Annotated in this window: 51 protein-coding genes, 3 tRNA genes and 1 other RNA gene; 30 read left to right on the forward strand and 25 right to left on the reverse strand. The window is 43.2% G+C overall.

Annotated elements, in window-relative coordinates:
- The 9 genes from J7J62_00990 to J7J62_01030 form a co-directional block, all read left to right on the forward strand.
- Window positions 1–618, forward strand: a 618-nt coding sequence (locus J7J62_00990; protein MCD6123737.1) for a hypothetical protein, incomplete at its 5' end; no start/stop codon positions are given.
- A 180-nt stretch (window positions 619–798) separates the two neighbouring features.
- Complete coding sequence (gene amrS / locus J7J62_00995; protein ID MCD6123738.1) at window positions 799–1791, forward strand: AmmeMemoRadiSam system radical SAM enzyme; 993 nt, start codon at window positions 799–801, stop codon at window positions 1789–1791.
- A 119-nt stretch (window positions 1792–1910) separates the two neighbouring features.
- Entirely contained in the window at window positions 1911–3473 is a 1563-nt protein-coding gene (locus J7J62_01000; GenBank protein MCD6123739.1) for a T9SS type A sorting domain-containing protein, read from the forward strand.
- An 88-nt stretch (window positions 3474–3561) separates the two neighbouring features.
- Window positions 3562–4359 (forward strand): acyl-ACP--UDP-N-acetylglucosamine O-acyltransferase, encoded by a 798-nt coding sequence (lpxA, locus tag J7J62_01005; GenBank protein MCD6123740.1) that lies wholly within the window; start codon window positions 3562–3564, stop codon window positions 4357–4359.
- Complete coding sequence (locus J7J62_01010) at window positions 4350–4964, forward strand: 3'-5' exonuclease (GenBank protein MCD6123741.1); 615 nt, start codon at window positions 4350–4352, stop codon at window positions 4962–4964. The genes lpxA and J7J62_01010 overlap by 10 nt, the downstream gene beginning before the upstream one ends.
- Window positions 4957–6639 carry a hypothetical protein gene (locus J7J62_01015; protein MCD6123742.1) on the forward strand — a complete coding sequence of 561 codons (1683 nt, stop codon included), beginning with the start codon at window positions 4957–4959 and terminating at the stop codon, window positions 6637–6639. Before J7J62_01010 ends, J7J62_01015 begins: the two co-directional genes overlap by 8 nt.
- 139 nt (window positions 6640–6778) lie before the next feature.
- Complete coding sequence (locus tag J7J62_01020) at window positions 6779–10648, forward strand: fibronectin type III domain-containing protein (protein ID MCD6123743.1); 3870 nt, start codon at window positions 6779–6781, stop codon at window positions 10646–10648.
- A gap of 137 nt (window positions 10649–10785) precedes the next feature.
- Complete coding sequence (locus tag J7J62_01025; GenBank protein MCD6123744.1) at window positions 10786–11094, forward strand: hypothetical protein; 309 nt, start codon at window positions 10786–10788, stop codon at window positions 11092–11094.
- Entirely contained in the window at window positions 11066–12025 is a 960-nt protein-coding gene (locus J7J62_01030; protein MCD6123745.1) for a bifunctional riboflavin kinase/FAD synthetase, read from the forward strand. The genes J7J62_01025 and J7J62_01030 overlap by 29 nt, the downstream gene beginning before the upstream one ends.
- 13 nt (window positions 12026–12038) lie before the next feature.
- Here the strand turns inward: J7J62_01030 and J7J62_01035 are convergent, their stop codons facing one another.
- The 4 genes from J7J62_01035 to J7J62_01050 form a co-directional block, all read right to left on the reverse strand.
- Complete coding sequence (locus tag J7J62_01035) at window positions 12039–12692, reverse strand: hypothetical protein (GenBank protein ID MCD6123746.1); 654 nt, start codon at window positions 12690–12692, stop codon at window positions 12039–12041.
- 73 nt (window positions 12693–12765) lie between these two features.
- A complete protein-coding gene (locus tag J7J62_01040; protein MCD6123747.1) occupies window positions 12766–13389 on the reverse strand; it encodes a dTMP kinase in 624 nt (207 codons plus the stop codon).
- Window positions 13386–14576, reverse strand: coding sequence for an aspartate kinase (locus tag J7J62_01045; protein MCD6123748.1), 1191 nt, complete (start codon window positions 14574–14576; stop codon window positions 13386–13388). Before J7J62_01045 ends, J7J62_01040 begins: the two co-directional genes overlap by 4 nt.
- 3 nt (window positions 14577–14579) lie before the next feature.
- Window positions 14580–14873 (reverse strand): hypothetical protein, encoded by a 294-nt coding sequence (locus J7J62_01050; protein MCD6123749.1) that lies wholly within the window; start codon window positions 14871–14873, stop codon window positions 14580–14582.
- Between the two features lie 177 nt (window positions 14874–15050).
- Here J7J62_01050 and J7J62_01055 point away from each other — a divergent pair.
- The 10 genes from J7J62_01055 (at window position 15051) to tgt (ending at window position 22328) form a co-directional block, all read left to right on the forward strand.
- Window positions 15051–15123: transfer RNA gene (locus J7J62_01055), tRNA-Gly, on the forward strand.
- 8 nt (window positions 15124–15131) lie between these two features.
- Window positions 15132–15203, forward strand: a tRNA-Cys gene (locus J7J62_01060).
- Between the two features lie 124 nt (window positions 15204–15327).
- The gene (accB, locus tag J7J62_01065) at window positions 15328–15828 is read left to right on the forward strand and encodes an acetyl-CoA carboxylase biotin carboxyl carrier protein (GenBank protein ID MCD6123750.1); all 501 of its coding nucleotides are present in this window, start codon (window positions 15328–15330) and stop codon (window positions 15826–15828) included.
- Between the two features lie 9 nt (window positions 15829–15837).
- Window positions 15838–17040 (forward strand): type IV pilus twitching motility protein PilT, encoded by a 1203-nt coding sequence (locus J7J62_01070; protein MCD6123751.1) that lies wholly within the window; start codon window positions 15838–15840, stop codon window positions 17038–17040.
- 54 nt (window positions 17041–17094) lie between these two features.
- Window positions 17095–17364: signal recognition particle sRNA large type (ffs, locus tag J7J62_01075), an RNA gene on the forward strand.
- A 28-nt stretch (window positions 17365–17392) separates the two neighbouring features.
- Window positions 17393–18277, forward strand: a complete 885-nt coding sequence (locus J7J62_01080) for a tetratricopeptide repeat protein (protein ID MCD6123752.1) — start codon at window positions 17393–17395, stop codon at window positions 18275–18277.
- 113 nt (window positions 18278–18390) lie between these two features.
- Complete coding sequence (gene surE, locus J7J62_01085) at window positions 18391–19146, forward strand: 5'/3'-nucleotidase SurE (protein ID MCD6123753.1); 756 nt, start codon at window positions 18391–18393, stop codon at window positions 19144–19146.
- A gap of 19 nt (window positions 19147–19165) precedes the next feature.
- Window positions 19166–20026 (forward strand): dTDP-4-dehydrorhamnose reductase, encoded by an 861-nt coding sequence (gene rfbD / locus J7J62_01090; GenBank protein MCD6123754.1) that lies wholly within the window; start codon window positions 19166–19168, stop codon window positions 20024–20026.
- Window positions 20023–21183 (forward strand): glycosyltransferase family 4 protein, encoded by a 1161-nt coding sequence (locus J7J62_01095; protein MCD6123755.1) that lies wholly within the window; start codon window positions 20023–20025, stop codon window positions 21181–21183. Before rfbD ends, J7J62_01095 begins: the two co-directional genes overlap by 4 nt.
- Window positions 21180–22328: a tRNA guanosine(34) transglycosylase Tgt gene (tgt, locus tag J7J62_01100; GenBank protein MCD6123756.1), complete on the forward strand. Its 1149-nt coding sequence runs from the start codon at window positions 21180–21182 to the stop codon at window positions 22326–22328. Before J7J62_01095 ends, tgt begins: the two co-directional genes overlap by 4 nt.
- 15 nt (window positions 22329–22343) lie before the next feature.
- On the opposite strand, the gene J7J62_01105 is transcribed toward tgt, so the two are convergent.
- The 3 genes from J7J62_01105 to J7J62_01115 are packed head-to-tail and all read right to left on the reverse strand — an operon-like array spanning window position 22344 to window position 24350.
- Window positions 22344–22751, reverse strand: a complete 408-nt coding sequence (locus J7J62_01105) for a hypothetical protein (protein ID MCD6123757.1) — start codon at window positions 22749–22751, stop codon at window positions 22344–22346.
- Between the two features lie 44 nt (window positions 22752–22795).
- A complete protein-coding gene (locus tag J7J62_01110) occupies window positions 22796–23431 on the reverse strand; it encodes a hypothetical protein (protein ID MCD6123758.1) in 636 nt (211 codons plus the stop codon).
- A 13-nt stretch (window positions 23432–23444) separates the two neighbouring features.
- Complete coding sequence (locus tag J7J62_01115) at window positions 23445–24350, reverse strand: hypothetical protein (GenBank protein MCD6123759.1); 906 nt, start codon at window positions 24348–24350, stop codon at window positions 23445–23447.
- Window positions 24351–24540: 190 nt separating this feature from the next.
- Between J7J62_01115 and purL the strand changes: the two genes are divergently transcribed.
- Both purL and J7J62_01125 read left to right on the forward strand, forming a co-directional pair.
- Complete coding sequence (gene purL / locus J7J62_01120) at window positions 24541–26754, forward strand: phosphoribosylformylglycinamidine synthase subunit PurL (GenBank protein MCD6123760.1); 2214 nt, start codon at window positions 24541–24543, stop codon at window positions 26752–26754.
- 42 nt (window positions 26755–26796) lie between these two features.
- Window positions 26797–27369, forward strand: a complete 573-nt coding sequence (locus J7J62_01125; protein MCD6123761.1) for an HNH endonuclease — start codon at window positions 26797–26799, stop codon at window positions 27367–27369.
- Between the two features lie 9 nt (window positions 27370–27378).
- Here the strand turns inward: J7J62_01125 and J7J62_01130 are convergent.
- Window positions 27379–27453: transfer RNA gene (locus J7J62_01130), tRNA-Asp, on the reverse strand.
- A gap of 127 nt (window positions 27454–27580) precedes the next feature.
- On the opposite strand from J7J62_01130, the gene J7J62_01135 reads away from it, so the two are divergent.
- The 3 genes from J7J62_01135 to J7J62_01145 are packed head-to-tail and all read left to right on the forward strand — an operon-like array spanning window position 27581 to window position 30056.
- Window positions 27581–28126: an HDIG domain-containing protein gene (locus J7J62_01135; protein MCD6123762.1), complete on the forward strand. Its 546-nt coding sequence runs from the start codon at window positions 27581–27583 to the stop codon at window positions 28124–28126.
- Window positions 28123–28542, forward strand: a complete 420-nt coding sequence (gene tsaE, locus J7J62_01140; protein ID MCD6123763.1) for a tRNA (adenosine(37)-N6)-threonylcarbamoyltransferase complex ATPase subunit type 1 TsaE — start codon at window positions 28123–28125, stop codon at window positions 28540–28542. The genes J7J62_01135 and tsaE overlap by 4 nt, the downstream gene beginning before the upstream one ends.
- Complete coding sequence (locus tag J7J62_01145) at window positions 28539–30056, forward strand: Rne/Rng family ribonuclease (protein MCD6123764.1); 1518 nt, start codon at window positions 28539–28541, stop codon at window positions 30054–30056. The genes tsaE and J7J62_01145 overlap by 4 nt, the downstream gene beginning before the upstream one ends.
- Before the next feature lie 11 nt (window positions 30057–30067).
- On the opposite strand, the gene J7J62_01150 is transcribed toward J7J62_01145, so the two are convergent.
- From J7J62_01150 to J7J62_01230, 17 genes are all read right to left on the reverse strand, one after another.
- Window positions 30068–31099 (reverse strand): aspartate-semialdehyde dehydrogenase, encoded by a 1032-nt coding sequence (locus J7J62_01150; GenBank protein ID MCD6123765.1) that lies wholly within the window; start codon window positions 31097–31099, stop codon window positions 30068–30070.
- Window positions 31096–33309 carry a signal peptide peptidase SppA gene (sppA, locus tag J7J62_01155; GenBank protein ID MCD6123766.1) on the reverse strand — a complete coding sequence of 738 codons (2214 nt, stop codon included), beginning with the start codon at window positions 33307–33309 and terminating at the stop codon, window positions 31096–31098. Before sppA ends, J7J62_01150 begins: the two co-directional genes overlap by 4 nt.
- Before the next feature lie 201 nt (window positions 33310–33510).
- The gene (gene ftsZ / locus J7J62_01160; protein ID MCD6123767.1) at window positions 33511–34797 is read right to left on the reverse strand and encodes a cell division protein FtsZ; all 1287 of its coding nucleotides are present in this window, start codon (window positions 34795–34797) and stop codon (window positions 33511–33513) included.
- A gap of 27 nt (window positions 34798–34824) precedes the next feature.
- On the reverse strand, window positions 34825–36045 hold the full coding sequence (locus tag J7J62_01165; protein ID MCD6123768.1) for a rod shape-determining protein: 1221 nt from the start codon (window positions 36043–36045) through the stop codon (window positions 34825–34827).
- Window positions 36042–36785: an FtsQ-type POTRA domain-containing protein gene (locus tag J7J62_01170; GenBank protein ID MCD6123769.1), complete on the reverse strand. Its 744-nt coding sequence runs from the start codon at window positions 36783–36785 to the stop codon at window positions 36042–36044. The genes J7J62_01165 and J7J62_01170 overlap by 4 nt, the downstream gene beginning before the upstream one ends.
- Window positions 36785–37696 (reverse strand): UDP-N-acetylmuramate dehydrogenase, encoded by a 912-nt coding sequence (gene murB / locus J7J62_01175; GenBank protein ID MCD6123770.1) that lies wholly within the window; start codon window positions 37694–37696, stop codon window positions 36785–36787. The genes J7J62_01170 and murB overlap by 1 nt, the downstream gene beginning before the upstream one ends.
- 4 nt (window positions 37697–37700) lie before the next feature.
- Complete coding sequence (locus J7J62_01180; GenBank protein ID MCD6123771.1) at window positions 37701–39089, reverse strand: UDP-N-acetylmuramate--L-alanine ligase; 1389 nt, start codon at window positions 39087–39089, stop codon at window positions 37701–37703.
- A 20-nt stretch (window positions 39090–39109) separates the two neighbouring features.
- Window positions 39110–40189 carry an undecaprenyldiphospho-muramoylpentapeptide beta-N-acetylglucosaminyltransferase gene (gene murG / locus J7J62_01185; GenBank protein MCD6123772.1) on the reverse strand — a complete coding sequence of 360 codons (1080 nt, stop codon included), beginning with the start codon at window positions 40187–40189 and terminating at the stop codon, window positions 39110–39112.
- An 8-nt stretch (window positions 40190–40197) separates the two neighbouring features.
- Complete coding sequence (gene ftsW, locus J7J62_01190; protein ID MCD6123773.1) at window positions 40198–41334, reverse strand: putative lipid II flippase FtsW; 1137 nt, start codon at window positions 41332–41334, stop codon at window positions 40198–40200.
- Entirely contained in the window at window positions 41318–42679 is a 1362-nt protein-coding gene (gene murD / locus J7J62_01195; GenBank protein MCD6123774.1) for a UDP-N-acetylmuramoyl-L-alanine--D-glutamate ligase, read from the reverse strand. The genes ftsW and murD overlap by 17 nt, the downstream gene beginning before the upstream one ends.
- Window positions 42680–42682: 3 nt before the next feature.
- Window positions 42683–43783 (reverse strand): phospho-N-acetylmuramoyl-pentapeptide-transferase, encoded by a 1101-nt coding sequence (locus J7J62_01200; protein ID MCD6123775.1) that lies wholly within the window; start codon window positions 43781–43783, stop codon window positions 42683–42685.
- Complete coding sequence (locus J7J62_01205; GenBank protein MCD6123776.1) at window positions 43783–45159, reverse strand: UDP-N-acetylmuramoyl-tripeptide--D-alanyl-D-alanine ligase; 1377 nt, start codon at window positions 45157–45159, stop codon at window positions 43783–43785. Before J7J62_01205 ends, J7J62_01200 begins: the two co-directional genes overlap by 1 nt.
- Window positions 45149–46645, reverse strand: coding sequence for a UDP-N-acetylmuramoyl-L-alanyl-D-glutamate--2,6-diaminopimelate ligase (locus tag J7J62_01210; GenBank protein ID MCD6123777.1), 1497 nt, complete (start codon window positions 46643–46645; stop codon window positions 45149–45151). Before J7J62_01210 ends, J7J62_01205 begins: the two co-directional genes overlap by 11 nt.
- Window positions 46602–48755 carry a PASTA domain-containing protein gene (locus J7J62_01215; GenBank protein MCD6123778.1) on the reverse strand — a complete coding sequence of 718 codons (2154 nt, stop codon included), beginning with the start codon at window positions 48753–48755 and terminating at the stop codon, window positions 46602–46604. Before J7J62_01215 ends, J7J62_01210 begins: the two co-directional genes overlap by 44 nt.
- 7 nt (window positions 48756–48762) lie before the next feature.
- Window positions 48763–49188 carry a cell division protein FtsL gene (locus tag J7J62_01220; GenBank protein MCD6123779.1) on the reverse strand — a complete coding sequence of 142 codons (426 nt, stop codon included), beginning with the start codon at window positions 49186–49188 and terminating at the stop codon, window positions 48763–48765.
- Window positions 49181–50089 carry a 16S rRNA (cytosine(1402)-N(4))-methyltransferase RsmH gene (rsmH, locus tag J7J62_01225; GenBank protein MCD6123780.1) on the reverse strand — a complete coding sequence of 303 codons (909 nt, stop codon included), beginning with the start codon at window positions 50087–50089 and terminating at the stop codon, window positions 49181–49183. Before rsmH ends, J7J62_01220 begins: the two co-directional genes overlap by 8 nt.
- A 4-nt stretch (window positions 50090–50093) precedes the next feature.
- Window positions 50094–50588 carry a division/cell wall cluster transcriptional repressor MraZ gene (locus J7J62_01230; GenBank protein ID MCD6123781.1) on the reverse strand — a complete coding sequence of 165 codons (495 nt, stop codon included), beginning with the start codon at window positions 50586–50588 and terminating at the stop codon, window positions 50094–50096.
- Window positions 50589–50863: 275 nt separating this feature from the next.
- On the opposite strand from J7J62_01230, the gene clpP reads away from it, so the two are divergent.
- From clpP to J7J62_01260, 6 genes are all read left to right on the forward strand, one after another.
- On the forward strand, window positions 50864–51526 hold the full coding sequence (gene clpP, locus J7J62_01235; GenBank protein ID MCD6123782.1) for an ATP-dependent Clp endopeptidase proteolytic subunit ClpP: 663 nt from the start codon (window positions 50864–50866) through the stop codon (window positions 51524–51526).
- A gap of 75 nt (window positions 51527–51601) precedes the next feature.
- Window positions 51602–52228, forward strand: a complete 627-nt coding sequence (locus J7J62_01240) for a MotA/TolQ/ExbB proton channel family protein (GenBank protein MCD6123783.1) — start codon at window positions 51602–51604, stop codon at window positions 52226–52228.
- 3 nt (window positions 52229–52231) lie between these two features.
- Window positions 52232–52675 carry a biopolymer transporter ExbD gene (locus J7J62_01245; GenBank protein ID MCD6123784.1) on the forward strand — a complete coding sequence of 148 codons (444 nt, stop codon included), beginning with the start codon at window positions 52232–52234 and terminating at the stop codon, window positions 52673–52675.
- 12 nt (window positions 52676–52687) lie between these two features.
- Window positions 52688–53107, forward strand: coding sequence for a biopolymer transporter ExbD (locus J7J62_01250; GenBank protein ID MCD6123785.1), 420 nt, complete (start codon window positions 52688–52690; stop codon window positions 53105–53107).
- Window positions 53104–53730: a TonB family protein gene (locus tag J7J62_01255; GenBank protein MCD6123786.1), complete on the forward strand. Its 627-nt coding sequence runs from the start codon at window positions 53104–53106 to the stop codon at window positions 53728–53730. The genes J7J62_01250 and J7J62_01255 overlap by 4 nt, the downstream gene beginning before the upstream one ends.
- Window position 53731: 1 nt before the next feature.
- Window positions 53732–54322, forward strand: a 591-nt coding sequence (locus tag J7J62_01260) for a hypothetical protein (GenBank protein ID MCD6123787.1), incomplete at its 3' end; no start/stop codon positions are given.

Here is a 54322-nt window from a genome sequence, read left to right on the forward strand (position 1 = left end):
CTCATACATATCACAATATTTTTAGTTATATACTTATCGATGTTATTCATGTTTCGCGAGGACGCGGCTATAGTTCGATACATTGTTCCAATATTTCCCCTTATCATATTGATATTCCTTTATGGCATTAATGAACTTATAAGAGACAAAAAATTAAACAAAATTATAATTTATCTGATACTTGTACTTATGCTCATAAGCGCGACCGTTGCCTATGTGAAAACCGTGCGTACCAGCTTGCCATCCTTAATCTCAAACATAAAAGGAGACAGATTCGCAGGTTACAACCCAACCTATTCAAATTTCATATTGGCGTGTGAATGGATAAGAAACAATACGCCCGAGGATGCCCTGATACTATGCAGAAAACCTCGGCTCGCATGGTATTTCTCAGGAAGGAAAGTAGCCGAGTATCCATATGCAGAACCTCCAAAAATAATCGATTTTATAGATTCTGCGGGTGTGGATTTCGTAATAGTTGACAGAATGACATATTCGACAGGATATATATTAATCCCGGCGATAAATCAGTATCCTGAAAGGTTCGAAATAAAATATGTAACCGATAACGAGCCAAAAACTTTTGTGTTGAAAGTGCTCCCCAAAACCGTAAAATAATTAGAAGAAGCACGACATTTACGGGAAGAAATGAGCAAAAACAGTTTTAAAATAATCTTATTAATTCTGTTGATAGGACTTTTTACAGCCTCCAACAGCTCAATTCTCAACAGAGTTAAAAAAGCAGCTATTCTTACGGCTCAAAAAATTCGCAATTATGGTCTTTCTCTTCACGAAGCTATGTGGTACAGAAAACTTGCTGATGGTTCCGTTCAATGTGAACTTTGCCCGTTCAGATGCATAATAAAGGAGGGCGAGCGAGGAATCTGCGGTGTTCGTGCCAATATCGATGGTAAACTTAGAACGCTGGTTTACTCAAGACCAGTAGCGGTCCATATCGACCCTATAGAGAAAAAGCCCCTTTTCCACTTTTTGCCGGGCACCAAGTCTTTCTCAATTGCTACAGTGGGCTGCAACCTATCATGCATTTTCTGCCAGAACTGGACTATCTCACAGGCACTGCCCGAGGAAACACCTTTTGTCGTTATGACACCTCAAGATGTAGTCAGAAAGGCACTGGAAACGGGCTGCAAATCAATCGCATACACTTACTCCGAACCATCTGTGTTCTACGAATACATGTATGATACTGGCGTGCTTGCCCACAAAGCTGGACTTAAAAATGTGTGGATAACATGCGGTTACATTAACGAAAAACCTTTAAGGCAACTTGCGAAAGTTATCGATGGCGCAAATGTCGACCTTAAAGGCCCAGAAAGCTTCTACATAAAATACACGAAATCCTCGCGAAAAACGGTTCTTAACACGCTCAAGATACTTCGCCAAGAGGGCGTCTGGATAGAGGTAACCAACTTAATCATACCGGGCGCCAATGATGACCCCGACACTATTCGCGAAATGTGCCGTTGGCTGGTCAAGAATCTCGGTCCCGATGTTCCCCTTCATTTTTCGAGGTTCTATCCCAACTATAAACTAAACGATAGGCCCCCTACTCCCGTCAAAACCCTCCATATGGCAAGGCGAATAGCGCTCGAGGAAGGTATAAAATATGTCTATATTGGCAATGTTCCCGGTGATGCTGGAGAGGACACATATTGCCCCACCGACGGCAAAAAGCTCATCGATAGAGAGGGATACTGGATAGTCGACTATAAGCTCGATAGCAATGGTTGCTACGGGAAAAGCTGCTGCGTACCCGGGGTGTGGAAATAAGGGGTTAATTATTGAAAAATTTTCGGAAAACACAGCAAAAGGAGGATTATATGAAAAATTACTAAGAATTAGGCGAGGAGAGCAAAAATTGTAGCCAAAAAATAAGAAAGGGGGAAAATATGAAGTGTTTAAGATCTATGATTTTAATTCTAATATTGATTAACATTGTGCACGGCTCAAATTTTTCCAGAAAAATTGAATTGTCATATCTCGATATTGTCCGCGAACTCGCCCAAACACCAGATGGTGGATATATCCTTGTGGGAATACTCAGTAATCCATCAGAAATGGGCTTCTCTCCATATTTGATTAAGTTCGACCAAAATGATTCAATAATTTGGATAAAAGCGCTGGACATAACGAATCTTGACACAGCAATTATTCCCATTTGCCCTACTCAGGATAGTGGTTGCGCTATTGTTATCAATTCAGATTTCATGGTTACAGCACCAAAAACGACTATTGTCAAATATAGTAAATCTGGAAGAATCCAGTGGGCGACCCAGATATCATTTCCAGATACAATAAGTATTTGGCGATTTCCAGATATTACCCAAATTTCGGATGAAGGATTTATTATTCTTATTCCAATAACTATTTCATCATTAAACTCACGAATAGGCGTATTTAAACTTAACTCAGCTGGAACACTTGAGTGGTCAAAGACAATCTCAACTCCTAATTCCGTCACCAAAGCAAAAGTAGTGCCTGAAACGAACAACAAATTCACAGTCGCCCTACAAACATTTGCCCCCGGAACAAACAGCATAGTTTTAGCTCAATTAAGATCCTCAGCCCGAGCAATAAGAACACGCCAATTTTCATTCGTTACAGATGTCAGACTATCGGACTTCAAGAAAACCAGCGATGGTGGATATATAGTTGCTGGCAAATGCAGAGACGCAATCGGTTACTGGAATATATTTTTGATTAAAGTCGACAGCATACTTTCGTTAAACTGGGCAAAAATATTTGGCTTAAATCGCATGAACCTTGCGGTTAACCATGTTGCACAAACATTTGACGGTGGGTACATAATTGCTGGACAACTAATAAAAAATTATAATCCAAAGGAATTTCTTGTGGCAAAATTCGACTCCGCTGGCGATTTAAGCTGGGCAAAAGTAATACCCGATAGTCTTAGCAGTGCTGAAGATTTATTCCAGAAACAAGATAGTTCAATCATAGTTATAGGAAAAACGACTAAATACGCTCGTTATGTGCAGGCTTCAATACTGGCAAAATTCGAGAGAAACGGTTACAATTGCCTTACTGTAGATACTATGCTCACTTCATCTGTCATGTCTCCGTCAATATCTCTTGGAATCGTAAGAGCAGAAACTTTGTTGATTACATCGAGTCATCCGACCGTTGTGGATACCCCAATTCCTTATGTTGATTCCTTGATATGCTACTCTACAAAAGTGGCTGAGGAAACGAAAACCCCTATGCCCTTAAAAGTAAGTTTGCAACCTAACCCATTCAACAACGCCTGCATCATATCCGCACCGAATGCTGCATCCATCGAAATTTTCGACATAAGCGGAAAAAGAATTGCACAATTTATGCGCTCAAATGTCCTGTGGAAACCCGACGAAAAATTAAGAAGTGGAGTATACATAGTGAGAATTAGACTCAGAAACGGAAAAACCCTGAGTTATAGGGCATTTTTCATTAAATAACTGTTCCCCAGCATTTCTTGCTCAAACAGAATTAACACGGCTTACCTTTACCTTGCGAAATTAGCCCGAGATTAATTTATTAATCAAAATGGGTATTAAGATACATCCTACTGCGTATGTTTCGCCTGGTGCTGAGCTTGGCGATGGGGTCGAAGTTGCTGAGCACGCTATAATACGCGATGAGGTCGTGCTGGCTGAGAATGTTTATGTCGGACCCTCAACTATAATAGAAGGTCCCACCAGCATCGGCGAAGGAACGAAAATTCTTTTTGCCGCATCCTTGGGACTCCCCCCGCAAGACCTCAAATACCGTGGCGAGAAAACCGAACTCATAATAGGAAAAGAGAATGTGATACGAGAATTCGTTACCATTCATCGTGGCACAAAAGGCGGCGGCGGAAAAACGATAATTGGCAACAACAACTTGCTTATGGCCTACACACATGTTGCGCACGACTGCAAAATAGGGAACAATGTTATATTAGCCAATCTTGCCCAACTTGGTGGACATGTACTAATTGAGGACATGGCTATACTTGGCGGAATGGTAGCCGTACACCAATTCGTAAGGATTGGTAAGCTCGCTATGATAGGCGCATCATCGCTCGTTTTGCAGGATGTGTTGCCTTTTGCTTTGGTTTCAGGTAATCCAGCACGGGTAAGAGATATAAACAGAATCGGTATGAGAAGGAAAAATTATCCTCGCGAGAAAATAGATGCAGTTCATAAAGCGATAAAACTTATTGCGCACTCAGGATTGGCACTACCGCGAGCTATACAAAAAATAAAGCGTGAGGTCGCCAACACTGACGAAGTAGAGCACATCATTAAATTTGTGGAGAACAAAAGCAGCCGAGGCATAATGCGGGGAAAAATATGTCAATAAATCCCAATGACGACATCCACAACATTAGATTCCTTTGTTTCGATTTCGAGATGACGGGGCTCGACCCTTTACGCGATTCAATAATCGAGATAGGTGCGGTTCCACTTTTCGGGACCGAATTTGATGGAGAAGTCTTTTTTACTCCTGTCCAACCCATGACTTTCGTAAGCACACAAAGCAAGAAGGTTCACGGACTCGACGGCGATGAGCTATGGATGGCACCCACAGCTGAGGTAGCTCTTTCAGAGTTCATTCAACTTGCGCAGGGCAGAATACTTATGGGACAGAATCCTGCCGTTGACCTTGCGTTCCTGTGGTACAACGCAAAAAATATCGGCTTCTCACCGCCCACCGACTGGGCTATCGACATATCAAAAGTCTTCTCAAAAATTTTCCCGTCACACAAGCATCTAAACCTAAGCTCCATGGCGGAACGAGTCGGAATAACAACAAGAAGATGGAAACACAATGCTCTTGACGATGCACTTTTAGTTGCGCAGATATTCCAGAAAGTGGTGCCAACATTAAGCAGACATGGAATAAGAACTCTTAGAGAACTAAGGAACCTTGCTTCAGTAAGAAGAATTGAGGACAACTATGTTTAGCACCATATTTAAACTAAAACTAAAACTTATTCTGAGACTTATTTTCACAGGTGACGCGGAACACTGGGCTAAAGTAGCAACGGCGATAGTGGTTATAGGCGGCTTTTTCGCTGGAATATATTACATTTTCCTGCGAATATTCAATTATTTCATCTCAGTAGAGGAAATAGGTGTTGCACTCGCCGACAGAGTAATATCCATAGGCTTTCTTGCTTTTTTCGTGATGCTTTTGATAAGTAACATTATAAGCTCCATTTCCACACTTTTTCGCTCAGCAGAAACGGAATACTTCATGTCCATCCCAATGACCCACAGTCAGGTTTTCTGGAGCAGGTTTGTGGACAACTTCTTCTACTCTTCATGGGCAACGGCAGTAGCTGGTTTCCCTATGGCTTTAGCATACATAATTACCAATCACATTCCAGTCTGGCGGTCAATATGGGTTTTTGCTGCGCTTCTTGTTTTCCTTATCATCCCAGCGCTACTTGGCGCAGTTATCGCCATGATTCTTATGATAATAGCGCGAAAATTCACTTTCAAGTGGACTGCAATATCATTGGTAATAATAAGTTTGGCTGTTATCTACATATATGTAAAAAACAACCTTTCAGGCGGGCTAATGTATAATGTGCTCGGGGATATGACCATGCTCAACTACTACCTAAGGGAACTCGGCAGTTATAGAAATCCATATTTTCCACATATATGGTTTGCCGAAATAATGCGCTCCCTTAGGTTAGGAGACTTCCGCCACGGTCTCATGTTCAGTTCTGCTTTGGCATCATCCGCACTTTTTGGATTGCTCGTTACTGATATCATTGCCAAAAAAATCTTCTTCCCGTCTTTCGAAACAGCCTTAACGATGACTCAAAAGAAGCAAAGAAAAATCCGCTCTATATTCAAATCATTAGTATGGCGAGGATTAGCATTCGTGAGTCAGGATGTCCGCGCGCTAACCGCAAAGGATGCCAAGCTATTTTTCCGTGACGCCAATCAATGGTCGCAATTCACCGTGCTTCTCGTGCTTTTAATCCTCTATCTTGCCAATTTGCGTTTCGTTCCCCGCCACATAACGAGCACATATCTTCTGACATTAATAGCTTTTGCTAATTTCGCATTTTGCGGGTATATACTTGCGACGCTGTGTGTACGATTCGTGTATCCAGCTATAAGCATGGAGGGCAAAAGTCTTTGGGCACTGCTTTCCTCTCCTTTAGAAATTAAAAAGCTTTTTCGGGAAAAGCTTTCAACATCGTTTCTCGTATTTTTGATAGTTGCAGAACTAATAGCACTTATTTCGAACAGTATGCTTGCTTTTAACACTATAATAACTGTGCTAACCGCAGTGGGAATTTTCCTTATGAGCATATCACTTGTGAGTCTTAACACGGGACTGGGAATGGCCATGCCGAATTTTGAGGAGCTGAATCCTATGCGAATAGCAAGCTCGGGCGGTGGCATGATAGCTGCATTAACTTCGTTAATATATGTGGGAGCTATGGTAATACTTCTTGCGGTTCCTGCACACAGATACATGCTCTTTGTCAGAACCGGGCAACCATTCTCAACAATTGAAATGGCAATAATTATTGGCATGGCAGCGCTTGTTAATGCTCTCGCAATGTATTTCCCGTTAAAAGTGGGTATGAAAAGATTTGCGAATCGAGACTTCTAACTGCAAAAGCTTGGCTTGACATAATTTTGATATATAGATATTTTAATTTTCAAATTAAAGAAATTTCTAAATGAAACACGCTACTAACGAAAAAAATCAAAGTTTGAGAATTTGTGTATTAATTTTTGCTTTCTTAACTTTGGTATCCTACCTTTCTGCTCAATCCTCGAGCAGCTACAAAATAGAGTGGAACACGATAGATGCTGGCGGCAGTGAGGGAGACCTCATGCGCTCAACTAACTACAAGTCCACAGCTGCCGTTGGTCAATCCACGCCTATCGATGTCAGCTGGCTTCATAGCACACACAAACTCGTTCACCTAGGTTTCAGAAAAATTGACCTCGACTGGAGACCACCATTAACCCAGTTTTTCGGCGACATCGTTACCTACGATACCATATCGGCCGACTCAATACTTCTTTTCTGGATAGGCAACGACACGACTCCAGAGGAAGGTTTCGGCTGGGGAATGTGGGTTTACGACCTTCAATACAGACCCAGCACAACCGGCACATGGACATCTTTACTTACCGAATCCCCCGATACATCGTACATGTTCAGAGGCATGACCGATGGAATGTGGTATTACTTTCGTGTCCGTGGACACGACCTTGCAACCAATGTTCCCGATTGGGACACATCTTTGGTCGCGATAGACTCCGTTTATTGCCAGCTAATACTCTATAATTTAGTTGTGGAGACCGGCTTTCCTGACGGAATAATAATAGTTGACGGCGCAAGCTACACCTCACCTTTCATTGAGTACTTTTCGGGGACAATAACACACACTATCGCGGTCTACGAAACAGTTGTCGTTGGTGATTCAGTCAGATACATCTTCAAGCAATGGGAAGATGGTGATACATCTCTTCTGCGGACGGTAACTATTTTGGGTGACTCAACGCTAACCGCGATATATAAGCCGCAATACAGGCTAATCATAGCCAACCCTTCAGGCTACGATACTCCATCACCTGACACAGGGCATTACTGGATAGATTCAGCTGGTACAGTGCTTGCAACCATGACTACCTCTCCAGTTACTGTCGCTGCGGGTTCGTTGGCGTACTGCATAGGATTCTACGGAACCGGCTCAGCACCCGATTCAGGATTTGGCACCAGTGTATACTTTACAATGAGTTCTCCCTCAAGCATTACATGGCGATGGATAACAGTTCCAGAAGGAACTCCCGAATGCACGCTTTATGTTTACTCACAATATGGTCATCCGATGCCATCGGATACAACCGTTTATCCATGTGGCACACACATAGTCGCCACGGTTGAGGAATCCATTTTGGTTGGTGGCTTATGGCACCACTGCACAGGATGGCTTGGTGGTGGAGCAGTACCCGATTCGGGAACCACCAACACCGTTGCTTTCACGCTAACAGCGACATCGTGGATAGTATGGCAATGGGACTCGCTGTGGCTGCTGCCACTGGTAGTGGAAAACGACGGGATAACTCCATCTGATACCGACGGTTACGATACCCCCTCTCCTCCACCAGGATTTTATTGGGTTCCGAAAGACACGATAGTAAACGCATCAATACACATAACGGACGCTGCGGCATTCATGCGCTACATAGGGTATTGGGCAAGTGGGTCCATATTCCCGCCGGCGGGTATAGACTCATTGCTGTCGTTCAGAATGACACAGCCAACATGGTTGCACTGGCGGTGGGCACCTGCGGGAACAACCATAGTCTGTCTCGCGGTATTCTCCGAGTATGACGCACCCAATCCACCCGTTGGGGTCACATGCTACCCGTACGGAACTACCATAAATGCTTCGGTAGCGCCAATGACAGCTGACAGCCACTATTGCACGGGCTACTGGGGAAGCGGCTCTGTGCCGACAGATACAACCGGAACCGACCCCACCCCCTGGGAAGTAAGCTTCAGTCTTACCGAGAATTCGCAACTCGTGTGGATGTGGGATTCACTCGTGAGATTCCCGCTTGTAGTCAGGAACGAAGGGGTGTCTCCAACCGATACGGACGGTTATGATACACCAATACCTACAGTGGGGATTCATTGGTATGATAGCGGTGACACAATTTTCGCGCACATAAACCGCTACGACTCTGCAGCTTCTATGCAATGCATAGGTTTCTGGGGAAGTGGGTCAGCACCAGGAGCATCATCGGATACTGCGGTGGAATTTACGATAAGACTTCCAAGCTTTATAAGCTGGCGATGGGCACCATTAGGGACCACCATAGTCTGCTTAACCGTTTACTCCGAATACGGCACACCAATGCCTCCAAGAGGGACATCGTGTTATCCTATATACACAACAATCACAGCAACAGTTGACGAGTCCGTGTATGTTTCAGCTATAGGTGATTGGGTTAATGTAAGAGGTTACCGTGGTTCGGGTTCTGTTCCTGATAGTGGTTTTGGAAATTCGGTAACATTCACAATAGACACTTCCTCGTGGATAGTATGGCAATGGGATACTACGCTTCGCTGGCCATTTGTCGTGGTAAGTGCGCATGATGCTCCTACTCCACCTGTGGGCACAAATTGGTTCGACGATGGCGACACAATAAATGGTCATGTCTGGCTTACAGACGGGGCATGGGCTTGCATCGGATACAACGGCTTCGGTGACCTTGATAGCAGTTTCACTCACTTTTTCGAATTCGTGATTCATTCACCTTCAGGGGTGGAATGGCTGTGGAGCACTACAGCAAAAAGAATTATAGTTCAGAAAAATCCGCTCTCCGATACACTCGGATTCATAACTATAAACGGAGTAACATTCTATAACTCATCATCTGAAACACTTTATGCTGAAGCCGGAGAAACGCTTGAGCTTTCCGTATCACAAATAGACTATCTGCCAGATTCGCTAAACAGATTCCACTTCAACATGTGGCTTGACAGCGTATACGACACATCGAGAACATACATCGTTGTAACTGATACCATCTTCTATGCCAACTATGTGCCGCAGAATCTGGTTATCGTGAGGAAAATACCGTCTTCAAATGTTTTCGGAACCCTTACTGTTGATACTACTACTTATACCGACTCAGCGTCTGTATACCAAGAGCTCTGGCTTGAGAACGGAAGCATTCACATGTTCACAGTATCAGACTACGATACATCGGCAACCGCAAGATATGACTTCACCCAATGGGATGATAGCAGCACATCGCCCACAAGGGTCATAATAGTCATGGGACCTGACACGCTGACCGCATATTACTCGGCAAGCTATTTGATAACAATAGTGAAAAACCCTGCTGAACCTTATGGTTGTATTTATTTACCAGATACCAGTATCTGCGGTGCCTCCATAGCTTCCTTCTGGAGCGATGAAAGCACAACGGTAAGTTTTGGTGTTAGTTGGCGCGACACGGTTCCCGGAACCGATTCAATGTACACCTTCAGCATGTGGGAAGACAGCACAACAGATACCATGCACAGTTCGATTTTAGTGGTTGAACCTGACACCTATGTGGCATATTACATCGGCTCGATATATGTTATCTGCTTACAGCTTGATCAATACGGCTCAGTCGGCGGGGCAGACTCGCTTTATTGGAACCCAGGAACGGTTAGCGTAAACGAAACTCGCTCAATGGGACCAGGAAGTATGGGCGGAAGAATAAAAGCAACGAACTGCGGAACTGTAGATTTAAGGCTTTCGCTAAGAGTGCAGGGCACATATAATGCCTCGACGGGCGATACAATTCCATGGTCACCTGGATATTCACCTGGTAATAATCGCTTCGTCCTAAGAGCAAACATTAGAAACACAGACTGGCCCCCGATAAGCTACCTTCCCACTAATGATTACATACCATCCACATGGCGTTACGCCACTAATAGCACTGATACACCGCCCTCTATATTTGGACCGGCAGGAGGAAGAATAACTCCGTCGGGAAGTGTTTATATGTTTATGCAGTTCATCGCGCCCACGGCATCGTCCGTGTATGGCGTGCCGATTGTTATCGTTGTTAATGTCAGGGCTCAAATAAGGTTGCCATAGCGAAACAATCATCAGAGCAAACGGGAAGAACTATAAAGTTTTTGATTTTTAAAATCCTCTAAAATCTGCCAAACACTATCCTTAAAAACATACCTTGACTAAAGGTCATTAAAGGATATTTTCACTTCATAAAAATCATGGAACAGATAAAAATACAAAAAGACATACTTATTGAGGACCTCGTTGAACGGTATCCAGACGCTATTCCGTGGCTTTCGGAGCGAGGTATTGTGTGCCTTGTTTGTGGTGAACCTGCATGGGGTACGCTTGAGGAACTTGCTCGCAAAAAAGGAATAGAAAACATAGACGAGCTGGTGAACCAACTATCGGAATATTTGACGAAAGTCGCAAAAGGTGAAATAGCAAGGACTCAGAAAAAGCCGGAAGATACTATCTACTTGGAAATCAAGCCTGACGATGAAAAAGATAACGATAAAAGGTCATGAAGAAGATGTGCTCACAGATTCTGCCCTGATGATAGGAAGTTTCGACGGGGTTCACCTTGGTCATAAGGCAATAGCTGATACATTAATAGCAATATCCAGACAAAAAGGGTTAAAACCTTATGCCTTAACCTTTGAGCCACATCCACGACTGGTTCTTGGAAACAACATAAAGCTTTTGACGACACATTACGAGAAATTCATGCTTCTAAGCAAGCTCGAACTCGATGGCGTCGTTTATGTGGATTTCAACAGGCAAATCGCCGACATGTCTTATGCTGACTTCGTGGAACAATTCATAGTCAAAGCTCTCGGCGCGAAACTCGTGGTTGTGGGATATGACCATCACTTTGGTCGTGGTCGCGAGGGTAACCCCGAAAGACTTACAGAGCTCGGAAAGCTTATGGGATTCGATGTAAAAGTTGTTCAACCAATAAAACTTGGCGAAAAGACTATAAAAAGCAACACCATACGGGAACTTGTCGAATATGGCGACATAGCCGAGGCAAACGCGATGCTTGGTCATCTTTACCTTATCTCAGGTATAACCGTCAAAGGAAAAGGGCTTGGCGAACAAATAGGCTATCCAACCGCAAACATTGAAGTTCCCGAAGAAAAACTGCTGCCCCTGAACGGCGTCTACGCAGCTATGGTCGGATTTAATGATAATTTTCCCGACATGCCTGCTGTCGTCTATATTGGGACTGCTCCTACAGTATCTGGTAAAAAGAAGATGGTTGAAGTCCACATATTTGACTTTGAGGGAAAACTTTATGGCACCCGACTCAACATAGGGTTGGTGGACTTCATAAGAGTAGAGCGGGAATTTTGCTCAACTGAGGTCCTTAGGGCTCAAATAGAAAACGACATAGAAAGAGCAAAACAGATAATAAATCGTCACATTAAAAAAGAACCAGCTCACAAAACCATTTAAGCATTAAGACGACTTAATCCCAACAAAGCCCAATATACGCAGCGAATCCCCTCGGTTGAACCTCACCACCAGGTATTACCATTATGTCATTTATTTTCACAGCATCGTATTCCAGAGGTGTACCATCGTAGTATGATGCCTCGCCGAAAATTCCTAAAAAAAGCACCCTTATCTTAAAACCAGCACTTATCATCCATATTGGCTTCCAGTTTTGGTGGTTCTCATAGGGTTTGAAAACTGGTGTTGCACCCGGCAGGGAATACTGAACTCTGTTTAGCACTGTCGCGAACGATACACCACCGCCTATCATCGTAAAAAACTCGAGCCCTGCTATAAGCTGCGAGAAACCGACCTTAAACCCCGGAGCCACTATCACCGCCGTGTAGCCTATTCTTCGCCAAAGGTGAGCTATCGTGAATGTCGAATCGAGCAACTTAAAATCAACCTCTGTTTGCCTGGTGCCATTTATCCTGACACTCAGGTCAAGCATAAAATTTCGCTTTGACTTCAAGGTTAAGCCAATAATTCCGGAATTACCTGTGCTACCGTCGATCTGCTCAGCCTGTGAGGCGAACTGCCCAACTCCCAATCTCGCTCCGACACCCTGAGAGTAGCAGTCAGTGGCAAAAAGCAAAAATAAAACTATTTTAAAAAAGCGATTTTTCATTAATCTTCCAAATTATTCTTCTAATAATCCTCTTTAAAGGATAATCATAATTAACGAAATTTCAAGCTATTAATTAAATTATCTCTTTTATTCGATTTTTTATTCTCTCAAAAACGCTCTCAATACTGCCTTCGCCGTTGATTACAACAAATCTTTCTGGTTCTCTACCAGCAATCCACAGGTAGCCAGCTCGGACTTTCTCAGTGAACTCGCGGGATTCAGCCTCGAGTCTATCAGGTTTCTTGCCTGATTTAGCCATTCTTTCTGCCGCTGTCCCAGGGCTTACATCGAGAAAAAATGTAAGGTCAGGTTTCAAACCGCCAGTGGCAAACAGGCAAGTTTTCATTACCTCTTCGGGATCGAGCCCCCTCGCAAAACCTTGGTATGCCACCGATGAATCGAAAAACCTGTCCGAGATAACCCATTTACCGCTTTTTAATGCAGGAAGTATGACTTCATCGACAAGTTGCGCTCTTGCCGCTAAATAAAGCATAAGTTCAGCTTTGGGCGAAATAGCAAAATTGTTGTGTGAAAGAAGAATTTTCCTTACCGCCTCGGCAAATTTTGTTCCGCCTGGCTCTCTTGTCAGAATAACATCAAAACCCAGCCCAACAAGATAATCATAAAGCATTTTTGCCTGCGTAGTCTTACCGCTACCGTCAATGCCTTCATAGGTGATAAACTTGCCGAAATTCATAACTTCTCCTCTTCAGCTATAAGTCTTTTGTGAAGCACCTTCTCGGCAGAAGCAACAAAATCCTTAGGCAGGATTATGAACACCGATTGATTGGTAGTTCCTATGTGATGATAAGGAATAGCATTTTTCTCGAGGATTTCTGTTATCAAAACTATTGCTTCAGCGCTGTGTGCTATTCCGTATCCGCTCGCAGCAACCAATCCAGCATCGTAAATTCTGAATGTATCTCGCCCGGTATCTCTTATAAGTTTATCAACTTCGGGAAGCTGGTCCGGCAAAATCCAGAAACTAAGCCTTATGTTCACATTCTCCACGGTAACCGATGGATTTCTTAAGTTGGTTCTAAGCTCGTCAAGTTTCCTGACAACATTTCGGAAAGATTCCCTGGGTAATGTGGCTTCAATCCAGTAAATTTCCGGGTGAGATGATACGGCAATAAATTTTGCCCCTTCGAGAGATTTTGACTTTACCATGGTATAGTTCCCTTCCTTCATGCTTGAGGCAAGGACTAATTTTACGCCGAATTTCCTTGCCATCTCTACGGCGCGCGAATGAACGACCTTCGCGCCAAAAAATGTCATATCGAACAATGTTTCATAATCTATTTCATCTATATGTCTTGCACCTTTAACTTTTTTGGGGTCAGCTGAGTATATGCCATCCACATCTGAGTATATTTCGCACACATCGGCACCGAGAGCACATGCTAATGCTACTGCCGTAGTATCCGACCCACCGCGTCCAAGCGTTGTTATCTCACGCCGACCCGAAACACCCTGAAAGCCCGCTACTATAACTATTTTGTCATTATTAAGCTCCTCTATTATTCTGTTCGCCCGAATTTCCACAATCCTTGCGCGAGTGTGATTATCGTCGGTTATTATTCCGCTTTGCGAACCTGTGAAAGAAATTGCTCTACCTCCATTGCACCATATAGCCATGGAAAGAAGAGCCATCGAAATCCTCTCGCCCGCTGTGAGAAGCATATCAAGTTCCCTTTCCGGAGGATTGGGAGAAACAAGCTTGGCAAACTCAAGAAGCCTATCGGTTGTGTCAGACATTGCGGAAACCACGACAACCAGCTTTTCGCCGCTTTTTTGCCTTTTTACTATCTTCTTTGCGACCTGCTTTATGCGGCTTATCGTCGCGACACTTTTACCGCCGTATTTCTGGACTGTTATCTGCATAAGTCACGAGAACCTGGCATAAATGTAGATTATCATTATAAGCGCAAGAAGAAACGGCAGGACTCCCAGACCAACCTCTATGGCACCGAAAAGTCCGAACCTTTTCTCGCGTTCGACACGGAAATTAGCTATAATTCCCGCCACCGCGAAAGGGAAGGCAGAGAAATACAAAGCAACCGCAATACCAACCATTATTCCGCTCGTCTCGGAAATCTTAATCGCAATAGACTGAATTATGAATCCCAGTATGACAAGGATAAAAGACAGATGTGCTAATTCTTTTGGTCTTCCGAACATTTTTCCTCCAAACTGCTTTTAACATAAAATTACCCTAAAATTCTGTGTAAGTCCATTTAATTTTACCTCCTTGCAAGAATCAAGTTTTCAAAGCCAATTCAGCACAAATGATATCAAAAAGTATATCGTAAAAAAATCTTGACAATCAACTTTTGATTTTTAATTTCTTACACTGATGCGGGAGTAGCTCAGGTGGTAGAGCGCTACCTTGCCAAGGTAGTCGTCGCGGGTTCAAGTCCCGTCTCCCGCTTATTTTTTGGCGGCGTAGCCAAGTGGTAAGGCAGAGGCCTGCAAAGCCTCGATTCACCGGTTCGAATCCGGTCGCCGCCTGAATTGGAAAACAACAAAAGTAGATGCTAAAAATAAAAAACAAAATACTCTCGTCAGCCAACCTATCATATCACTTGACAGAAACAAAAATTTTTGCTTTTATACCCTCAAAGGGGGAAATTAAATGAAAATAGAAAAGTTAAAGGAGCTGATAAAACTTGTTGAGGAAAGTGAGATATCATCGCTTGAAATCCATTACTTTCTTGGCAAAAAGATAGTTATAAAGAAGAATCAGAACCACTTTGCTGTGCAGCCGGTTATAACTGGTCCTGCTGCCGTAGCAGGCACAGAGGCTAAATCATTACCTGTCAAGGAAGAATCAAAGCCACAGGAAGCAGAACAAGCAAAGGAAGAGGCAAAAGAAGAAGAACTGGAAGAGGAAAAGTTATACAAACTTACGGCACCAATGGTTGGAACATTTTACAGGCGACCATCACCGGGCTCACCTCCTTATGTTGAGGTGGGCGACCACATAAAGCCGGGTCAGGTTGTTTGCCTTATAGAGGCGATGAAGCTATTCAACGAAGTAAAAAGTGAAGTTTCAGGCACTATAAAGAAAGTTCTTGTCGAGGACGCCTCACCAGTAGAATTCGGTCAACCTTTGTTTTTGGTCGAACTCGATTGAGGGTAGATCATGCTCGACTTAGTGGCACTTCTCAAAAAAATGCCCGAATTGCCAGCCTCGGACCTACATCTAAGAGTTGGAACGAGACCAGTCTATAGGGTTAATGGAAAATTGGTTCGGGTGAATTTGCCGCCGGTAACTCAAGAGGACATGGAAAGGCTTGTTCATCAAATACTTACGCCAGAAAGACTTCAGAGATTCAAGAAAGAATACGAACTCGACTTTGCCTATCAGCTTGAGACTGGCGAGAGATTCAGGGTAAACCTTTTCCACCAACGGGAAACATACGCCGCTGCGATAAGGTTGATAAATACATATATTCCATCGTTCGAGGAGCTTAATCTTCCTGATGTGATAAGAAAAATAGCCGATAACCGTCGTGGACTTGTGCTCGTTACCGGAGTTACTGGTTCGGGTAAGTCGACAACGCTTGCCGCGATGATAGACTATATAAACTCTACGCGCGCTGAGAACATAATAACCATAGAGGACCCCATAGAGTATCTCCACACCAATAAAAAAAGCATTATAGCCCAAAGAGAGCTTGGGATAGACACGCTCTCATTTGCCGAGGCATTAAGGCGAGCAATGCGCCAAGACCCCGATGTGATACTTCTCGGGGAGATCCGAGATGCTGAAACGATGCAGATAGCGTTAATGGCTGCTGACACCGGACATCTCGTGCTTTCAACACTTCATACGCTCGATGCTTTGCAGACAATCTATCGAATTCTTTCCTTCTTCCCGCCTCATCAGCATCAGGAAATAAGGCTTGTGCTTTCGTCAACCCTAAGGGCAATAATCTCTCAGCGTCTCGTTCCGAGGTCGGACAAACCGGGGCGTGTCCCCGCTGTGGAAATACTCATTGGAACCGCAGCAGTAAGAGAATGTATAGTTAATCCCGAGAAAACATCGGGGATACGCGACCTTATTGCAGAAGGCACAGTGCAATACGGAATGCAAACTATTGACCAGTCGCTGTTTTACTTCTACCAGCGTGGTATGATTTCACTCGAGACCGCGCTTGCTAATGCCTCGAATCCTGATGATTTCAAGCTAAGAGTTGCTGGTGTCGTTGGTGGTTCCGATCGCGGATGGAAAGAATTTGAGATAGAAAAACTGAAGGAAAAGCGCGCAAAGGAAGACAAAGAAAGTGATAAGAGTGAGGACGAAGAGCCTCCACTTGCTGAGAATAGAGGATTTGATCTTTAACAAATTATTCTGTGATATTGACTTATTGTTTTAGATAGTTATTTTTTATAGGGTCCGTGCTAAGCGGGGGGTTGCCGGTCCCCTGAACCCGAAACCCGGCATATGCGGGGCTTAATTCCCGCTCTGAGGTTCACCTGTTTTCGGGCAGGTTTTGCGGCGGTGGCGATGATGTTCAGGTCCTGCGCAAACAGCGCTATCTGAACCCCGCCAGGCCCGGAAGGGAGCAACGGTAGGATAGTTAGCTGTTGTGCCGCAGGGTAGCCTGAACGGAGTCACCAAAGCAAGACCACCGAAATACAAGGGAATCGAGGAGCGGGTGCACGGACCCACAAGGTTCCAAAAAGGAGCTATAATGCTTTATGTAGGAATAATACTGGTATTAATAGGGATACTAAGTATAGCACTCCTCTTATTACACAGGCGTCGCACAGAACCACCCACCGAATCCCAGATAGAAAGCGAAGCAAAAATCGAGGAGAAAATAAACTTCATAACTCAAGGCCTTCCCGAATACGACGACATTGTCGAAATCCTCGAATCAGAAGACCCAACCGTAGTAAAATTGTCACGCATATTCGATAAACTGCTTCTAAGCAATAGGATATCAGCCGCTGAAAAAATAGCTGACCTTATACTCGAAATAGCCCCTGAGTCAGCAGTAGGATACATGCGATTAGGACTCGTATCCATGAGAAGAGGAAATTTCGAGAAAGCCGAAAGATACCTGAGAACCGCGCTGGACATATCTCCTTCGCTCGTCAAAGCTATGAATAACCTTGCATACATCCTCAACTACCAGAAAAGATTTGCGGAAACCGTTGAGCTAATGGAAAAAAACATGGACATCGTAAACCAAAACACTGTGGCAATGATAAACCTTGCCATAGCTTATTTTCATCTCGATAAAATTAAGAATGCATTTGAGCTTCTTAATAAAGTTTACAAGAAAGACCAGCAAATACCTGAGGTGCACCTTTACATAGGTCATTGCCTAATGAAACTTGGCGAACATGATAAAGCAATGCTGGCTTACCAACGCTATAAAGCTTTGGTTGGGCAGGAAGGCGCCGAGAAACCAAGCGATGAAGCAGGAAAAGCCGAAGAGTCTCAGCAAGAGATACCTCAAACAGAAATAGCTACCGAGAAGAAAGAAATAGTCATCTCTGAAAAAGAGGACGAAAAGGAATCCGAACAGCCCCAAAACCCCGATGAAGAGCTTCTGGACGAAGAGAAATGAAGATTAAGTAATTTATTAACCCACCATTTCCCAGACTGTAAAAATATCTCAACTAAACCATTGCGTTTACCCTATTTTAGGCTATTTTATCTCAAGTAAAGGAAGGAGTATCTATGGCAATTCTTCTTGTAAACGACGATGGTATATATTCGCCGGGATTGCTGGCGCTTTACAGGAAATTCAGGGATGAATACGATGTGGTTATCGTAGCACCCGACAGGGAGCAAAGTTCAGTGGGGCATGCTATAACGCTTTCCGACCCTGTTAGGATTCATGAGGTCGTTCAGGATGGTAAGTTTTTTGGTTATGCCGTGAGCGGCACCCCCGCCGATTGCGTGAAATTAGCTGTAAGAGTTATACTTAAAAGACCGCCGAATCTTATTATTTCAGGAATAAATCAAGGAGCCAATGTTGGAGCATCACTGATATACTCCGGCACTGTTTCCGCTGCCACGGAAGGAACGATGTTGTCAATACCATCCATAGCGGTTTCACTCGACACGCGGAGACCCGACGCAGATTTTTCCGTTGCGGCTGAATTCACTCTGGAAATAGCGAAAAAGGTTTTAAAATTCGGTTTGCCAGCAGGGGTTTCATTAAACATAAACATACCCGCGCTATCCAGAGAGAAAATCAAGGGAATAAGGATAACACGACAGGCGATAACTTACTTTGACGATTTTTTCGAGCGAAGAATCGACCCGCAAGGAAGAACATATTACTGGATGAGCGGCACGATGGTTGAGATTGACCGCGGCGAGGACTCCGACCTTATGGCACTTAAAGAGGGGTATATCTCGATTACACCGATAAAATATAATCTTACCGCAGTGGAATATTTCGATTCGCTAAGAAAACTTTTCGAATAAAAACCTTACCAAATTTACTATGAGAGTAAAAATTCTCATAACGGGCGGGAATGGCATGCTCGGCGCCGATGTGGTGCCAATACTTTCGGAAAAATTCGAAACCGTTGTGCCAACAAGGTCTGAACTCGATGTCACAAATAGAGAAAATGTAATCGAAACTATTAGAAATGGTGGATTCGACTGGGTTATACATCTTGCCGCGCTGACCGACCTTGACTGGTGCGAAGACCATGTAGAGGAAACGATTAGCGTTAATGCCTTAGGCACAAAAAATATAGTCGATGCTTGCGAAATGGCAGGCTGCAGAATCGCTTACATATCAACGAGTGGCGTCTTTTCAGGCAACAAACGGACCCATTACACAGAGGACGATATGCCTGCACCAATAAATATTTACGCTCTTAGCAAGTATCTTGGCGAGCTTGCAGTCTCGGCAAAAAATGAAGGTAAATGGCTTATACTAAGGGTTGGCTGGCTTTTCGGCGGTGGTGAGAAGGACAAAAAGTTCGTGGGAAAAATATTCAACCTAATGAAAAAAGCCGATAAAATTGAAGCTGTAGCCAATATCTGGGGGTCACCCAACTACTCGGTTGATGTCGGGGAATTAATAGTAAAATTCATCGAATATAATGCCTATGGATTGTTTCATGTGGCTAATTCGGGCGAACCGGCATCGCGGTTTGACATGGCAGTAGCGATTAAAGAATTTCTCCGCGCGAATGTGGAGATACAACCTGTTGGCGCAGAAAAATTCCCCACCAAGGCAAAACGACCAAGAATGGAAGCCATAAAAAGTATACGATTGGAAGAGCTTGGGATAAAACCGAGACACTGGAAAGACGCGCTCGGAGACTACATAAAAAGGCTTATGAAGCTGTGAGCAAAAGGCTAAACATAGCCATAATAGGAATCCGTGGCATACCAGCACGATACGGCGGATTCGAGGTTACTGCTGAAAATGTGGCGTTAAAGCTTGTTCAGCGGGGGCACAGTGTAACGGCATATTGCCGCGGACGAGCAAAAGGAAAACCAAACGAATACCACGGAATAAAACTTAAATACCTCCCATCATTGGAATTACCCCATCTTTCAACACCGAGTCACACATTTATTAGCGCCATAAGTATTATCGGGAAAAAGTTCGATGTTATATTCGGCTTTAATGTCGGCAACGCGCTCATATTCTGGCTTCTTAAGCTATTTGGCAAGAAAACTGTTCTTTTTGTTGACGGTCTCGATTGGAAGCGGGAGAAATACGGTCCTTTCGGGCGGTGGTTTCTGAAGCGAAGCGAGGCTATAGCGATTCACGCTGCTAAACACATAGTCGTGGATGCTATCCCTGCCCAGAAGCATTACGCGGAAAAGTACGGTTATCATGCGCATTACATCCCCTCAGGAGCCAATGTTGTGGAAAGCGTACCGAGGACGGGAATACTGGAAAGGCTCGGACTAACGCCAAAAAAATACGCATTATCAGTAGGCAGGCTAACCCCTGAAAAGAGACAACACCTTATCGCAAAGGCGTTCAAAAGAGTGAAAACAGATTACAAAATGGTTATAGTGGGCGGGAATAAATACAACCCTCAATATGTAAGAAAAGTCTTTGATGAAGCCAAGGATGACGACAGGATAATTTGCACTGGTCCTCTGTACGGTGCTGATGTGGATGAGCTTTATTTTAACGCAGCGGTGTTCGTAAACGCATCAAAGGTGGAGGGAACATCTATTTCGCTTTTGCAAGCTATGGGCAGCGGATGTGCACTTTTGGTAAGCGATATTCCCGAAAATGTTTCAGCTACTATGGGAGCTGCACTGATATTCGACCACGAGGACCTTAACGACTTCGTGGAAAAGTTCCAGGAGATTCTCAGCAACGAAAATTTAATGCAGAGCTTATCGCAGAAAGCCAGAGATGTGATACGAAACCATTACTCGTGGGATGTGACGGCTGACAAATTTGAGAAACTACTTCTCGATGCAGCAGGAGTAGAAAAACTCGAGGAATCAATCGAATCCACTATGGCGGAGACATCATGATAGAATTCGAGGTTATAGCAGTTGACTCAGAAACAAAAGCCCGCGCAGGAGTTATAAGAACCCCTCATGGAGATGTTCCTACTCCCGTTTTCATGCCTGTAGGAACACAGGGCACGGTTAAAACAATGCCGTGGCGCGACCTTATAGATTTTGGCGTGCGGATAATACTTTCCAACACATATCACCTTTATCTTCGCCCGGGTCACGAGCTTATCGCTCGTCTCGGAGGTCTCCATGAATTCATTGGCTGGAAGCGAGCGATACTCACCGATAGTGGTGGCTTTCAAGTTTTTTCTATGGCAGAGCTTACGAAAATTAGCGATGAGGGAGTGCGATTCCAATCGATTTACAATGGTGGTTATCACTTTTTCACGCCTGAGAAAGCTGTGGAAGTTCAATTCGCGCTAAGACCGGACATAATGATGTCATTTGACCAATGCACCAGTTATCCGATAAATTTTGACGATGCCAAAAAGGCAGTTGAACGAACGAGTCGCTGGGCAAAAAGAGGTTACGAACATTGGCGGCGACTTATCGATAACGATAAAAACCCCGAAACAGCACCTTCACTTTTCGGAATAATTCAGGGCAGCGTTTATCCGGAACTAAGAAAAATGTCTGCCGAGGACATTCTTGCGATAGATTTCGACGGCTACGCTATAGGTGGGCTTTCAGTGGGTGAGCCCAAACACGAAATGTTCGAAATGGTTAGTATCCTCGAACCCATGATGCCCAAAGATAAACCTCGTTACCTCATGGGTGTGGGGAAACCCGAGGACATAATACAAGCGGTAGCTATGGGTATGGATATGTTCGACTGCGTGATACCGACCCGGAACGCAAGGAACGGTTCAGTTTATACATGGGCAGGTAAGATGTCGCTTAAAGCATCTTACTACATGGATGACCCCCGCCCTATCGACCCCAATTGTCAGTGCTACACATGTAGGAATTACTCGCGAGCGTACATAAGACACCTTTTTTCGGCTGGTGAACTTCTCGCGCCATATCTCGCCACCCATCATTCGCTGTATTTTTTCTCGGAATTCATGCGCGAGATAAGACAGGCAATAATAGAAAACCGATTTGGTGAATTTATGAAAGATTTTCTCTCAAGCTTCGACCCTGAAGCGGCGCCGAGGTGAGGAAGGTTTACAAAATTACAGTCCCCTTTTCTTCACGCGCTTTTTGCTCGTCTTTCCCGATTTTTTACTCTTGGATGTAGGATAAGTCTTGGCCTTCCTGATGGACTTCTTCCTCTCCCCTTCTCCAGACTTTATCAATTTTTTGCTTTGAAGCCTATCGTCAATTCCGTTGCTATCGTTGTCAATGAAATAGTCAAAAATTCCCTTTATTTCTTCTTCAAGTTCCGCTTTTGATTCAGGGCTCGAGATTATTTCCTTGATTATTGCCCTAAATACCCCGCTTGACTTCTTAATAGTGCTATGGGTTGATTTTACTTTCGCCCTGCTTTTCAGGCTGTCCTCACCGGCTGACCGCAACCTCTGAGAAAACAACGGCGTTGTTAATATGAGGGCAACTATCGCTATGTTCAAAACTTTTCTCATCATCTTAATGTTCAGCAGTTTTATTGCCGTGTCAATACATTTGTTTAAATTCGTCGTCGCGATGTCGGTTTGGACCGTCTTGTTTTCGGCTTGGTTCCATGATATTTTCGAACTTTCATTCTTTTGTGCGGTGTTCGATAAGTTTTTGTGGTTACAGTTTCTCTCCGCAATACTGTTGTTCCAGACGAATTCGCTCGCGCCCGCGTTGTTCTATAGGTCATAGTTGTGGTTCGTGACCTTGTAACGGTCTCATGATGCGATGTCGTTCGATATGTAGTTACTTCGCCAAGCCCGTGCCTCCGAACCAGTTCCCGTGCCATGTCGGTGTATGTATATCGATGCGGCAATCTCACGGCTCTGCGCCAGTAATAACGATGACCAATGTAAACTCGCTCGCAACCAATGCAGGGGTAGCGGTAATATACATAACGATACCAACCGCACGGGCTGAAATAAATCCTTACTATCCTTCGGCAACATGGTGGCCAATAATCGTATGGAAGGTATATAATCTCCTCGCAGCAGCAACAATCGAAATAATCGTCACAATCCCAGATATCTATCCTCAATCCAAACGAAATTCGTATGTTATCCCAACAACAGCAACACTGCGCATTAGCTTTGTCGGCGAACGAAATCGCCAAAACAAGGATAAGCGTGGCGTATAATATCTTTTTCATCTTAAATCACCTCCTAATTAAATGAAAGGTTCTCTTGCTTATACTCTTTTCCAAAGACTTTAACTTTATGCTCGCGAAAGATTTTGGGTAAAGCGACTTTGTCTTTATTTCCATCGGGGGTCGAAAGCTCAGGATTACCTCTATCCGTTTGATATGCCCAGTCGAAAACCACATAGTCCCCGCAAAGACATTTTATCCTTATGTGAGCAAAGTGATTGTCTCTCGTCCACACAAGGTATGAATATCCTTCATAGATATTAACCTTAGCACCGCTTATCCAGCCATCCTCTGGTGCCCAATCAACATCTGTTAAATCATCCGTCGGTCCGTAAATTAGAATGTCGGTGTTTTCATCGCAGGCTTGAATGTAATAGCTTTCATCGTAGTCATCATAACCAAAGAAAATGTCAGCGCATGGGCAGTCATACGGCACCACAGACTCGGCGGAAAAGTCATATCCAGCATCATCAGGAAATTCTTCGACAATATATGCGCGATAGCTATGCCCTTCTGGTCGCGGTGTATCAAACACAAGTTCGTCGGAGAGTTCACTTTCGTTACCCCATTCATCAAAGGCGGAGATAGCATAGTAATATGTGTGTCCATTAACTACATCGTAATCTACATAATTTGCTGAGCGGGTTTCGGCGATTAAGTAGTAATAGCCATGTTCTGTCCGTGAGCGCCAAACACGATAACCAGCGAGGTCACAGGCACGAACGGGGTCCCAGTAAATATATATTTTACCATCGCCAGTTACAGAATGAACATTCTGAGGGACTGGTGGCGCCCAATAGTCCTCATAATCGTAATCATCACATGGTGGCGGGCAATACCATCGCGGAACATCACACCCAACCGCAAAAACAAGTATAACACTTAAAAGCATCAAAAACTTTATTTTGTTCGAGTGTTTCATTTTATCACCTCCGCTTAATACTAAACAGTTAGTGTGCCAATTTTGTATTCCTTTGGCATTCAATAATTTAACAATCCGAGGATTTGGTTTTACATCTTTCTTTGCACAAAAATTGTGCATGCCAAGAACTCTTTTCAATGTTGCTTGGGCGACATTATCGATTATTTTAGGCTAATTGAGAATTGAACTTATGCGGGACGACTCAATGCGAGAGCTGGCAAAGAAACTTGGGCTTACCGACGAAGAATACGATAGGATAGTTAAGATTCTTGGCCGAGAACCGAACTACACAGAAGTAGGAATATTCTCCGTCATGTGGTCAGAGCATTGTTGCTACAAAAGTTCACTGATCCACCTTCGGCGTTTCCCCAAGGAAGGTGAGAGAGTTTTAGCTGAACCAGGTAAGGAAAACGCGGGAGTGTTAAAACTCAACGACGAGTGGGCAGTAGCATTCAAAGTTGAAAGCCACAACCATCCCTCTGCCATAGAACCATTCCAGGGAGCCGCTACAGGAGTTGGCGGTATTCTTCGCGACATATTCTGTATGGGAGCGTATCCTATAGCGAGTTTTGATTCACTACGGTTTGGCGAGCTTAGCGACCCAATCGCAAAACACCTTTTCGACGGAGTGGTAAGAGGTATCGCTTTTTACGGCAACTGTTTTGGCGTGCCCACTGTGGGTGGTGAAATATATTTTGACGATTGTTACCTCGGTAATCCACTGGTTAATGTTATGGCAGTAGGAATTGTAAGGATAAAGAACTTAGTATCAGCAAGAGCATCGGGACCGGGCAATCCAGTCGTGTATATCGGTTCGTCAACTGGTCGCGACGGAATTCATGGTGCATCTTTCGCCTCCGTTGAGCTAACCGAAAAATCCGAGGAAGACAGACCGGCAGTTCAAATAGGCGACCCATTCACAGAGAAGCTTCTCTTAGAGGCTACACAGGAGCTCGTTGAAAAAGGTCTGGTTCTGGGGATGCAGGACATGGGCGCGGCAGGCTTAACATCGTCGTCGGCGGAAATGGCAGCAAAAGGCGGAGTAGGGATTGAACTCGACCTCGATAAAGTTCCGCTGCGAGAAGAATGCATGACTCCATACGAAATAATGCTTTCCGAATCGCAGGAAAGAATGCTTCTCATAACAGAGAAGAATAAGCTTGATGAGATAAAGAGGATACTTGATAAATGGGGGCTTCATTATTCAGTCGTGGGAAGAGTTATTGAAGAGCCTGTATTACGAGTTTATTGGCGTGGAGAGATTGCGGCGGAAATACCTACATGGGCGCTTCTTGCTGGCGAAGGTGCGCCGATTTACGACCGCCCGCAAAAGAAACCAGATTGGCTCGAAACATTGCAAGCTCAGGACCCAATAGCCGAACTTCCCGAAATCGATGCCGGGGATTTGCTGCCAAAATTGCTTGGTATGCCTACCATTGCGTCCAAAAAGTGGGTTTACCGTCAGTACGACCACCAGGTAGGGATAAGAACGGTAATGCTTCCTGGTGATGGTGATGCAGCAGTAATGCGCATTATGGAGACGGGACAGTTCCTTTCTATAGCCATGGATGGCAATGGAGCCTACAGCTACCTCGACCCATACGCTGGCGGAGCTATAGCAGTTCTTGAAGCAGCAAGGAATGTAGCAGCAACAGGCGCAAAACCCATAGGAATAACCGACTGCCTTAATTTCGGCAACCCAACCAAGCCGGAGGTAATGTATCAATTCGCCAATGCAGTCTCGGGGATTGCTGACGCATGTCGGGAGCTTGGAATACCTGTTACAGGTGGGAATGTTAGCTTTTACAATGAATCGCCAAAAGGAGCAGTATTCCCAACGCCAGTAGTAGGAATGGTCGGCATAATTGAAGACGAAAGCTACATAACCACAATGAACCTTAAGGCACCCAGGCATGTTATCGCGGTTATAGGCAAAACAGATGCAGAAATAGGCGGAAGCCAGTTACAAAAAATCATGTTCGGAAGATATTTCGGAAAGGCACCAAAGCCCAAAATAGCTGAGAACAAAAATGCGATAGAGCTTTTGCTAATGCTAATCCATGAAGGCATAGTTTTGTCAGCTCACGATGTTTCAGATGGAGGAATTGGCGTTGCACTGGCGGAAATGGCAATAAAATCGGACGGTATAGGTATGGAACTAACTATTCCTGAAAATTTGGCTCCAGAAATATTCCTTTTTTCCGAGACTCAAGGGAGATTCATCGTCGAAATTGAAGAGAAAAACATCGGCGCATTACTTAAATTTGCGGAAAAATTCGGAATAAAATGTGAGGTGCTTGGAGCTACTACAGATGAGCCACTACTTAAAATTAATGACTGGGTTTTCGAGGTGGGTAGGCTTCGGGAAATATACGAGGGGACAATCCCGAGCATAATGAGTTAATTTTTAATGACTTAGTTTAGTTATTTAGCATAGGGGGTTGGGATGTCGCTCAAACCACCAAAGTATGTTAAAACAGTTCGTGACCTTATCTACTGGTATTATGCTGAACTTATAGCACGAGCAGCGGGTTTTAAGGACAATTACGGTTTCGTTGTCTCGCGGTGGAAGAAACTTAAATCAGGTCAGATGAAATGGTCGTCAACAATTCGTGATCATCAAAAGGAATGGGAGAAAGGCAAAGTCTGCGTTTACTGTGGCTCGCAAAAGAACCTCACACTTGACCACATTATTCCTGTATCGCGAGCTGGCGTCGACCCGAGGATAAAAGCTCTTCTCGAATCCACCGACAATATTGTCTGGGCGTGTAAGAAGTGCAATTCAAGCAAGCGTGACAAGGATGTATTCGAATGGTACGGCAAAGAAGGCATCGACAAAATACCGAAGCTCGTTCTATCTAAATTCCTGAAGCTCGTTTACAAAATTCACGAAACGCAGGGCACACTTGACCTTGAAGACCCAAACATGGACGGAGTTCTGGACATTTACGACCTCGGAGTCGTAATAACCGACCTACTGCGGAGAATCACGAAAACCAAAAAGCGGCAGAATAGTTAAAATGAAAAACGGGGCCGACCAGATTTGAACTGGCGCTCTCCGGCTTGACAGGCCGGCGTGTTTACCAGGCTACACCACGACCCCGTTATCAAGCTTAATGAATTTATCAAAATGGTATTTTTTGTCAAGGGAAAATGGCATCCACAAATTTTTTGAGCCCTTGCGATTTCCCGAATAAACCTTATTTTTAATCGTGTTCAAGGAGGGAAATATGGAAAGGATTTGGAATGAGATTCCGCAGATTGAGCTTATAGAGAACCAAGAGTTGCGCCAGAAAGTTAAGAAATGCTTTGAGGAAGCACTGAAACGAAGTTCCTTTGACGAGGAACAGGCACTAAATATACCATTCACGCTTTTAATACCCAACTGCCCAGTAACACTACTGCAACACACTGCAACAGTTACTGATATAGCAATAGCATCCGCAAAAGCAATGATTAAGCAATACCCTGAACTAAAGATAAACATGGACTATCTTATTGCGGGCGCCATTCTTCACGATGTAGGAAAACTTCTCGAATATGAATACAAAGGAGGCGAATACAAAAAAAGCGATTTTGGCAAATTTGTTCGTCATCCTATAAGCGGGGCAGCCTTAGCGCTTGAGCTTGGTCTTCCTAAGGAAGTTGCTCACATAATAGCGACACACTCGCACGAAGGCGACCGTGGCTACCGTTCACCTGAAGCTGTTATAGTAAACAAAGCTGACTTCATAGCTTTTGACACTCTTAGAAGTTTTCTTGGATTAACAAAATGAAAATTATAACAAAAAGTGCTTCCGAAACGATAGAACTTGGCAAGAATATAGCAAAACAGCTTGAGTCGGGTGACACAATTCTTTTGTTTGGTGAGCTTGGAAGCGGCAAAACCACAATAATAAAAGGAATATGCGAAGGCTTGGGAATTAAGATGGTTAAAAGTCCGTCATTTGTTATTATCAACATATATAACGGTTTGCATACTATATACCACATTGATTTATACAGAGTTGATAATCTTGATTTAGCCACTGCCTCCGAAATTGCAGAATATATTTTTGATGAGGATGCTATAAAAACCGTAGAATGGGCAGATAGACTTCCTTCAGAGTTAGTTCCGCCTGATTCTAAATATATATATATTGAATTTCTTTCGGAAAACGAACGAAAAATCACATTGAAAGGATTACAATGAACTGGATAGTAGTTAATGTTCAGCTTCACGAGAGAAGGGTTGCGATACTTGAGGATGGGAAATTGGTCGAGCTTCTTCTGGAACGCTCCGACCAGCGACGCATAGTAGGTAATATATATAAAGGTGTGGTCGAAAATATTGTTCCGGGTTTGCAGGCTGCATTCGTCGAAATAGGACTTCCGAAACGAGCATTCCTTCATGTCAGCGACATTTCGCGATTCAACCCGTTTAGTGACTCAGAAACTGAGGAGGGTAACGAAGAATTTGTTCAGCCCACACTAAAGCGAAACGGGACCTTAATTCAGAACATATTGAAACGAGGCCAAGAGATACTGGTTCAGATAGTTCGCGACCCTATAGGCACCAAGGGTCCACGATGCACGACGCAATTAACCCTCGCTGGACGATATATAGTTCTTATACCTGGCGCAAAGCATATAGGTATTTCACGACGCATCAACGACAGAGCCGAACGCGCAAGACTTAGAAGAGCCATTTCTGCGCTCAAACCACGCGACTGTGGAGTTATAGTTCGCACTATTGCCAAAGGCAGATCGGCGGAAGTTCTCAAACAAGACCTTGAGCAACTTATGGCAGCTTGGGAAAAAGTCAAACAGCGAGCTATAGCCATGCCGCCTGGTTCTCTTATATATCGAGATGCGGGGATGATACCAGCACTTATAAGGGATCAATTTTCACCAGATATAGAAAAATTTATTATTGACTCCAAAGATGAATATATAAAAGTTGTCAAATATGTTAAGCAAGTTGCACCCGAACTTGTGGACAGAATAGAATTGTATAAGGGAAAGGAACCTATATTCGACCATTACGGGATTGAGCCGCAGATAGACGCCATGATGAAACGCGAAGTTAGACTTCCCAGTGGAGGACAAATAGTTATAGATCAGACTGAGGCTCTTGTTGCCATTGATGTTAACACGGGAAAATTTGTAGGAAAAAAGCATTACGAGGATACATTGCTTAAAGTTAACCTTGAGGCGGCAGAGGAAATAGCACGCCAACTTCGTCTACGCGATCTTGGTGGATTGATAGTTATAGATTTTATTGACATGGAGAGTCCTGAAAATATATCAAAGGTGGAAAAAGCTTTCAAGCTTGCTATGAAAAGAGATCGAGCGCACAAAAAAATTCTGCCTATGAACGAATTTTGTATGCTTATATTAACACGAGAAAGGGTGCAACAATCGATAATATCAAGACTTACAGAAATATGCCCTACCTGTGAAGGCGTTGGAAGAATATACTCGCCAAGCACCATGGTTGCAAACATTGAACGCTGGCTAATGAGGGCAAAGGGCAAGGTGAGAAAGAAACTTTTGATATTGGTCCATCCATTGGTGGCAGAGGAATTGCTTTCAAATGGTAGACTAAACGACTTTAAGGACCAATATGGATTTTCCCTTACAGTTTTTGCGGACGAAACAGTTGAGCCCAACAAGTATAGAATATTTGATGCTGAAAGTGGTGATGAGGTAACCGAAACGGTATAAAATATATCGAATCAAAACCTTTCTGCGATTATCCCGGCTATTTGGAGAGCATTAGTGGCTGCTCCTTTTCGCAAATTGTCGGCTACTACAAATAAATGATATATATTTGGTTCATCAAGTTCTTGCCGAATTCTTCCTATATAAACTTTTCTCTTTCCACTTATGGCTACTGGAGTAGGATATGGTTCGATAATTTCAATCCCCTCTGAGCGCGATAAAGTATCTTTTACATCCTCCAAACTTGGTTCGGTTCCGAGCTCCACAAATACTGATTCACTGTGGGCATTTATAACTGGCACGCGAACAGCCGTAACATGTATATTCAAATCAGGCATATTAAGAATTTTCCTCGTTTCGTGAATAATTTTATATTCTTCCTTATACAAATCACCTTGGACTACATTGCCTATTTGCGGAACCACATTCGAAAAGTGTGCAGGTGGCACGAAATCAGCATATGGATGCTCTGAAACCAGCTCAACCAGCGACTTATTTTCTATCCAATCCCACATATCTTCCCATTCCTCTATAAAACTTGACAGTGCATCCCTCCCAGCACCCGATATCGCCTGATATGTTGTCACAAATACTCTTTTGATGCCAAACCTCATAAGTGGTGAGAGCGCAACCACAAGCTGAATGGTGGAGCAATTTGGGTTTGCTATAAGCATTGCATCTCCTATATCATCAGCATTCACCTCAGGAACTACAAGAGGAATTCCCGCATCGAGCCTAAATGCCGATGAGTTGTCTATAACCACAACTCCTTTATCAATAAATTTTTTCGCAAATTGTTTTGATACCTCTTCATCAGCACAGAAAAAAGCTATATCCACATTTTCTATATTCTCGCTTTTTAAAGAATTAATGCCAATCCTCTCGCCTCTAAAATTTATGAATTTACCTTCAGACAAACCCGAGGCATAAGGAATTATATCATCAACCTCAAAATTAAAACCACCCTTCTCCAATTCTTTAATTAGTACTTGTCCTACAAGTCCTGTTGCGCCTATCACAGCAATTTTTAAATTTTTTCTTGTCATCTTAATTTTATAATATATGGCATTAAATAGTAAATGTTTTCCTCAAATAACTTTCTGTTTGTTATTTGCGAAGAGATTAAAGACAAATCTTCTACCAATTCATCGTCCAATCCTATATATCGTAAATATTTTATCAATTTCGGCTTCTCATACTGATTGTAAAATTTCAAATTGTACTTTTTATCTATTTCAAGTTTTTTTGCCATGTCTCTTATTGCTACTTGCAAGCCTCCTATCTCGTCAACAAGGCCTATTTCCTTGGCCTTTGCACCGCTATATATTCTTCCTTGCGCCAATTTCTCAAGGGAATCAGGTGTCAATCTGCCACGCCCCCAAAGAACGCGTTCTTTGAATATTCTGTATACTTCTTCGAGATTCTGCCTAAATCTTTCACGCTGGTAAATGTCAAAAGTATCGCTATACGACCAGAAATCAGCGTTTGGTGAAAGATATATGCTGTTAACATTAAGACCTATTTTGTCCAACAATCCACGGATGGAAAATTTTCCGCCTATGACACCTATTGAGCCAGTTAATGTTAATCTGTCAGCGTATATTTTTGATGCGGCAGAAGGTATATAATATCCACCACTGCCGGCTAAGGAACCCATGGATGCCCATACAGGCTTCTTTTCTCTCGCTCGTTTTATAGCTTGCCATATCATTTCTGAAGCGAACGCTGAGCCGCCGGGGGAATTAACTCTCAAAATTATACCCTTTACATTTTTATCATCGGAAGCAGATTTTATAATTTTGCATATTGTCTCATCACCAGCAGATTTTGACAAGAATATGCCACCAGGTCTCGATTTGCCATGAATAATGTCACCATCAATAGTTACAATGGCGATTCTTGCTTTATCCGCCCAACTATACGAAATTGGATTTCTATATTTTAATATATAACTTAATTTTTTAGCTTTTTTCCATCCATATTTTTTTTCAAAATCATCCCAATACATCAATGTATCAACCATTCCAGCCTGCTTTGCTCCTGAGGCTGTTTGGGGCGCATCGTTAATCCATCGCCTAACTAAATCAACGCTTTTACCCCTTCCCTCAGCTACTTTGGACACTATCAGTGTATCAAGCTTTGATAGAAAATCCATTAACTCTTCTCGCATATATTCTGACATAGTGTCCGCCATAAACTGTTCAGCAGCAGTCTTGTATTTTCCGATTTGAACGAAATCCGCTTTCACGCCCAATTTGTCCAAAAGCTTTTTCATATAGATCATTTCAACACCTATCCCAGTGAAATTAACGAATCCCATCGGATTCATGATTAAACTATCAGCTACTGATGCCAAAAACATCGACCCATTCGCCAAACCATCAGTATATAAAATAACTTTTCCACCATTTTGCCTATATTCCCGCAGCAATTCTCTTAGTTCCTCATACTGAGCAAAACTTAATTCTGGTGAATCTAATTTGATAAGTAATCTATCAGGCCTTTTATCGGATAATATAACACTGGTAAGATTATATACAAAATTCGGAAAACTCTTTTTGGTCAAAAACGGTGCCTCATCGTATTTTCCAGAAATGGTTACCTTTAAACTTTTAATGCGCGGTGATAATATACTTTCAAGTGGACGCGAAAATGTCGTAAACGATATTTTTGAATTCTTGTCATTATTACCGCAGGTCATTAATGATAAATGCAAAATATCAAATCTAATACCAAAACCATATGTATTTCCAGTGTTCCAGTTTGCATATAAATATAATCCTTTAATGGGGTTCAAAATTAACCTCATGCTTTTTATATCAAGTTTATCATTATAGTCTAAATCAGTCGAAAAGGTTATTATCTCAGTGGCTGGGCGTAAAGCGAACCCAAATCTTATTTTATCATCCCAATTTCTTGAATAGGAAAATCCAAGAGAAAACCACTTATACGGTCGAGCCAAAAAGCCCAATCTCCATGAATAAGCCTTCCTATTATCCCGGAAAATCCACCTATAATAATATCCAACCCCAAATCTTTTGCTGCCAAAACCAATGCCACTTATTAAGTGTTTAACCTCATCCGAATACCCTCCCCCAAGAAAGTAACCTTTACCGCCAGCATAGATAGAAAATTGATTCTCGCCGGTTTCATGGTTTAGTAAAAGATGAAGATAATTGGCGCCAATAACTCCAGCTACTCCCGGATTAATCGTAAAATCGTTGTAAATTTCAGGAAATGCGACAGAACCGCTCATATCTTGTGAGAAGGCCAACAAGAAAAATGAAGCTAAAACCAAAATGGAAAATATTCGCATTTTTTACCTCCGTTCTCAAACACCTTTACCAATATTAGCTTACCCAAATTTTATGAAATTAACAACATATTTTTGCTCAATGAAAACAAAAAGCCCGAGGCAGAACCTCGGGCCCATGACGAATTTATAACAAAGGGGGAGCTATGCGCCGGATTTGCGAATTATGGCAGGTATCTCGTAATCATCGGGAGAAAAGTCCATAAGACCGGGCACGGATAGCTTCGAAATATCCTCAGCCTTTTTCTCAATTACCTTCTTTTCAGCGGTTTCCTCAGATTTTTTCTCTGCAAACTCAGATGGTGGCACGAAGGTTGGGCTTCTTTTAGGTGAGGTTTCCTGAGGGACATTGACTTTGCTCGCTACCTCGTCAGCAATTGTTGGCGTCTCCGCATAATCTATGCTTCTCGTGAATCTTTGCGCTGCAGTTACCGTGGGCACAACTTTCTGTTGCCTCTGCCTTTGCTGGAACCCCGCTGCTATAACAGTTATTCTTACTTCGTTCTCCATGTTCTCATCCACTACGACCCCGAAAATAATGTTTGCATCTGGCCCAGCTTGCTCAGAAATAAGGTTTGCTGCATCAGAAGCCTCAGCGAGACTAAGTGACACATCCCCTGTTATGTTTATCAACACTCCCCGTGCACCAGTGATGCTGACATTCTCAAGAAGTGGGCTGGAAATAGCGTTTTTGGCCGCCTCTATAGCTCTGTTCTCTCCGCTGGCAAAACCTGTCCCTATAAGTGCATCGCCACCCATACCCTGAAGAACAGATCTAACATCGGCGAAGTCGAGATTTATAAGCCCTGGCTTTGTTATAAGTTCAGATATGCCCTGCGTCGCGTGGAACAAAACCTCGTCCGCCATGGCAAAAGCCTTAAGTATAGGCGTCTCGCGATCAACCAGTGTCAAAAGGCGCTCGTTGGGTATCACTATAAGAGTATCGACTACTCCCTTTAACTCCTCGATGCCTTTTTCAGCGTTTATCTGCCTGTTTTTCGCCTCGAATTTAAACGGTTTGGTCACTATAGCTACAGTAAGTATACCAAGTTCCTTCGCCATTTTGGCTATAACTGGTGCAGCGCCAGTTCCTGTCCCACCACCCATTCCTGCGGTAATGAAAAGCATGTCGGTATCCTCAAGATGCTCTCGTATCAAATCTTTGTCCTCCTCAGCAGCTTTCCGCCCAATTTCGGGGTCACCGCCTGCTCCAAGACCGCGGGTTAGTTTACTTCCAATATGAATTTTTGTAGGAGCCTGACATCTCTGCAAAGCCTGCAAATCAGTATTAACTACGATAAACTCCACATCGGTAAGCCCTGCTTCGATCATCCTTGTGACGGCATTGCCACCGCCACCGCCCACACCTATAACTTTCAGGTGGGCTACGGGCTTTGTCACCAACTCCTCAGGCGCGAACTCAAACGGCATGACTACCTCCTTTTTAATGTGTTGTTTTCACAATCTCTCATAAATCCATTGCCTTAACGACTCCCAAAAACTCGCATTAAGCGAGTCGCTCTCATCGCAGTCTATACCAAGAATTTCCCTTTTATACGCAAGAAGCATCCCACCAACGAGGGTGGCGAATTGATGCCTTCTAAAGCCCTTGGGAGCTCTGATCTCTATTTGAGGCTCAGCCAATCGTGCAGGCAGGCCAAAAACCCTTGACGCAACAACATCAACACCATGAAGCAACGCGCCACCACCCGTAAGTATAACACCCTGTGTAAAAACATTTTTACTTATTTCTATCTTGTTTGTTAATATAATTTTCTTACACAGCTCAAATATCTCCTCCACTCGCGCCGATATAACTTTTGAGGCGAACTTTAGATTAACAGTATCGCTTTCCCAATCCTCAGTGGTCGGTATTAGAATTGATGCGTGTTCTATTATCTCCTCAGGAAGAGCATTCCCAAAGTTCCTCTTAAGCCCTTCAGCTGTGGCTTTTGATAGCCTTAACATATAAACGAGGTCTTGCGTTATAATATTTCCTGCAAGATGGTGAGCTTCAGTTAAAACAAGCTTTCCGTCTATATAAACTAAAATATCCGTTACATCCGCACCGATATCTATGATTATCGCATTTTCCCAGTGCCTATCCTCTGAACTAACCCCCTCCGAAATAGCGAGCTGACCCGCTATAAGTTCATCCGCATATACACCTGCCATATTGAATGCAGCCTGAGCATTGTCAACAGAAGATATAGAAGCCGCAAAAGCAATTATATCACCTTCATAAATTTGCTCTGAAAAGTCATTATCCGCTTTCGAATCATTTTCAACAAAGAACTTGAAATCTATCAATTTCCCATCAGGCATCATTGAAAATATTTCAGATGAGCCTATAGCCTTAAATATAGCATCGACCATTTTGGCGCGATTTCCTTCCTTTCTTACTCTGACTCCTTTGGACACGAATGATTTCACACCACTTCCGCCAAGAATCCCAAATACTTTTTCAGGCATAATATCGGCCATCTCTATCGCATTTCTCATTACAACTTTTATTGTGGCAGCAGTTTTCTCTGGCTCTATAACCGCTCCCTGAACAATTCCGTCAGTCTCTTTTGCACATATAGATTTTATATTTATTCCCTTTCTCGAAGCGCCGAATATCGCAGCCCCTATTTTGCTCGTGCCTATATCTATTACTCCGAAAATATGCTCACTCATTGTTCCCCCCAACTTCTTACCATATATTTTTCCTTGTATCTAACCACAGCCTGTCCGGAAAACCTGAAGTCTATTTCATCAACTTTTTGTATATCTTTTCCAATATTGTCGAGCACCACATTTAATTTATCCCATATATCCCAATCATCACCGACAAGTACTTTAACTCCACTTTCACGCAATATAATGATTATCTCGTCTTCATATGGCGCTATAACCTCGGAGATTATGTCCAACATTCCGCTTTCATGTTCTGCTATATAATTTAAAAAATTCAGTGCTAAATTCGCGGATTTACAGTTCACAATTGTATATGGTTCTACAATGCAATCTTCTATAGGAGTTATTATGGGAAGGTCTATAATTCCGCTATACCCTTCCATCGGTAACACTTCGCCATTTTCCGTTAATCCCCAAAATCTACCTGTATTTAACAGATAAGCTGGCTTTTTCTCAACTACAGATATATACAAAGTATGAGGATATTTTATATACACATCCGCAAGCTCAATTTCCTTCATATTCATCAATTTTCTTTTTATTCTTTCAACATTAACCAGAAGAAGATTCCTGCCAGTTGTCAAACCGATAGTATGTAATATATAATCTTTTGATAATCTTATATTACCTGTAACTATTATCCTGTTAAGCCTGAATAACGGGTTTACAACAAGAATCCAGAGCATCGAAATGCCCACAACAAGCGATATAGCAAGCAGTATTTTAGCAAAATTTTGCATTATATATTCCCCAAAATTTTTATTTCCAGCTCGAGTTTAACTCCAAACTTTTTGTATACAACGTCACGAATTAGCTCAATAAGACTCATAACATCCCGTGCGGTTGCACCGCCGACATTAACGATGAAGTTCGCATGTTTCTCGGAAATTTTGGCCCCGCCTATTTGTTTTCCTTTCAAGCCTGCATCGTCAATAAGCTTTCCGGCATGAAGCCCTGGAGGATTTCTGAAAATACATCCAGCACACTTTGCGTCGATCGGCTGGCTCTCGGCACGAAGGGTTTTAAAGTAATTTATTCTTTCCAGTGCATACTTAGCGCCCACTTTTGGAAGTTCAAACTTGGCAGAAAGTATTACCGACCCAGAAGGTATGCCAATCCCTCTGTAGTTTATCACGAGGTCGGCTTTCCTCAGCACCTTTGTTTTACTGCTGCCCACCCATATTTCCAACTCCATCAGCTCGTCAGCTATCTCCACTCCGTATGCCCCTGCATTCATCGCCACGGCTCCTCCCACGGAACCTGGGATTCCAGCAAGTGGCTCAAGACCTCCGAATCCATCTTTAGCAACGGTAAATATAGCCCTGGATAAAGGCAGCCCCGCCTCAAAAACCCAGACACCGCCCCCGAGTTTAACTATGCCGTCCAATCCTTCACCGATAACCACGACAGCGCCCGAAAAACCGTCATCGCTCGCGAGAACATTGGTCCCTTTGCCGAGCACATAAACCGGGATTTCCGCTTCCGCCAATATTTGCAAAACTTTTATTAATTGTTCTTTGCTCGAGGGGAATAGGACCAAATCCGCAGGTCCCCCTATACCGAATGAAGTAAGCAGGGATAGCGGGTAATTCCTTTCGATTCGACAAATTCCCTTAATCTCATCGATAACTTTTTCCACATCAGCTACCATAGTATCATTTCTCCCTTTCGACTTTAGCGCTTAACTGCTTCAAAAACTCATCCCCCACTTTCCAGATATTTCCCGCACCTATTGTCATAACTATGTCGTTAGGTTTCGTTATTTTAAGAAGCAATGCTGGTATATTCTCCATTTTGGGTTCGTAAAACACACTTCTATGACCGTAGTCTTTTGCAGCACGAGCGATAAGCTCTCCCGTAACGCCTTCTATAGGTTCCTCACGAGCACCGTAAACATCAGTAACCACGAGCACATCCGAATCGAGAAATGCCTTGCCGAACTCGTGGGCAAATTCCTTCGTTCTTGAGTAAAGATGAGGCTGGAACACAGCTACTACTCTCCTGTCGTAGGTCATTTTGGCTGCTTGGAGAGTAACTCTTATCTCCGTGGGATGATGAGCGAAATCATCAATAACGAGAATACCGCTTACATACCCCTTAATCTGGAATCTTCTGTAAACACCTTGGAATTTTGCCAGTCCACGCTTTATATCCTCGAAATCAAGCCCGAGCTCAATACCCACTGCTATGGCAGCAAGTGTATTCTTTACATTATGGAGCCCAACCAATTTCGTGTGCACCGAACCGACTGGCTTATCGCTTACAAGAACTTCGAAATCGGTTCCCTTCTCGGAAAAACTTATTTTTACCGCCCTAACATCAGCCTGAGTTGAAAGCCCGTAAGTAATAACTCGTCGCTCAATTTTTGGCATCAACTCCTGCAACGGTGGTTCATCTATGCATAGTATGACAGCACCGTAAAAAGGAACTTTATTCATGAACTGCAGGAAAGCATCGAAAAGATTCTCTATGTCGCCATAGCTTTCCATGTGCTCTCGTTCAATGTTGGTCACGACAGCAATGGTCGGTGAAAGTCGCAGGAACGACTTGTCGAACTCATCAGCTTCCGCGACAAGATACTGCCCCGTGCCGAGTCTAACATTGGAGCGCAAGTTAACCACTCTCCCGCCAACGATAACAGTAGGATCGACATCGGCCTCAGTTAGCACCTGCCCTATAAGTGATGTCGTAGTGCTTTTGCCATGTGTACCCGCGACAGCAATGCCGTATTTAAGCCTCATCAGTTCCGCCAACATCTCAGCACGAGGTATGATCGGAATACCGCGTTCCTTTGCGGCGATTACCTCGGGATTGTCGCTCTTTATAGCGGACGAGACCACCACCACATCAGCATCACCAACATTTTCAGCGGAGTGCTCATAGAAAACCTTCGCCCCAAGCCTTTCAAGCCGTTTTGTTACATCGCTTTTTCGGATGTCCGAACCAGTAATTTTGTAACCAAGATTAAGCAGAATTTCCGCTATCCCGCTCATTCCACTTCCTCCAATCCCGACGAAATGGAGCCACTTGACTTTCCTCGACATGTAACCCGGTCTTGGCGTCATCATCCCTCCTCGGAATCACCTCTTATCTCAGCATAGATAAACTCAGCGATAACTTGCGATGCATTGGGCTTGGCTATCTCCAACATAGCCTTTGACATTGCATCGAGCTTTTCCTTATTCCTGAGAAGCCCATCAATCGTTTCGTACAGAATCTTTGGGGTAAGCTCACGCTGTTCTATTACTATTGCTGCGCCTTTCTCAGCAAAAACCATGGCATTCTTGCTCTGATGGTTTCCGGCAGCATAGGGATACGGTACTATTATAGCTGGCAAACCAGCAGCGGCTATTTCTGCCAAAGTTATAGCGCCCGCACGACACACTACGAGGTCGCTCGCTCTATACGCAGACCACATATCGTCGATGAAGTCGAGAATTTTAATAGGCTCTTTTCTTTTAGCAATCCAGTTTCTAAGGTCCTCGAAATCTCGCTTTCCACACTGCCAAAGAAGCTGACATTTTTGTGGAAAACCTACTTCCTCTATCATCAAACGCATTATTGTATTCAGCGGAGATGAGCCTTGGCTCCCGCCGGTGAGTAGGACCGTGGGCAGGGAGGGAGAGAGGCCAAATCTCTCTCGACAGGAGCTTTTATCTTCGCTCATCTCCATGGGGGTGATGGGGTTACCTGTATGGATGGCAAACTTCTTACGCCACAAATATTTTTTAGCTTCATCAAAACCGAGAAAAACTTTTCGTGCGAAAACCGAGCCAAATCTCGTTGCAAGCCCGGGATACGAATTCTGTTCCTGAAGGAATATCGGCACACCCGACATAGCAGCCGCCAATATCGCAGGTGCGCTGACATATCCGCCCGTTCCTATAAGCGCGTTTGGTCTAAATTTCTTTATTATAGAAAGGGACTTAAGGACACCTTTAAAAAGCGCAAACACAGCCTTAAAACCTTTCCATGGCTTGGCTTCGATAAGTTTCAGTTGAAAGCCGGCCTTTGGGACCAGAGAGGTCTCAAGTCCCCGCTTCGTGCCGACGAAAATGAACTCGGCTTCTTCGTCGACTTTCCTGAGCGCTTTTGCAATATTAAGCGCTGGAATTATATGTCCGCCTGTTCCTCCTCCGGCCATGATATATCTCATGTTTCTAACGCTATTTTTATTGGTTTCTCATTTAACGACACAGCCAAATACCTCGATATATTCAGCAAAATTCCCACGCTAAACATATGAACCAATAGCTGTGACCCACCATAGCTAACGAACGGGAGCGGAATTCCAGTAGTAGGGATAAGCTTTGTCACAACTGCAATGTTAATGGCTGAAAAGTAAAAGATTTCAGCCGAGATACCGAACGCAAGGAGCATTCCAAACATATCTTTTGCGCGAACCGCTATCTTAATGCCATGATACACTATGGTGCCTATCAAAAATATCGTTATTGCGCATCCCAGGAAGCCCAACTCGTCCCCAATTATCGCGAAAACGAAATCGGTATGCACCTCTGGCAAAAACAAAAGTTTTTGGAAGCTTTTCCCAAGTCCTTCACCGAAAAATCCACCGCTCCCAAGCGCTATAAGAGACTGCCGTGTTTGATAGCCGTGTCCTGTTGGGTCCTCATAGAATAGGAATGCAAGGATTCTCGCTCTCGCATACGGCGAGACCACTACAACAAACATTATAGCGACCGTTAGCCCAACGAGCATTATAACAAGGTATTTTTTCGGCATACCGGCTACCACAAACATCGTTAGTATCACAAGGCTAAGACCGACTGCCATTCCTATATTTGGCTGAATTAGAATCATGCCCAAAACCAGCGCCACTGGTAGAACCACCGTTAACGATACTTTTCTTATGTTCTTCCAGTCAAAACCTGGACAGGACAACCTGGTTGCCACAAACATTATCAAAGCGAGCTTGGCGAATTCTGAAGGCTGAATAGTCCAGCCGAATATGTTTATCCAGCGTCTTGCGCCCTTTATCGCACCTGAACCACCGAGATAAGGAGTTAGCGTTGCCAAAATCAACACAACACTCGCACCCAAAATTAGGGGGGAAAGTTTTCGCCATTTCCTGTAATCTATCGATGCAGCGATTATTAAACCGACAAAACTCAGAAACACTTTAAGCAACTGACGGACGAGGAAGAAATTCATGTCACCGCCGAATCGTTTGTAACTAATCATGGTCGATGCGCTGTAAACCATTACAGTTCCGAAAAGGACCAGAGCCACAGCAGCGAACAACAGTTTTATGTCAATTTGCCTGCTCATTTTTCGCACCAGTTATTTTTTTCACCAGCTCTTTGAATACTTTACCACGGTGCTCGAAATTTTTGAAAGCATCGAAACTCGCGCATCCCGGTGACAGAAGAACCACATCACCCTTCTTCGCAAGGTTTATCGCGGTCTCAACAGCTTCTTGAAAATCCTTAACCACAGTCGAAAAACCAGCCGCGCCACCAATTTGTTGCGCCATTTTCTTCGCTGTAGCACCCGTGAAAACAGCGGCTTTAACCTTTTTGGTCACCAAACCGCTCAAATACGAAAAATCAGCTCCCTTATCGTATCCACCAGCAATAAGAACTATCGGCCTATCAAACGATAGAAGAGCAAATCGAAGCGATTCCGGGTTTGTAGCTTTGGAATCATTAACAAAAAGTATCCCATTCCACAAAAGAAACCTCTCCAACCTGTGTTCAATACCTGAGAACCTCCTTAGCGTTTCAGCCAGAGATTCTTTTGGGACCTCAAACGGTATCGTTGCCGCGACACTTGCTAAAGCATTTGCAAGGTTATGAGGTCCGGGTATTCCGATTTCATCTTTGCTAAGGATCGGTTCGTCACGACGCATGATAATGCTATTCGAAAGCCACGCGCCATTCACTCGCCCATCACACATCGTGAAAGGAAGCACATCAGCAACGATCTTCCCCTCAAGCTTAGCCACCTCAGGCTGATCAATGTTCAGCACTGCGTAGCTGCCCGGCTTCTGCGTCTCAAAAAGTCTGAACTTCGCGCGATAATAGTCATCCACGGTATCGTATCTGTCCAAGTGATCGGGAGCAAGATTAAGAAGAATCCCAACAAAAGCGCTGAAACTATATATGGCTTCGAGTTGAAAGCTTGAGAGCTCAAGGACAGTTATAGAATCAGAACTCGTGCTTGTAACAACATCTGAATACGGTTTTCCGATATTTCCAGCCAGGAAAACTTTTTCGCCTGAATCTTCGAGAATTCTCGCTATAAGTGTCGCAGTAGTGCTCTTACCGTTCGAGCCTGTAACAGCAACAACACGGCCTTTTTCGAACCTAAATGCGAATTCAATCTCGCTAATCACAGGGATTCCCATTTCACGCGCCGCTTTTATAACATCTATACTCAAAGGGACACCGGGACTTACCACGAGCAAATCGGATTGAAGGACACGAGGAGTATGACCACCAACCTCGACATCTATTCCCAGTTCATTAAGAGCTTTTGCTTTTTCGATAAGCTCCTCATTCACGGCCGCATCAGAAACGAAGACTTTAAATCCGGCCTTCTTAGCAAGTTTGGCAGCAGCAATTCCACTTCGAGCAAGTCCGAGTATAGATATTTTTTTAGCTTGATTCACCATGATTTACCTTACTTTGAACGAAACCAATCCTAAGACCGCGAATATTATCCCAAGAATCCAGAACCTTACCACGATCTTTGGTTCAGCCCACCCCATAAGCTCGAAATGATGATGTATAGGCGCCATTCTGAAGAGCCTTTTCCCGCCAGTTCTCTTGAAATAGATGACCTGAAGTATCACAGACAATGCCTCCGCAACGAGGACGAATCCTGCGATGAGGAGCATAAACTCCTTTTTGAGTATCACTGCTATGACACCCAACGCAGCCCCCATCGACAGCGCGCCGGTATCACCCATAAAAATTTCGGCGGGATACGAATTATACCATAAAAACCCCAGTATAGCACCAGCCATTGATGCACAGAATATCGATAGTTCGCCGCTTCCGGGAAGATATATAATATTAAGATATGCGGTAAAATCCTGTCTGCCCGAAACATAAGCTACTACAGTGAATGTCGCTGCAAGGATTCCCACAAGCCCCGCTGCAAGACCATCAAGACCATCGCTAAGGTTCACTGCGTTGGACGCTCCTACTATTACAAGCATAGTAAATAGTATATAGCCGATGCCCATATTTATATATAAATTTTTAAGAAACGGCACTTCTGTTATAGTGCGTAAATCGAGCCCCGACGGAGTTTTTAAAGGATATAGATATATCATAATGCTTATGGCAAGAGCCAACATAAACTGGCCGTAAAGTTTATATCTTGCCAGAAGACCTTTTGGTTTATGTTTTACATCTTTTAGGTAATCATCAACAAATCCCATTGCCCCGGCGAGCACGACCGAAACAAGAGAAAGTATTATATACGGGTTGCCGATTTTTGCCCACAGTATAGTTCCCATCAAGACACCTGCGATAATAACCAAACCGCCCATCGTAGGGGTGCCTTTCTTTCCCTGATGTCTCTGGGGAACATCCTCTCGAATTTTGGTGACCCAATGCCTTTTTTTCAGGTATTTTATCAATGGTGAACAAAGAAAAACAGACACCAAAAAGCTCGTAGTAGCTGCCATAGCAAGTCTAAAGGTGATATACCTAAACAGGTTGAACACTATATACTTTTTCGCCAGTGGATATAAAATATAATACAGCATTATCCCTCCTCATCGGCCTTTGCCACACCAAATCTTTCAATGAGTGATTCCACAAACCTCTTCATCCCCATAGCATTAGAGCCTTTAACTAAAATCAGGTCACCATCTCTGACTTCCTCAAGTAGCTGCGTCTCAAGTTTTTCTGGGTCAACGAACCAGAAGATTTCTGAATCAAGCCCCATTTCCAAAGCGCGGGCGTTGGCTAACTCCATTCTCGGTCCAAAGAGAAATGCAACATCAACTCCATGTTTTTTTATGAGGTCTGCAACCTTGCGATGATAGATCTCCTCGTATTCACCCAGCTCGAGCATATCACCCAAGACAGCTACCTTTCTTTTTGCGTCAAGCATCGCCAGAACACCTAATGCCTCGTCAAGCGCGATAGGATTTGAATTGTAAGAATCGTCTATTATGGTCACATTTCCTGCTTTTATCAGGTTAAGTCTTGAGGGCGGCGGTTTGAAAAGCTCCAGCGCCTTTGAAGCTATAACCAATGGCACATCGAAGAAGTCAGACACTGCAATAGCTGCCAACGCCGAGTAAACTGCTCCTCTACCCAATGCATTGAGTTTAAAGCTAATCCCTCTGAAGGTGAATGATGCTTTCCCATTGACGAAAGAAAGCTCAATCGGCTTGTAATCACCTCGATTTATCCCAAAAGTTATTACTCTCCTATTGATTTTGTCCGCCACCGAGATAAGCTCATCACAGTCTGCATTTATTATGACCGGCGAATCAGGGGGCATGTGATTCGTTATCTTAATCTTTTCTGAAAGTATGTTCTCGACCGAACCCAATCCTTCAGTATGGACCGGGGCGATAGAGGTTATTACCGCTACATCAGGAGCAGCAATTTCCGAAAGCCGCTCCATCTCACCCACAGTATTTATACCAAGTTCCACAACGGCAAATTCAACATCCTCGCCCATCTCGAGTATAGTCAGCGGAAGTCCGATAAGATTGTTATAATTCTTTTTCGCTGAGTGAGTCGTGTATTTAGTTGCAAGAATCTTTGCTATCATCTCTCTGGTGGTCGTCTTCCCCACAGAACCAGTTATCCCGATAGTTTTTGGGTTTAAAGTTCTCCGATACTCTTTAGCCAACTCACCAAGCGCGAAAAGCGTGTCATCGACAATAATCTGAGGTATATCTACATCAATTTTTCTTTCCACAACCGCAGCTATCGCCCCGTTTTGATACGCATGGGAAACGAAATCATGTCCGTCACGCTTACCCTTAAGTGCGAAAAACACCTCTCCCGGGGCAATAGTTCTCGAGTCCACAGACACTCCGCGTGCGTATACCTCTCCCGCCTCTTTTGGCACAAGCTTGCCCTTCATTACCGCTGCTATTTTCGCGAGTCTCTCAGCCTTCATTATTAACTCCCCAAAAAGCTTTTATCGCATCTCGAGCAACTTCCACATCGTCAAAATGGATAATTTTATCTCCGATAATCTGGTAATCCTCGTGTCCCTTCCCGGCTATCAGCACTATATCTCCAGCTTTAGCGTTTTCTATTGCGTGGAAAATGGCTTTTCTTCGGTCCGCTATTCGTATCCAGTTGTCGCGGCACACGCCCTCAATTATCATGTCTATTATTTTTTCGGGGTCCTCGGTTCTGGGATTGTCCGATGTTATCACCACATAATCCGCATATTTAGTAGCCACCTCACCCATTATTGGCCTTTTGAGCTTATCTCTATCGCCACCTGCCCCAAAGACCACTATCACCCTGCCACGAGTTAGTTTCCGAGCTGCGGTTATAAGATTTCTCAACGCTTCGGGAGTATGAGCATAATCGACAACCACAGTAAAAGGTTGCCCAAGCTCAACTTTCTCAAAACGACCGCGCACACCTTTGAACGCAGCTAATGACGAGATGACTTTCTCGGGTGGAAGTTCGTCGACCAAAGCTGATGCAAAAGATGCCAAAGCATTGTAAACATTAAATTTACCCGGAACATTTATTTGCAAATCAAATCGTCCCCAGGGTGAATTAACCTCAAACTTGCTCCCATCAATGGATAATCTCTTTACCGTAGCTTTAACATCGCATCTTGCTGACTCAATTCCATAAGTTAAAAGCCTACCCCTATTTGCCTTGATAACCTCGTCGCAGGCTGGGTCGTCCACATTAACTATGGCGATGGAATCGTCTCTTAACTTAGAAAACAGAATACATTTGGCGGCAAGGTAAGCTTTCATGTCACCATGATAATCAAGGTGGTCCTGCGAAAGGTTCGTGAAAATAGCTTTTGAGAAATCAATGCCCCAAACTCTTCTTTGATGTAGTCCATGTGAGGATACTTCCATTGCCACGGCCTGTATGCCCCTTTCTCGCATGGAAGAGAACAACTTCCATATCGTTTCAGCATCAGGTGTGGTTATAGGTAGCTTCTCAAGCTTCCCTTCTTCAAACATGAATCCGAGTGTCCCTATGACACCCGTTTTCACCCCCGCATCATTCATTATCCTGTGGAGCATGTGCGTTACAGTCGTTTTTCCGTTGGTTCCCGTGACCCCTATTACTTCGTCAGGCTGAGGACCGTAAAATTCTTTCAATGCGAGAACCAACGCCTCACGCGAATCCTCAACGACAAGAATCGGCAACTTCTCTTTCACCTCAAGTTCTGGATCAGAAATTATTATCGCATTGGCTCCAGCTTTTATAGCATCCTCGATAAACATGTGACCATCTTTTGTAACACCCTTAACAGCAACGAATAGGGAACCGGTGGTTACTTTTCTTGAGTCTGCCGTTACATCGACAACGACTCTATTTTCAGCCTCATTAAGCATATATCCACCGATGGTTGCCTTAATTTTCCCAAAAATCTCCGCTATTTTTACTACTTTTCCCATTTAGCTCGTTTCTTACTATGGACATTCCTCTGACTTTGCATTCACAGCCGATTTTTACCTCAGTGAACGGTGCCGGCTCTTGCTCCACGACAACACCGTAACCGCTGATAATTGGTTTAACTCCAAGCTCAGTAAGCTTTTTCATCGCATCCCTTATGCTTAGACCTCTTAGATCTGGCAGGATTACTTTATTAGTTTGGCCTTCTCTTTCGCCCAGATAAACCCAGACTGTTTCGCCAACCTCAACTTCCGAGTAAGCTTTAGGAACCTGAGATATAACCACATTACCAACACCTATAATTTTCGGAATTAATCGCCTTTTTCTCAGAACTTCCTTAGCTTGAGCTGCGGGCATAAACCTCAAAGCGGGAACAGCAGTTTTCACATTACGGTAGGCACTAACAGCTAATTTCAACGAACGAGGAGATTCAACTATTCCAGCGCTGACGGCTTTCTCGATTATGGCTCTGAACACAGGAGCCGCTACAAAACCACCATAATATTTTCCTGCTTTGGGATTGTCAATAACTATAACACCCACTACTTTAGGGTCCTCAAAAGGCGCAATGCCAGCGAACGAGGAATAGTACTCATGGCTTTTATATTTAGTGGTGCCATACGCATGTTTCTTGCTCGTCCCAGTTTTGCCGGCGATCTTTACATAAGGTGAATTTGCTGATCTTGCGGTTCCACGAGTAACGACTTTCCGCAATATATTATAAACCGTGTCTGAAACCCATTCTGGTATTACCTGTCTGACCATAAGCGGCTGACGAATTACCTCTGTATTGCCATCACCAGAAACAGCTTTTGAAACAAGAAATGGCCTATTCATTCTACCATGATTCGCGATAGCTGAGTATGCGCACGCAAGCTGAATCGCAGTTACTCTAACCTCATAACCCATGGGTAGAGTCGCCATAGTAGGTATGGACCACTTTGAAGGACTATTTAGCTTTCCATCCGCTTCGCCGGGAAAATCAACATTGGTTATAGTTCCGAAGCCGAAAAGTTTTATGTATTTATAGAAGGTTTGTTTATCAAGTCTTTTTGCGATTTTAACTATGCCTACATTGCTCGAATTTATAAGAATTTCCGGTGCACGGAGTAAACCATAGCCATGAACATCCCTAACATCACGCATGTTAATTCTCAGGTATCCATTTCCAGTATCAATTGTATCATCGAGTGCAAGCTTGCCCTCAGCTAAAGCGCAGCAAAATGTGACTATTTTAAAAACTGACCCAGGCTCAAACTCATCGGTTATTGGGCGACAACGCCTGTAACCATCAGGAAAATCGCCTGGGTGATTGGGGTCATAATTAGGAAAAGAGGATACAGCTAATATCTCACCAGTTTTGGGATTAACAAATATTGCCATACCTGCATCGGCAGCATTCCGCAAAACAGCATCTTCAAGTTCCTTATCCACTATCTCTTGTAGCCTAATGTCCAGTGTGGTGTATATATCCTTGCCCGGTTTGGCACTTTTTAACAAATCGCCATAGACGGGATATTTATTCCCCAGCGCATCGTGAACGAGAACCTTTTTTGCTGGAGTGCCTTTAAGATAATCATTGTAGTAAAGCTCAAGCCCCTCGATACCATTCCCGTCTGCATCGACACAACCTATAATGGTCGAGCCAATTTTTCCGTGAGGATAATTTCGGCTATATTTTGGATTTACACTAATCCCCGGAATGGCTAAACTTTCTATTTTTCGACCTATCTCTGGAGAAACTTTACGTTCGAGGTAAACATAGTATCTGCTTATACTGTTCCTTATTTTATTGTAATAGAATCCTCTCTCACGCCCCGTTAATCGTGTCAGGATTGAGTCTACAAAATTGGTATCCTTAATTTGCGAAGGGTCGGCTATAAGCTCGTAAAAAAGGTTATTTATGGCGAGAGGAATGCCGTTTCTGTCGTATATATTTCCTCGTGGAGCAGATATATTTACAGATATAAGATGCTGTTTTCTTGCTAACTCACGGTAATACCTCGTTTTAAAAATTTGTATAGCTGCAAGCCTGCAAACGAGAATTACCAATACTACAAGCCAAAAAACTATAACAGTAGTAAGCCGATTTATTTTTCTATGCACTTCCATTTAACCATTAAAGTTTCGGTTTCTCATGCTGACGAGAAAACACCAATCTCTTGCTTTTAGACTGACTTTTGCCGCCCCCGAAGAAATTGATTATTTTAGCAAATATACTATTTCCACTTGATATATATTCAGGATTGTTATATTCTATCTCAACTATAACGAGCTTTTCTGGAGGAGTATAATCGAGTCTACAGCCCGATTTGGCCATCATCTCGATTCTGCTTCGGGATTTGAGAGCGGAAACTTTGGTTAACAACTGTATATTGTAGGTTCTCAGCGCTTCTCTTTGTTCTTCAAGCTTGGCTATCTCGCTTGATAAAGGAACTATGACGCTTCTCTGCCAAACCAAAACCAGACAGTACACAAAGGCAAGGAATAATAGTATAAAATATATAATGTATTTACCCTGGTCGACTTGCCTACCATTAAGCATACTCCCTCCTTACTTTTTCAGCGGCTCTTAACCTTGCAGAACGAGCTCGAGGATTAGCTTCTATCTCTTCTGCGGAAGGTCTTATGGGCTTTTTAGTGATTATTTCCAACTGCTTCACATGACCACACCTGCAAACCGGTACTCCCGGCGGGCATATACAATCCTTGGACTCAGTGACGAAAAATTTCTTAACAACTCTATCCTCGCCAGAGTGATATGTAACGACGACAAGTCTTCCACCGGGCTTAAGCAGTTCAAGCGAGCCGTAAAGCGCGCTATTTAGTTTGTAGAGTTCATCATTAACCTCTATCCTTATTGCCATAAAAACTTTTGGTACTACTTCATCCCACATGGTTTTCGGGACAGCGCTTTTAACAACATCAGAAAACGACAATGTATCCTCTATTGGTGCATGTTGCCTTCTTTGGACTATGGCTTTAGCTATCTTTCGTGCTTGTTTGACATCCCCGAATTTTCTCAAAACATTCTCCAATCGTTCAAGAGAATATGTGTTAATTACTTTATACGCAGTCTTTTCACTCTTCATATCGTATCGCATGTCGAGCGGTCCTTTAAGTTTCATCGAAAAACCTCTTATGGGTTCAGCCAAAAGTTCACTTCTTAAACCCAAATCGAAAACTATACCGTCAACGAAATCAAAACCTGCTTCCTCACGAACGAGCTCTTCAATCTGAGCGTAGTCGCCAACGACAGGGACGAAGCTATCGCCAAATCTTGCAAGCCTTCTCGTCGCTACCTTAATGGCTGATTCGTCGATATCGATACCTACGACCGTCGACTTTCCACCGGTTTTGCTAAGAATCGCCTCAGAGTAACCGCCATCACCCACAGTAGCATCGACATAAACGCCCTCCTCCCGAACACACAAGTATTTCAACATCTGGTCAACTAATACGCTCTTGTGGATTTTCGCCTCCCGTTTTGGCACGCCTTCCACGGATAAGAGACCCAAAGAACTTCATAGCCCCAGAATCATAATCGACCTTCTGGGACTTGGTATACGCTGAATATCTATCTGGATTCCATATTTCTATCCAATCCACTACCCCTAAAATCAACACATCATCTTTTATACCGGCTTCTTCCTTAAGGACACTTGGTAAAAGGATTCTTCCCTGGTTATCTATTGCGACAAAGTGTGCCCATGAGGCGAATTCACGGTAAAATGCAAGGCTTTCCTCGAAAGAAAGCTCGGAAGCATCGAAATTATTTATGAACTCTTCAAATTTGTTGGCGGGAAAAAGTGCTATGCAGCCGCCTATGCCTCTCGTCAAAACGAACTCCGTATACCCCAAGCCCTTACCAGCAGTTCTTAGCCTTGCTGGAAGAGCAACTCGCCCTTTACTATCGATTTTATGTCTGTACTTTCCATAAAACATAGGCGGCAACTTACAAAAAATGTTAAAGAACCAAATTAACTTGTTTTAACAATGAGCTTTCCACATATTTCCACTTCTTACCACTTCCTACCACCAAATAAATCGAACAAAAAAAATTTGTCAACAAAAAAATCGAATTTTTTAAAAATTTTTTTAATCCAAAATGCTAACTTATTTAATTTCAATGTGTTAAGAACTTAAAAATTTTTTCTTTGTTTTCCTTAAAAATGATGGTTTATTTTGCAAGTTGGTTTTGAAGCTATTAAGGAGGGATTATGAACATAGAAACAATTCTTAAAGACATAAAATCTTATTACGAAAGGATAATAGACCAGCTCATTCCGATAGTTATTGAACAGACGGGCAGAGGCGAAAGAGCCTACGATATTTTCTCACGGCTTCTTAAAGATAGAATAATTTTCCTTGGCACCGCTATAACTGACCAGGTTGCCAATCTCGTTGTGGCGCAGCTTTTATTCCTCGAAGCCGAGGACCCAACGAAGCCTATTTCACTATACATAAATTCTCCTGGCGGATTTGTTACTGCAGGGCTTGCTATTTACGACACCATGCAATTCATTAAAGCGCCAGTTTCAACCACTGCGGTGGGGCAGGCATCCTCTATGGCAGCTGTCTTGCTTGCAGGCGGTGAAAAAGGCAAAAGAACCGCTCTACCTAACTCGAGAATAATGATCCACCAGCCATGGGGCGGTGTTGAGGGACAGGTGACGGACATCGAAATCCACGCAAAGGAATTGCAAAGGCTTAAGCAACTCCTCAACGAAATTCTTGCATTCCACACCGGACAACCCATAGAAAAGATCGAGAAAGATACTGATAGAAACTACTTCATGTCCGCTCAGGAAGCTCTTGAGTACGGTATTATAGACAAAGTTTATGAAAGGCCATTACCTAAAAAGGGAAAGCAGGGAAGCTGATAAAACTATTTGACAACGATGGTGACTTTAATATCTTTTCAGGGAAATTAAGAGAAAAAACAAAGGAGTGTTTCTATGGTATACTACTTTAATAAAGGCGGCTTTTTGATGTGGCCACTTTTGGGTCTTTTAATTATAGGCCTGGTCATAGCTATAGTGAAATTGTGGACCCTATTAAGGTCAAAAATAAACTCAAAAAAATTCCTTAAAGACATTCTTGAAGCGATAAAGAAAGACGGTCCTCAAAAGGCTATCGACTTATGCGAACACACTCGTGGACCTGTATCAGCAATATTCCATGCTGGCTTATCGAGGCTGGACAAGGGAATAGAGTATGTCGAGCGTTCCATAGAAAACGAGGCAGCAATACAAATGGGGATACTTGAGAAAGGCATGATCTGGCTGTCCACGATAATATCCATCGCTCCCATGCTCGGCTTTCTTGGCACAGTTCAGGGAATGATAGTGGCTTTCGATCAAATAGCGAGGTCAAACGATATAGTGCCATCAGAGGTTGCTGGTGGAATATCGATAGCGCTTCTTACTACATTTTTCGGGCTTGCTATAGCGATACCAATGCAGTTCTTCTACAACTGGTTCGTCTCGATTATCGACAGCATAGTTGTTGATATGGAAGACTCAGCTAACCAATTAATAGAGAACCTTATAGATATGGGAATTTTAAAACACGCGGAAAAGTAAATCATGGCATTAGAAATAAAGAAAAAACAACATCTTCAAAAACAGGCTGAAATACCAACGGCTTCACTTGCGGATATAGTTTTCCTTTTGCTCATATTTTTTCTCGTTACCACATCTATGAATCCAGATAAGGGGCTTGGATTAACTCTTCCGCCACCCGGTGAGGAAATAAAACTATCAAAGGAAAATATATTGTCAGTATATGTAAATTCAAAAGGTGAGATACTCGTTGGGGAACAGGTTATATCGCTTGACCAGCTTAAAATGAAAGTTAAGGAACGGGTTCGGCAAAACCCGAAACTCGTAGTATCATTAATAACTGATATAAATGCAAAATATAAATATATGATAGACGCTCTCGACGAGATAAAACTCGCGTTTGATGAGTTAAAAAAGGAGAATCCAGAGTTTAAGGAGAGAATCTCATTGGCAACGCCAGCATTCTAAAGAGGAAAAGCGATGAAGATAGAAGCAAAATCAAAAGGGTCATCTAAAATTCCAACGGCATCAATAGCTGATATCGTATTCTTGCTTCTTATATTCTTCATGACTGTAACGGTATTCAGGCAATATCAGGGGTTAAGAGTTCAGCTTCCACCAGCGAAAGCGACGAAGAAAATAGAGCGCAAAAGGATGATAACTCATATATGGATCAACGCACAAGGCGAAATAAACATAGATGACATGATGGTTCCACAAGAGCAGGTGGTAAGCATAATGCGCCAGAAAATGATCGAAAATCCAGCTACGATAGTCTCCCTTCGCGCAGACCAATCAGCCAGATATGAGATAGTAGCAAAACTTCTCGAACAACTCAAGCAAGCGAACGCATTAAGAGTTAATTTCGCAACGCTCACCGAGGGAGGTGGGCGAAGATGAAATATAAAGACCCAAAAGCAGATTTAAGGTATTGGTTGCCGGTTGTTAATCGAAAGGCAACGATAATAACATTGCTTTTTCTCATGCTCATATTCCTTGCTTTTCCGAGGTTCAGGGCAAAGCCACTAAAGAAGATAGAATATCAAGTCGCCATTCAGGTAGAAAATGTTCCCATAACAAAGCAGGAAATAAAGAAGAAACAGCAACCCAAAGCCAAACTTGCGGAGGTTATAGAGGCGGAGGAAGAGGAAACTCCTGATACTGTTGAGCTTGCTGAAACAGCTATCGATGCCAAAGCTCCACCACCGCCACCACCAACAGAAGAAGTATTCGACTTCTTTGCCGTCGAAGAGAAGCCAAGAGTTCTTAAAAAAGCTCTACCAAAATATCCTGAGCTCGCTAAAAAATCAGGACTTGAGGGCGTCGTAGTAGTCGAATTCGTTGTTGACACAAACGGTTCAGTTGTTCCTAACAGCGCCAAAGTTATACAAGCAAGACCTGAAGGTATATTCGAGGAAGAAGCGCTTAAAGCTATATATAAGTGGAAATTTAGCCCTGCTATGCAACGCGACAGGAAAGTAAGGGTTAGATGGCAACAGCCTATTATTTTCAAACTCAAATAATATGAAGGCATTGACAAAATTTTTATTTATTGTCCTTTTGTTCACCATATCCTTTTCTGATTCATTTTATGTAATAACAAAAAATGATACACTATCCTTTAGTGATTCCGTTCTTTTTTCACCAAAGTATGTTTCTATTACTTATTCATTAGCTGCTTCGGGCTATATTGACTCTTTTGATATAAATTACCTCGTTCATAACAGCGCGATTGATTTTTATACGAAGGATTCGTTATTCGCAAAAGTTATCCTCGTCAAACCCCGACCTAATGATAGTCTTATTTTACTTCTCTGCGACTTTGTTCCCTATTTCCTTATTCATCCGCTATCTACTGAAACCAAAACTCCGCTTAAAGGTGTATCAAAAATTATTGTTCTTTTGCTTTTGCCAATATTATATGTTTTTATACTGATTATCTTAAATAAAATATCGAAAAAACTTATAAAGAATGCTATTTATCAAGAAGGGAAGCGAATAAGAGGCGTAAAAATTGGTAAATATATTATTCTTTCTCAGCGAGATGAACTTAGATTAATAATTGCTACAATAAATATATTAAAATATATCGTTGACATAATACTATTTTATCTG

It is taken from the genome of bacterium (genome assembly GCA_021159335.1).
Classification (GTDB): domain Bacteria; phylum UBP14; class UBA6098; order B30-G16; family B30-G16; genus JAGGRZ01.

Coding starts and splice junctions, on each gene's coding strand:
- J7J62_01030 (MCD6123745.1), top strand. CDS start 11,066: ATGAAAAAGATAACGATAAAAGGTCATGAAGAAGATGTGCTCACAGAT.
- tsaE (MCD6123763.1), top strand. CDS start 28,123: ATGAAAATTATAACAAAAAGTGCTTCCGAAACGATAGAACTTGGCAAG.
- J7J62_01035 (MCD6123746.1), bottom strand. CDS start 12,692: ATGAAAAATCGCTTTTTTAAAATAGTTTTATTTTTGCTTTTTGCCACT.
- J7J62_01170 (MCD6123769.1), bottom strand. CDS start 36,785: ATGCAAAATTTTGCTAAAATACTGCTTGCTATATCGCTTGTTGTGGGC.
- murG (MCD6123772.1), bottom strand. CDS start 40,189: ATGGCCGGAGGAGGAACAGGCGGACATATAATTCCAGCGCTTAATATT.
- J7J62_01115 (MCD6123759.1), bottom strand. CDS start 24,350: ATGAAACACTCGAACAAAATAAAGTTTTTGATGCTTTTAAGTGTTATA.
- rfbD (MCD6123754.1), top strand. CDS start 19,166: ATGAGAGTAAAAATTCTCATAACGGGCGGGAATGGCATGCTCGGCGCC.
- J7J62_01245 (MCD6123784.1), top strand. CDS start 52,232: ATGGCATTAGAAATAAAGAAAAAACAACATCTTCAAAAACAGGCTGAA.
- J7J62_01015 (MCD6123742.1), top strand. CDS start 4,957: ATGTTTAGCACCATATTTAAACTAAAACTAAAACTTATTCTGAGACTT.
- J7J62_01215 (MCD6123778.1), bottom strand. CDS start 48,755: ATGGAAGTGCATAGAAAAATAAATCGGCTTACTACTGTTATAGTTTTT.
- murD (MCD6123774.1), bottom strand. CDS start 42,679: ATGGTGAATCAAGCTAAAAAAATATCTATACTCGGACTTGCTCGAAGT.
- J7J62_01230 (MCD6123781.1), bottom strand. CDS start 50,588: ATGTTTTATGGAAAGTACAGACATAAAATCGATAGTAAAGGGCGAGTT.
- J7J62_01240 (MCD6123783.1), top strand. CDS start 51,602: ATGGTATACTACTTTAATAAAGGCGGCTTTTTGATGTGGCCACTTTTG.
- ftsZ (MCD6123767.1), bottom strand. CDS start 34,797: ATGCCGTTTGAGTTCGCGCCTGAGGAGTTGGTGACAAAGCCCGTAGCC.
- murB (MCD6123770.1), bottom strand. CDS start 37,696: ATGGTAGCTGATGTGGAAAAAGTTATCGATGAGATTAAGGGAATTTGT.
- J7J62_01050 (MCD6123749.1), bottom strand. CDS start 14,873: ATGTTCGGAAGACCAAAAGAATTAGCACATCTGTCTTTTATCCTTGTC.
- J7J62_01135 (MCD6123762.1), top strand. CDS start 27,581: ATGGAAAGGATTTGGAATGAGATTCCGCAGATTGAGCTTATAGAGAAC.
- sppA (MCD6123766.1), bottom strand. CDS start 33,309: ATGAGCGGTTCTGTCGCATTTCCTGAAATTTACAACGATTTTACGATT.
- surE (MCD6123753.1), top strand. CDS start 18,391: ATGGCAATTCTTCTTGTAAACGACGATGGTATATATTCGCCGGGATTG.
- J7J62_01165 (MCD6123768.1), bottom strand. CDS start 36,045: ATGAGTGAGCATATTTTCGGAGTAATAGATATAGGCACGAGCAAAATA.
- J7J62_01045 (MCD6123748.1), bottom strand. CDS start 14,576: ATGCAGATAACAGTCCAGAAATACGGCGGTAAAAGTGTCGCGACGATA.
- J7J62_01210 (MCD6123777.1), bottom strand. CDS start 46,645: ATGGGAAAAGTAGTAAAAATAGCGGAGATTTTTGGGAAAATTAAGGCA.
- J7J62_01250 (MCD6123785.1), top strand. CDS start 52,688: ATGAAGATAGAAGCAAAATCAAAAGGGTCATCTAAAATTCCAACGGCA.
- ftsW (MCD6123773.1), bottom strand. CDS start 41,334: ATGAGCAGGCAAATTGACATAAAACTGTTGTTCGCTGCTGTGGCTCTG.
- J7J62_01200 (MCD6123775.1), bottom strand. CDS start 43,783: ATGCTGTATTATATTTTATATCCACTGGCGAAAAAGTATATAGTGTTC.
- J7J62_01040 (MCD6123747.1), bottom strand. CDS start 13,389: ATGAATTTCGGCAAGTTTATCACCTATGAAGGCATTGACGGTAGCGGT.
- purL (MCD6123760.1), top strand. CDS start 24,541: ATGCGGGACGACTCAATGCGAGAGCTGGCAAAGAAACTTGGGCTTACC.
- J7J62_01080 (MCD6123752.1), top strand. CDS start 17,393: ATGCTTTATGTAGGAATAATACTGGTATTAATAGGGATACTAAGTATA.
- J7J62_01000 (MCD6123739.1), top strand. CDS start 1,911: ATGAAGTGTTTAAGATCTATGATTTTAATTCTAATATTGATTAACATT.
- J7J62_01125 (MCD6123761.1), top strand. CDS start 26,797: ATGTCGCTCAAACCACCAAAGTATGTTAAAACAGTTCGTGACCTTATC.
- J7J62_01255 (MCD6123786.1), top strand. CDS start 53,104: ATGAAATATAAAGACCCAAAAGCAGATTTAAGGTATTGGTTGCCGGTT.
- J7J62_01105 (MCD6123757.1), bottom strand. CDS start 22,751: ATGAGAAAAGTTTTGAACATAGCGATAGTTGCCCTCATATTAACAACG.
- tgt (MCD6123756.1), top strand. CDS start 21,180: ATGATAGAATTCGAGGTTATAGCAGTTGACTCAGAAACAAAAGCCCGC.
- J7J62_01205 (MCD6123776.1), bottom strand. CDS start 45,159: ATGAAGGCTGAGAGACTCGCGAAAATAGCAGCGGTAATGAAGGGCAAG.
- lpxA (MCD6123740.1), top strand. CDS start 3,562: ATGGGTATTAAGATACATCCTACTGCGTATGTTTCGCCTGGTGCTGAG.
- J7J62_01070 (MCD6123751.1), top strand. CDS start 15,838: ATGCTCGACTTAGTGGCACTTCTCAAAAAAATGCCCGAATTGCCAGCC.
- amrS (MCD6123738.1), top strand. CDS start 799: ATGTGGTACAGAAAACTTGCTGATGGTTCCGTTCAATGTGAACTTTGC.
- J7J62_01180 (MCD6123771.1), bottom strand. CDS start 39,089: ATGTCGAGGAAAGTCAAGTGGCTCCATTTCGTCGGGATTGGAGGAAGT.
- J7J62_01150 (MCD6123765.1), bottom strand. CDS start 31,099: ATGACAAGAAAAAATTTAAAAATTGCTGTGATAGGCGCAACAGGACTT.
- J7J62_01025 (MCD6123744.1), top strand. CDS start 10,786: ATGGAACAGATAAAAATACAAAAAGACATACTTATTGAGGACCTCGTT.
- clpP (MCD6123782.1), top strand. CDS start 50,864: ATGAACATAGAAACAATTCTTAAAGACATAAAATCTTATTACGAAAGG.
- rsmH (MCD6123780.1), bottom strand. CDS start 50,089: ATGTTGAAATACTTGTGTGTTCGGGAGGAGGGCGTTTATGTCGATGCT.
- accB (MCD6123750.1), top strand. CDS start 15,328: ATGAAAATAGAAAAGTTAAAGGAGCTGATAAAACTTGTTGAGGAAAGT.
- J7J62_01010 (MCD6123741.1), top strand. CDS start 4,350: ATGTCAATAAATCCCAATGACGACATCCACAACATTAGATTCCTTTGT.
- J7J62_01220 (MCD6123779.1), bottom strand. CDS start 49,188: ATGCTTAATGGTAGGCAAGTCGACCAGGGTAAATACATTATATATTTT.
- J7J62_01110 (MCD6123758.1), bottom strand. CDS start 23,431: ATGAAAAAGATATTATACGCCACGCTTATCCTTGTTTTGGCGATTTCG.
- J7J62_01145 (MCD6123764.1), top strand. CDS start 28,539: ATGAACTGGATAGTAGTTAATGTTCAGCTTCACGAGAGAAGGGTTGCG.